The sequence below is a fragment of the Nocardia sp. NPDC050412 genome (genome assembly GCF_044458825.1).
Lineage (GTDB): Bacteria > Actinomycetota > Actinomycetes > Mycobacteriales > Mycobacteriaceae > Nocardia.
Map to the genome: position 1 here is coordinate 83,736 of NZ_JBITIJ010000020.1, position 45,753 is coordinate 129,488.

A 45,753-nucleotide genomic window follows, 5' to 3' on the forward strand; every position below is an offset into this window, starting at 1 on the left:
GCCCCGTTGGGGGCCCGTTGGGGGGTGGTGGTGGTGTAGGGCGTGGGTCTGGGGGGGGGGGGGGGGGGGGCGGGCCCCCGAGACACCAGGGGGCCGCGAACACGCAGCGCCGAAGGCGCTGCCAAAAATACAGATGGCACCATAGGCAAGGTGAGTCCTAGCCATCTACCGCACCATCCGCCGCGCGTGCTGGAGCAATCCACGAAGCTGCAGAACGTCCTCTACGAAATTCGTGGACCGGTGGGCGCGCATGCGGCACGGCTGGAGGCGGAGGGGCATCGCATCCTCAAGCTGAATATCGGCAATCCCGCGCCGTTCGGATTCGAGGCGCCGGATGTGATCATGCGCGACATCATCGCCGCGCTGCCGTATGCCCAGGGCTATTCCGAATCCAAGGGCATCCTCTCGGCCCGGCGCGCCATCGTGACTCGCTATGAGCTGGTCCCGGGCTTTCCCGAACTCGATGTCGACGATGTCTACTTGGGTAACGGCGTGTCCGAGCTGATCACCATCACCATGCAGGCGCTGCTCGACAATGGTGACGAGGTGCTGATCCCGGCGCCGGACTATCCGCTGTGGACCGCCATGACCAGCCTGGCCGGGGGTACCCCGGTGCACTACCTGTGTGACGAATCCAACGGCTGGCAGCCCGATATCTCCGATATCGAATCCAAGATCACCGATAAGACCAAGGCGCTGCTGGTGATCAATCCGAACAACCCGACCGGCGCGGTGTACTCCACCGAGGTGCTGCAGCAGCTGGTCGACCTCGCGCGCAAGCATCAGCTGCTGCTGCTCGCCGACGAGATCTACGACAAGATCCTCTACGACGATGCAAAGCACATTTCGCTGGCGACGCTCGCGCCCGATCTGCTCTGCCTGACCTTCAACGGGCTCTCCAAGGCCTACCGGGTGGCGGGCTACCGCTCGGGCTGGTTGGCGATCACCGGACCCAAGGAGCATGCGGCTGGTTTCCTCGAGGGCATCGATCTGCTCGCCTCGACCAGGCTTTGCCCGAATGTGCCTGCTCAGCATGCGATTCAGGTTGCGCTCGGCGGACACCAGAGCATCGAGGATCTGATCCTGCCCGGTGGGCGACTGCTCGAGCAGCGCGATGTCGCGTGGGAACGGCTGAATATGATCCCGGGCGTTTCCTGTGTGAAGCCGAAGGGTGCGCTCTACGCGTTCCCCAAGTTGGATCCGAACGTCTATGAAATCCACGATGATTCGAAGCTGATCCTGGATCTGCTGTTGCAAGAGAAGATCTTGATGGTGCAGGGCACCGGGTTCAATTGGCCGAATCATGATCATCTGCGGATCGTCACGCTGCCGTGGGCGCGCGATCTCGCGGTGGCCATCGAGCGCTTCGGGAACTTCTTGTCGAGTTACCGGCAGTAGCGGGCTGGGCGGTCTGATCTCCCGCGCCAGCGTGCGCTCGGCTACCGGATCGCCCTGCTTCCGGGGTCAAAACATACCCCGCGTACGGATATTTAAGAGTTTTAGTTACTAGCTAGCGCTAAACGAGACTTTTTGTGTACAGTGTCTCTTGGCACTTCGAGTGCCCGGTCAAGTTGTCTACCCCCCCTGGACAACCTGACCTCGGGTTAGGCTGCCTACCCCCCTGGGCGCCGACCTGCGGGCGGCGGAGACATCCCCCTGCTCTCCGCCGCCCCCTCCCGATTTTCCATTCGGAATCTTTCATGACTGGCCTGTCGGTCGCTGTCGGTCCGTGAATCCGATCTTGAAAATGAAATCCTTTAAGCTCGCACCCTGGACTACAGACGAAAAGGTAGGAGTCCGGTGAGCCATGAGTGATCATCACCATCACCACGACCATTCCGGCCCCATCGCGATCGGCGCGACCGCGGCCCGCGTTGTCGTCGGGCTGCTCGCCGCGATCGGTGTCGTGGTCGTGCTCGCCGCGATCGTGCTGTGGCCGAGCAGCCAGCACATCGATATTCCACTGCCGATGCAGAACGCGGGCGGTGGCGCGGTGCAGACCGAGGCCGGAACCGTGGTGATGCAGGACGTCGGCGCCTGCGGCAGCAGTTCGATCGGCAAGGTGTTCATCGATAAGCCCGAACAGCCGCGTGCCGCGGGCTACACCTGTCAGCGCAGTCTGATCAGCATCGATTCCGGTCCGCACAAGGGCAATCACACCCTGTTCGAAATCGCGCCCGGCCCAGGACAACCCGATCTGCGCGCCGGTGATCACATCCGGATCGTGCGGCAGACCGATCCGAGCGGGATGCCGCTGTACTCGTTCGAGGACTACTCGCGCGGGCTGCCACTGACCCTGATCGTGCTGGCCTTCGTCGTCGTGGTGATCGTGGTGGCGCGCTGGCGCGGGTTGCGGGCGCTGCTCGGGCTGGTTTTCGCCTTCGCGGTGCTCGTGCTGTTCATGCTGCCCGCGCTGTTGGACGGTAAGCCCGCCATTCCCGTCGCGCTGGTCGCGGGTGCGATGATCCTGTATGCCGTGCTGTATCTCGCGCACGGTGTGAATCTGCGCACCAGTTCGGCGCTGCTCGGCACGTTGACCTCGATGATCGTCGCGGCAGTGCTGTCCTGGATCGCCATCGAGATCACCCATCTGACCGGGCTATCCGAGGAACAGAACACCAACGTCGCCACCTACATTCAGCACGTCAGCATTACCGGCCTGCTGCTGGCGGGCTTCATCATCGGTTCGCTCGGTGTGCTCAACGACGTCACCATCACCCAGGCCTCGGCCGCCTTCGAACTCGCCGCCATCGATGAATCCGCCTCGCGTCGCGAGGTTTTCGCCGCAGCCATGCGCGTCGGCCGCGACCACATCGCGAGCACGGTCTACACCTTGGTGTTGGCCTACGCCGGTGGCGCGCTCCCGTTGCTGCTGCTGTTCAGCGTCGCGGGCCGCTCCATCCGCGACGTCCTGACCGGTGACGCGGTCGCGATCGAAATCGCTCGCTCCTCCGTCGGCGGCATCGCGCTGGCGCTTTCGGTCCCGTTGACCACGGCGATCGCTGTAATGCTCGCCCGTCCCTTCGGGCACAAGCCCGAACCCGTTGCGCCGGCGCGGCACTCACGTCATGCGAAGACCGCGGCGTCCGGCGCGGCCCGGCGCGCCAGCGGTCCAGCCAAGCGGTCCAGCGGCGCGATGGCCACCGATACGAGAGATACCGGACGCCGACGGATATCGGATCAATCCCGGGACGACGAGTCGGGCACCGGCTCGCACAGGCAGATCACCTGGGACGATCAAACCCCGAATCCCCGGGCGTACGACCGCGATCGCGGCTATCGCGGCACCGAACCACAAGAGCACGAATCCGATTACGACACCGACCCCCGCGGCTACCCCAGGCCGGAACCGCGCGGATACGAAGACCCTTGGGGCGACGACAGCCCAGGGCATAGGAGGTAGCCGCCGCCTTCGCGGGTGACGACTACACGGTGCACACATGCGTTCGCACATGTGGTCGCGACTAAAAGGGGCTGTGCGTTCACGTCGTCGGACCACGCAGGGCGCGGAAACCAGTCCGAACTCAGCGCGGTGCGGGCGGCGGGAAGGGGAAGACCTCGGGCGGAATTGTCGGTACCACAATCGGCGGTAGGCCTGGCACGACAATGGTATTCGGGCCGGGTGTGGGTGCGGCCTCGGATGTTGTCGTGCGGCGCGGGGGTGGAGGGGCGGCCACCGCTTCGCTGGATTCGGTGGTGCTGGCGGGCGCGACGGCGATCTGCGGATCGAGGGTGGTGGTGCGCGGCGGGCTGGTCGGGGAGACGGAGGTAGGACGATCACCGCTCTGCGAATCGCGCGTGAGAACCTGTGGGCCGTAACCGAGTCCGAGTCCGATGGCGGCGACGACGGCTAGTGCGCTGACGGTCAGTACCGCACCATTGATTTCCCGCTTGCCGCGAGGACGTTTGGGCGTTGCGGACAACCAGGCGGGCGAGAGCTCGTCGTCGAGCATCGGATCCGCGGCGGGCGGGTGCCGCTGCGGGGGCTGGATTACCGTACGCACCGGACGCGCCATCAGGGCGGCACCGCGGGTGACCACTGTCTCTGGGCTGTCGGGCACGATGACCGGCACGCCCATCCAGCGTTCGAGCACCTTGGCGATCAGTGGAATTCGCGCACAACCGCCGATCGCGAGCACACCGTGCACCGGACGATCCGAGCGCACGATGACATCGCGCGCCATCCGCGCCGACGATTCGATCGCCAGCATGATGAGGGCTTCGAAATTCTCCTGGGCCAGCAGCACCAGACCTTGTTCGCTCGGCAGCGCTACTGCGGTATTCGAGGACAATTGCTCCTTGGCCTCGCGGCACAGCGCGTCCAGCGCGGCCAGCCCCGCCGAATCCGGCGGATGCGCGATCCGGCCCGAGGCGATCTGCTGTTCGCGGATCAGCGAATCCAGGTAGTCACCACTGATATCGCTGGTCCGTTCGCTGTGACGGATCTCACGGGTCTGGGTGTCGACGACGCTGACCGTAAGACCGGAGCTGCCGAGGTCATACACGACGAGTGAGGAAATACCACGAATATCGCCTGTGGCCTGCGCGAATTCGACCGCCGCGACAATTTCGGGCACCAGTTCGTAATTGGTGAGCTGCTGGCGCGCCAAGGCCGCGCGCAGCGCCTTGGCATGCTGCTCACTGCGGTAGGCGATCGCGGTGGCCGCGATACCCGGCATGGATTCCAGGGTCACGCCGATCGCCTCGGCGGCCAGCTCCTCCACCTGGTGCTCGACGACCGGAATGGTCTGCAGATCGAAGGAATGCGGGGCGATGGGGCCGTGGGGGCTCGCGGTGTGTGGTCGCGCCATTCGGACGGCGCCGGCCCCCACCGAAACTCCCAGAACCGAACTCATCAGCTGCCCATCCCGTTTCACACATCACGACATGCGAGCCTGCGCCGCCCGCCGGTGGATCGGCCCGCCCTCGGGACCCTACCGTCGACGTACGACAGACCCGAAGGCAGGACCTGATCGTCCCGCTGTCGCCCCCGTGTCGCAGGCAACTCTACGGTGTGCCGAGTCCGGCGTACACCCATCCGGCATCTCTCCAGGTGGCACGATTGAGACAGTTCCGTCCGTCGATGATCGACCGTTTGCGAACCACCGGATCGAGGTCTTGCGGACGCAATGCGACGAATTCGTCCCACTCGGTCAGCACCAGCACCACATCGGCGCGATCGCAGGCATCGGTCACCGAGGTCGCGTAGTTCAAGGTGGGGAAGACCCGTCGCGAATTCTCCGCCGCCTTCGGGTCGTACACCGTCACCACCGCGCCATGCAGCTGGATCATCCCGGCCACATTCAGCGCGGGTGAGTCACGCACATCGTCGGATTCGGGTTTGAAGGCCGCGCCGAGCACCGCAACGTTGGCGCCGAGCAGCGATCCGCCGCAAGCCCGCGCGGCCATATCGACCATCTTGGTGCGGCGGCGCATATTGATGTTGTCGACCTCGCGCAGGAAGGCCACCGCGTGATCGGCGCCGAGTTCGCCGGAGCGCGCCATGAACGCGCGGATGTCCTTGGGTAGGCAGCCGCCGCCGAAACCCAGTCCGGCATTGAGGAATCGACGGCCGATGCGCGCGTCGTAGCCGAGAGCGTCGGCCAGCATGGTCACATCCGCGCCGGTCGCCTCGCAGACTTCGGAGACAGCGTTGATGAAGGAAATCTTGGTCGCCAGAAAGGCATTCGCGGAGACCTTGACCAATTCGGCGGTGGCCAGGTCGGTCAGCAGGAACGGTACCTCGGCCGCGATCAGGTCCGCGTAGATCTCGCGCACCAATTCCTCGACCCAGGCCGTGCTTTCACGTTCGCGATCCACACCGAGCACCAGTCGATCCGGGCGCAGCGTGTCCTTCACCGCGAAACCCTCGCGCAGGAACTCCGGATTCCAGGCCACCTCGACCTCGGCGTCGGTGAGCGCGCGGACCCGCGCACCCAATGCGGCGGCGGTTCCGACCGGCACCGTCGACTTTCCGACGATCACCGACGGCCGCTCCAGCAGCGGGGTGAGCGTATCGACCACGGCGTGCACATATTTCAGGTCCGCGGCGTACTCGCCCTTCTTCTGCGGCGTCCCGACCCCGAGGAAATGCACCTGGGCGTGGTCGGCCGCCTCCGCATACGAGGTGGTGAACCGCAGCCGACCGGCATCCAGGTTCCGGCGCAGCACCTCCTCGAGCCCGGGTTCGTAGAACGGCACCACGCCATCGGACAGCTTCGCGACCTTGCCCGGATCGATATCAACGCCGATTACATCGTGTCCGAGTTCGGCCATGCACGCCGCGTGCGTGGCCCCGAGGTACCCGGTTCCGAAGACTGTGCATCGCATGATCGATTGATAGGTCCCGCCGATGGCCGCCCCACGTCAGCGAGGCAAGGGTCTGCGCAACAGCAGATGTACAGGTGGCGACATGAATCGCGGATAGCCCTGCTGACCTGCGCAAACCCTCCGCTGACGGCCCGGTTACGATCGATCTCGTGCGACGCCGGCGCAGCATTCGGGCACGCAGCGCCTGGGCAGTACTCGGCGTTGCGGTGGTGGCGCTGGTCGCTGGTCTGTGGCCGGTTTACGTCCGGCCGCAGGTCGACGTGCCCGCGAAAGCCGATGCGATTCTCGTGCTCGGCGGTGCGCACGATGGGCGCGAGAAGCTGGGGCTGCGGTTGGCGAGCGAGGGCTACGCGCCCCGGGTGCTGTTCTCCGACCCATATGAAAACAGCGCGCTGGTGAATCGAATCTGCCACAGCCGCTATAGCTTTCAGGTCACCTGCTTCGATCCGTCGCCGCGCACCACGCGCGGCGAGGGTCGGGAGCTCGCCGAACTCGCGGCGGCGGAAGGTTGGCGTCGAGTCATCGTCATCACCTTCACGCCGCATATTTCGCGGGCCCGCTACGTCCTCGGGAAATGCTGGGACGGCGAGGTGCTCATGGTGGATCCACGGCCGCGTCTTTCGGTCGCCAGGTGGGCCTACGACTACGTCTATCAGTCCGCTGGATACGTCAAGGCCTTCTTCGAAGACTGCTGACACAACGCAAGTGCAGGCAGGTGGCATCAGTTTGATTTTCGGGCTGAGACAGACGTACATTGCGTCTCATGGGGCCGCAGGACGACCCGATGAAATGACGCAGATCCCTCCGGAGGGCAGATGGATTACGACTGGTCAGCGGCCGATCTGGCCTTTCGCGACGAGGTTCGCGCATTTCTCGACGAGAAGCTGACGCCGCAGCTGCGGCGGGCCGGACGCTTGGCGACGAGCGTGTACCCGGACCATGAGGCGAGCATGCGGTGGCAGCACATCCTGCACGAGCGCGGCTGGGCCGCACCGGCCTGGCCGGTGGAGCACGGCGGCTGCGATTGGAGCCTCACCCAGCACTACATCTTCAATCGCGAGTCGACCCTGGCCGGTGCGCCCTCGCTCTCGCCGATGGGCATCCGGATGGTCGCGCCCGCGATCGTCGCATTCGGCACGCCGGAACAGCAAGCCTTCTATCTGCCGCGCATCCTGACCGGGGAAATCTTCTTCTGCCAGGGCTATTCGGAACCGGAGGCCGGTTCGGACCTGGCCTCGCTGAGCATGACCGCCGTCGATGACGGCGCCGATTTCGTCTGCACCGGCAGCAAGATCTGGACCACCCACGCCACCGAGGCGAATTGGATCTTCTGCCTGGTCCGGACCTCGCGCGAGGGTAAGAAGCAGCAGGGCATCACCTTTCTGCTGATCGATATGACCACGCCGGGCATCCAGATCCGCCCGCTGGTGATGACTTCCGGCGAACAGGTGCAGAACCAGGTCTTCTTCGATAACGTCCGGGTGCCGAAGGCCAATGTGCTCGGTCGCATCGATGACGGCTGGACCGTGGCGAAATATCTGCTCGTGCACGAGCGCGGCGGTGCGGCCGCGCCGATGCTGCAGGTCATGGCCCAGGATGTGGCCACCGCCGCGGCCGGACAGACCGGACCCGACGGCAATCCGCTCATCGACTACGCGGCATTCGCGGCGAAACTCGCCGAGGCTCGAATCCGCACCGAGGTGCTCGAAATCCTGGAGTACCGCACGCTTTCGGCGATGGCGCAGGGCAAGAATCCGGGTCCGGCATCCTCGATGCTCAAGATCCTGGCCACCGAATTGAGTCAGCGGCTCACCGAATTGGCTTTGGAAGCAGCCGGTCCGCGCGGGCGCGTATATCAGCCGCATGCCACCGCGCCAGGTGGGCCGATCGCCGAATTCACCCCGCCCGCTGACGGTTATCACAGCGGCGCGGACTGGCAGGCCGTCGCGCCGCTGCGCTACTTCAACGACAGGGCGGGCTCGATCTATGCGGGCAGCAACGAAATTCAGCGAAATATTCTCGCCAAGGCAGCATTGGGGCTCTGATGGACTTCACCTTCACCGATGAGCAGGAACTGCTCCGCGACGCGGTGGCCGGATTCCTCGGCGCCCGTTACGAATTGGACAAAAGCAGGGGCGCGGCGAAATCCGATGCCGGTTGGCAGCCGAGCGTATGGCGCGGATTCGCCGAGGAGCTGGGCATTCTGGGCGCCACCCTGCCCGAGCGGGTCGATGGCATGGGTGGTGGGCCGGTCGAGCTGATGATCATCACCGAGGAACTCGGCCGCGCGCTGGTCGTCGAGCCTTATATCGATACTGTGGTGGTCGGCGCTGGGCTGCTGAATCGTTTCGGCGGCGATCGCGCGGATTCGGTACTGCGACAGATCGTTTCCGGTGCGGCGCGGACCGCGTTCGCGGCGCTGGAGCCGAGCTCGGGGCGGACGCTGCACGATGTATCGACCACCGCGCGTCACGATGGTGACGAGTGGGTGCTCGATGGCGTCAAGACCGTCGTGACCAGTGCGCCGCTGGCCACGCACCTGCTCATTACCGCGCGCACCGCCGGTGATCGGCGCGATAAGGACGGAATCTCGCTGTTCATCGCCGAATTCGATGCCGCCGATCCGCCCGCCGGTGTCGAGGTGCATTCGTATCGGACGATCGACGACCGGGTCGGCTCCGATATCACCTTCACCGGGTTCCGGTTGCCGGCCGATGCGCTGCTCGGTGCCGAGGGTGCGGCATGGGATGCAATCGATGCAACGGCGGACGAGGCGATCGCCGCGATCGCGTCCGAGGCAGTCGGGTGCATGCGAAAGGTGCTGGCGGACACCGTCGAATACGCCAAACAGCGGCAGCAGTTCGGCCAGCCGATCGGCAGTTTCCAGGTGCTCCAGCATCGCATGGTCGATATGTACATCGAGCTCGAGCAGGCCATTGCCGCGGTGTATCTGGCCGTCTACTCCTTGGGTGCGGCAGCGGCGGACCGAGCGCGTGCGGTTTCGGCCGCGAAGGTCACCATCGGTCGGGCCGCGCGCTTCATCGGCCAGAATGCCGTGCAGCTGCATGGTGCCATGGGTATGACCGAAGAGCTCGCGATCGGCCACTACTTCAAACGCCTGACCGCGATCGAATACGAATTCGGCTCCAGCGACCAGCATCTCGCTCGCTACGTGGCATTGACGAGGCCGTAGCCAGGGCCGGCTGGACGATCTGCGCCAGCACCGCCGCGGTCGACTCGCTCATCTCTACCCCGTCCGGCCAGCGCTGAATCGTAGTCTGGCATCGAGTTCTCCAGTCCCGACCTCCGCGAAGGCATCCTCGCCCTCCTACAAAACGCCCACCCTCCTTCACCGGAAAGTAGCCACCGACTCCCGCTCCTGGATGACTGGTTGTCTTAGCCAGGGCAAGTCCCCGATCGGGATTTGAGCAAGCGGCGCGATGCGGTGCCCCGGCCGCTCAAACGTAGTGAGTACGAGATCGTCTTCATTACCACCGAGGCCCAGAAGGGTTGGACCGACTGCCTCGCGGCTGCACGTAACGCAATGGTCGAGGCGTGGGAGACACTTACTCGTGCGCCGGAAGTGCAGTCGGCACGGCTCTATTCGCTGAGGGCGAGTTGCGCTATGGCAACTATCAGGGACGGACCTTCGAGCGATATCAGTACAAGTTCACCGATGGTGGCCGCCTGTGGTACTTCGTCGAGCCCGCCGAGAAAGGAAGCAAAACCGTAGGGCGTCTCCTGCTCGAACGTTGTCTGACTGGACATCCGAAAGAGACCGAATGACGGGCGCTGTGCTGCCTTGCGCTAGATAGAGATCGGCCCGGGTGCGATCTGCACACCCGGGCCGAGCTTTATCCTGTCAGTTCTTGCGGCCGGGGGCCTTGGCACCGGATTTGAAGCCGAGGCCGCCGGGCTTGGCGGGCGGGGGTGCCACGGCGGGGGTGCCGTTGCCGTTGGCGGGCTGGTCCGATTCGTCGGCGGGTTCCGTTGCGGCTTCCGCGGTGGGGGAGGCCGGTTCGGCGGGGGCCGACGGGGCCGGAGTGGCCGTGCCGGGGGCTTTCGGGCCGGGGCGCTTGAAGCCGGACTTCATGGCCAGGCCCTTGGCGGGAATCGACGGCTTGGTTTCGGTTGGGGTCGAAACCGGTTCGGTGGCGGGGGTTTCCGCTGCCGGGGCCGCTTCGGCGGGGGCCGAGGCTTCCGGTGCCTTGGCTCCGGGTGCTTTGGCCGCGCCCTTCATAGCGAGCCCCTTGCCCGGTGCCTTCGCTGGGCCCTTCATTGCCAGACCCTTGACCGGAGGTGCGGCCGGTGCGTCGGCGGCGGGTGCTGGTTCAGCAGCAGCGTCAGGAGTCGCTTTGGCTCCGGGCGCTTTCGCCCCACCCTTCATGCCGAGGCCCTTACCCGGTGCCTTCGCTGGGCCCTTCATCGCGAGCCCCTTGACGGGCGCGGCCGGAGCAGCGGTCGCCTCGGCCGCGGTGTCCTCGGCAGGAGCCGGAGTTGCCTTGGCCCCAGGTGCCTTCGCGGCCCCCTTCATACCGAGACCACCACCGGGCGCCTTGGCCGCACCCTTCATACCCAGACCACCGGGCGCCTTGCCGCCCTTCATCGCCAGACCGCCACCGGCCGGAGCCGCCTTCGGTTCGGCGGGCGCTTCGGCCGCGGGTGTCGGTTCGGGTTCGGCGGCAACCGGTTCCGGCTCGGTGGCCTGCTTCGGTTCCTGCACCACGGTCAGGTTCTCGGTGAGCTTCGACGAGTCGACCCGGTCGATGGCATCGAGCATCAACTGCGCGACATCGACGACCTCGACGCCCTGGCCGACCTCGCCGCTGTCCTTGCGCGCGGTGACACCGTCGGTGAGCATGACGCGGCAGAACGGGCAGCCGGTCGCGATCTTGGACGGTTCGTTGCCGCCGTTCAGGGTGGACAGCGCCTCGTCGACGCGATCGATATTGATGCGCTTACCGAGTTGCTCTTCCATCCACATCCGCGCGCCACCGGCACCACAGCACATGGAACGTTCGCCGTGACGCGGCATTTCGACGAGGGTGGACCCGGAGGCCTCCATCAACTCACGCGGTGCGTTGTAGACCTTGTTGTGTCGACCCAGGTAGCACGGGTCGTGGTAGGTGACATTCTGCGATACCGAGGCGACCGGGATCAGCTGCTTGGTACGCACCAGCCGGTTCAACAGCTGGGTGTGGTGCACCACCTCGTAGATGCCGCCGACCTGCGGGTATTCATTGTTCAGCGCGTTGAAGCAGTGCGCGCAGGTGACAACGATCTTCTTGCGCGACTGCTCGACACCGTCGAATACCGAGTTCAACAGCTCGATGTTCTGCTGCGCCAGCTGCTGGAACAGGAATTCGTTACCGGCCCGGCGCGCGGAGTCACCGGTGCAGGTCTCATCGGCGCCGAGCACCATGAACTTCACGCCCGCGGTCGCCAACAGCTCCGCGACGGCCTTGGTGGTGCGCTTGGCGCGATCCTCGTACGCACCCGCGCAGCCGACCCAGAACAGGTACTCGTACCCGTCGAAGGAGGCAATCTCTTCCCCGTTCGGGGCGGACTGGCCGAATACCGGGATCTGGAAGTCGAGTTCGTTGATCCAGTTCAGCCGGTCCTTGGCGTTCTGGCCCCAGGGGTTGCCCTTGTTCTCCAGGTTCTTGAACAAACCGGCCAGCTCGGAGGGGAACTCCGATTCGATCAGCACCTGGTAGCGGCGCATATCGATGATGTGATCGACGTGTTCGATATCGACCGGGCACTGCTCGACACACGCACCACAGGTGGTGCAGCTCCACAGCACCTCCGGGTCGATGATGCCGTTGACATCCTCGCCGCCGACCAGCGGACGCTCCGCCTCGGCCTTGGCCGCCTCGGAGATCTTGGCCAGCTTCGCCTCGTTGGGCTTACCGTCGCCATCGACCAGGCCGACCTCGTCGCCGCCCATATCTTTGCGGCCACCGGCCAGCAGGTACGGGGCCTTGGCGACACCGTGGTCGCGCAGCGACATGATCAGCAGCTTGGGCGACAACGGCTTGCCGGTATTCCAGGCCGGGCACTGCGACTGGCAGCGACCGCATTCGGTGCAGGTGGTGAAGTCCAGCCAGCCCTTCCAGGAGAAGTCCTCGACCCGGCCCGCACCGAAGGTGTCGACGTCCGGGTCGGCGGTCTCCATATCGACCGGCTTGCCCTTGGACATCATCGGCTTCGCGGCGCCCAGTGCGACGCCGCCGTCGTCCTCACGCTTGAAGTAGATATTGAAGAAGGCCGCGAACCGGTGCCAGGCCACACCCCAGTTGATATTGCGACCGACCAGCAGCAGGAAGGTGCTGCCCGAAACCATCTTGATGAACGCGAAGATGGCGACCATCGCCACGCTGGAGGGCAGCAGCTTGGCCACCTGCATGGTGAAGAAGTCGGTCCACGCCTCGGAGTGGCCGTAGGTGGCGATCTTGCCCGCCTTCACCATGACCATGCCGATGCCCTCGATGAATACGATCGCCTCGATGACATAGGCCGGCGCGAACCGGGAACCGCTGAATCGTGACAGTCGCGCGGGCACCCGTGGGTGGTTGAGCTGGCGAATGACGATCAGCACCAGGATGCCGATGACGGTGCCGATGCCGAGCAGTTCGTCCCACAGGTGGTAGATGCCCCAGCCGCCGATGATCGGCCAGTGGAACTCGGGATCGAAGGTCTGCCCGTACGCCTCGAAGTACAGGATGAAACCGCCGAGGAAGCCGATCATCACCAGCCAGTGCGCCCAGCCCACCGTGCGGAATTTGTTCATCCGGGTGTGGGCGAGGAATTCGACGATCATCGTCTTGAAGCGCGGCAAGAATGGTCGCCAACGATCCGGCGCGGGTTGGCCGATCATGATCGCGCGGGTCATTTTGCCGACGCCACCGACGAATGATGCCCAACCCAACAGGCTGAACGCCACACCAATCGTGCCCAGCGTCACTGTCAGGGCATTCATGTCGCGACCTTTCTTTAGAGGCAACACGAGCGTGGGCGGCGGTCGCGCCACCCGGTTGGCTCGTATACTAACTGCAAGTAAGTTACCCACCGGTAACTTACTTGTCTATCGTACGATCGCCGGTTGGCTACTGCCCCTTCTTCCTGGGGCTTGACCCTTTTTTCGCCTGTGATGGATTTCACGAAGATCGCCTAATCCAGGTGCGGTTCGGGCTGCCAACCACCGTAAACAGTGCGCGGTGCCCGCGATGGGGTAAGGACAGGCTTAGTCACGCCGAGATCACAGTATGAGTAACCGATCTCGCATCTTCATGTCGGTTCGATTACGCTCACCACGTTCTGTTTGATGTGCCTGTCTTTCACACTGCTCGGGGAGAATCCGGGGTCCGACCACCTCGGGTTGATGAGCGCTCTCGCGTGTACGGAAGCGGCGCGCGGACAACCCTGATGATGGATTGGAAACTGAATGAATCTCCGCAGCACCACCGCGGCTGCCACGATGGTCATCGGCGCGATGACCATCGGATTCGGAGTTGCTCACGCCGAGCCCGCCCCCGCGGCCGCTCAGCCGATCAGCTACTCCGTCAAGCTCGTGGACAAGACGGTCGTCGCTACGCTCAAGGGGGGGACCTTCGAGCTGACGAAGTCCGACGAGGAATTGAAGGAACCGGACCTCTACACGGTCAAGGACGAACTCGGCAACACCGTCGTCTCGGTTCCGCTCGACGTCAATGTCGACCAGACTCCGGTCGACGTCAAGCCGGTTGTGAAGGACGACGGTAAGGTCCTCGAACTGACCCCTGACCAGGGCGTCAAGGTCGAGCAAAAGGCGAATACGATCAACGCCATCGCCAAGCCGATCGCCTCCCCGGATGAAGACCAGCGGGCAATGAACGAGTTCTCCACTCAGTTCGGCATCGCCACGGCGGTCGGCGGCTTCGTCGGCACCGCCATCGGTGTCGTCGCGGGTGGTGTCATCGGCTGCATCCTCGGCCTGCCATTGCTCGGTGTCGGCTGCATTCCGGCCGCGATCGCGGGCGCGGGTATCGGTGGCATCCTCGGCACGCTCGCCGTCGGTGGTCCGATCCTGACCCTCGCAGGCATCGACCTGGTCAACACCCTGCAGGCGGCACCCGGCACCACCAAGTTCGCCGAGAAGTCGGTGCCGGCCCAGCAGCCCGCTTCGGCTCAGCAGCCCGTGCCGGCTCAGCAGCCGAACTGATCTCGATCGAACTCGACTGGCCCGCTCCCACCTGGAGCGGGCCGGTTGTGTTTCAGGCCTGGTGTTCGCGCAGATCCAAACTGCCGCTGAAAGTTTCCTCGCCCCTGTGCCGCCCGAAGCGGCCGAAGGAACGCTCGGCTATCTCGAACGAACCGTTCTCGCGCACCAGCAGGACCGTGCTCGCCCTGGTCCCGTGCAGCGCGTTGGCGATGAATCTGGCCGAGAGCGTGCGCTCGCGCCGCAGCGGAACTCCGGTGCGCGGCAATAGATCATCGGGCGCCTCGGTGCGATCGGCCAGCACCTCGAAGTAGCGCGACACATTGCCGGGATCCGATTCGACCAACGCGCGCAGGTCGGTGAGACCGCCGCGCACCTTGGGCCAAATGGGTTGCGGCGCTTCGAATGCCGCCGCCGGGCCCGGGGCGACCGAGGTGATGAACCTGCCGTTGGATACGCCGTGGAAACCCGGCGTCAGTTCCTGCGGCGGCAGCGTGCTGCGGTTGGAATGCCACCACAGCGATTCGAGGTCCGAGACCAGCACGTTGTAGCCGTTGTAGTCGTCGGGTGCCGCGGCGACGTCGAGCACATACTTTTCTGGACCCGACAGCTTTTCTGGACCCGACAGCTCGCGGGTTTGCCGGGTGTCGCGCAGGAAATCCATCAACAGCGCCCCGCGGGAACGGGCGTCGCCACGTTCGTCTTTCGGATCGCGCACATTGGTCACAGTGGCGAATCTATTGCGGCCGTTGTCTTCCCGTGTCAACCCGAGCCAGGTGCCCGGCGGATCACCCGCGACCTTGCGCAGCGCCCCGAGATCGCGTCCGGCCAGCAGCCCGGGCACCTCGGGCCACCAGCGCATCGACTCGGTCGGGCGGGAGTAGAACTCGTCGCGATTGGCCGCGACTATCAACCGATACTCCGGATGCACCCGCCAACCGATCAACACCAAACACATGCATTCCAGGATGCCGGAAGGTCGCCGGGCCCCACAGGGCAATGCTGACCTTCGAGCGACCTGCGAGCAGTCGCTAGCGGTGCTCTCGGGCAACGCGACTTCAGTGAATCGGCCCAGGGATAGCAAAAAGGCCGACAGCGTCGCCGCTGTCGGCCTTTTCCGGCGGTCTGGCTAGTTGTTGACCTTCAGCCCCGGATTGTCCGAAAGAACCACGCTGACCGGCTGCGCGAACAGCTGCGGCGCATTGCCGGTGAGGGCGCCGATCAGATTCGGGATCTCGCAGATCGGGAAGTCGGCCACCGACGACGCGCTGGAGATGCCGAGCGCCAACCGGCCAGTGACGATCGCACCGCCACTGTCACCGGGCAGTGCGCAGATGTTCGCGGAGAAGGCCTGGGTGAGCTCCCGGTCGCCGACCTGCACGGTCTGGTCCACCGCGTTCACGATGCCGCAGCTGAAGCCGGTGCGCGCACCGGACTTGCAGACCGGAGCGCCGACCACCGGAACGGCAACGCCGTCGACCGCGACCGGCTGGCCGGGCTGGCGCACGAAGTTGTTGGTGAACCGGTCCTTGGCCTGATCGTTGATCCGGATGATCGAGTAGTCCTGGGCGCCGAGCACCGACTTCTGGAACGTGCCGATCTGCGCACCCGGCCGATCGCCGGCCAGCTCGTAGACGCCGGCCGCATTCCCCGAACCCGCCGACGCGATGTCCGGATTGCAGTGGCCCGCAGTGATATTCACGGTGTTGCCGGCCCGGTCGGTGCCGTTGAAGCCGAGCGAGCAGCGCAGCGACGTCTTCCCGGCGATCGAGGCGAAGCCGTCGCCACCGGCCAGCGGACCGGTCTGCATCGCGCCCGCGACCGGGGTCGTCTGCAACTGCTCACCGGCGACCGGCGGCGCGGTCACGATGACCCGCGAAGGATCGACGAAGTTCGGCATCGGCAGACCGGCCTGCTCGACCCGCACCGCGATGCTGTTGTTGACGGGATCGACCACCACACCACGCACCAGCGCGGAAACGGCCTCGGGCTGCCCCTCCAGCCAGCGCTCGAAGGCGCTCTTCTCGCCGCGCAGCGCCGCCTCGCTCTTGGCGACATTGCGGACCTCGAATCCGGCCGACGTGGCCGCCTGGCGAGCCTCATCGGCACCGGGGCCCTGCGCCAGCGCCACCACGGCCTTGCCACCGTCATCGAGCCACGACCCCGCGAAGACCTGCGGGAACTGGCGCTGCGCCGTGGTGGCGAAGGCCGCGAGCTGCTGGGACAGATCAGCGCGGTGCAGGTACTCCTCGGGGGAGATCTTCAGATCGCGCGCGACCGCGGCGATCAGGTCGGCGGGAAGCGCCGGCTGGTCCGGTTGTGCATTCGCCACTGCCGCTGTTGGACCGAACAGCAGAATCGCCGCCGAAGCGGCGATAACTGATTTTCGGACCCGGGTCTGTCGCGCAGCTGATCGGAACTGACCTATACGTGGCAGGAGCATGCCCATACCTTAAAGTGTCCGGCCGGTTATGCCTACTTATGTCGCGATGTTGTTCGGCCCACTAATCGACCGGCCGCCGGTTCGTCGGAAATACGGTGTCCGACAAGCCCTCTCAGCCAGCGTTCGGACGGGTCCGCAACGCGATGCCGGCGCCGACGCCACCGCCGGCCGATGCGTCGATATCGGCCAGGATCGAGCGAATCGGAATGCCGAGCGTCGCGGTGCCGCCGTACTGCGCGAGCGCGATATTGGCCTCGTTGCAGTCCGGCGCGTCGGCGGCATTGGAACCGCTGGTGATGCCGAGGGCCAGCGTGCCCGAGACGATCGCGCCGCCGCTGTCGCCGCCGAGCGTGCAGGCCGAGCTGGCGAAGCCGCGCACGGTCTTGCTCACACCTTCGGCGGTGTACAGCTGGGTTTCGACCCGATCGGCCACCACGAACCCGCAGGTGAAGGTGGAGGACTGGCCGGACTTGCAGACCGGCGCGCCGGTGACCGGCTCGGCGGTACCGGTGATGGTCAACGTGGTGCCGTTGGAGCCGCGCACCGAGGGCTGGTCCATGCCCGCATTGACCGAGCGCTCGTTGAGCTTGATGACGGAGTAGTCGAGTGCGGTCGGGCCGCCGAGGCTCGCCTTGACGAAGTTGCCGAGCTCGATGCTGTTCGGGATGTCCCTGATATTGGGCAGGTAGACCGCGGCGTGCTGGTCGCCCTTCTCCAGGTTCGGGTCGCAGTGGCCCGCGCTGATGTTGAGCGCGTTACCCGCCGCGTCCACGCTGTTGAAGCCGAACGAGCAGACATCGACGCCGCGCAGCGAGGTGTCCTTCAGTGAGGTCGGCGCGGTGATGTAGGTGTCGCCGCCCATCGGGCGGCGCTCGATCGGGCCGCCGCTATTGGGCGAGAGAATGACCTTGACGTTGGCAATCAGGGTCGGCAGGTTCAGCGCGTGGCCGACCGGGGTATTGGCGACCGACAGCACCAGCTGGCTGTTGAGGAAGTCGACCGCGACGGAGTTGATCGACTGGGAGATTTCCTTGGGCAGCGTGTTGATCCACTGATTCAGCTGCATCAGCGAGTTTTCCAGGCTGTTCGCCGAGATCGGCGCCAGATGGGTCTGGTAGCCGTCGGCTGCGGCGATCTTGGCGGCATCGACCGAGGTGACCGCGACGACCGGCTTACCGTCGGTGCCGAGCCAGGCGCCCGCGTAGGTGTCGGGGCGCTCGCTACGGAACGATTCCGCGTATTCGCTGAGCTCCTGGGCCTTGGCGGAGCGTTCCAGGTACTCCGCGGGCGTCATCTTCAGATCGCGGGAAATGGCCTCGACGAGTTCGGGCGGCAGGTTCTCGGCAGAAAGCTGCCCGGGTGCTGGCGGTTCGGCCGAAGCGGCGGTGGTGACGAGCAGGGGTGCGATGAAAACGGTCGCGGCCAATCCGATCGAGGCTGCCTTGACCGCGGCGCTACGCGCCACCAACTTGCGCATGAAGTCCCTTCGTCGGCACGGGGTGTGCCAGCTACTACACCGGTCAGCCGATCACTTTAAGGCACAAACCCGGGTAGGTCGCTACGAAATCAGCGAGGAGGCGCCATCTCGTACGGAAAAGGCTGCTGCCACGGCAGTTGCGTCCACGTCGGCGGCGTGAACATGGGGAAGCCTGGACGGGTGGTCGTGGTCCGGCTCGACCGGGTCGTGGTCGGCGGTGTCGTCGTGGGCGTGGTGGTAGGTGGTGTGGTGGTCGGCGGCTCGGTGGTCTCCGGTTCGCTGCTGGTGATGACGACGGGCGGTTCGGTGGTCGGCGCCGGCGTGGTTTCCGGCACGGTCGGTAGGTCCACCGGCGGCTGCGGGGTCGGGCTCGTCGAGACCTGATCGGATTTGGCGTCGCGCACCGGCGGCACCGGGGTAGAGCCGGGATCACCGAACAGGACGGCGACGCCGATGCCGCCGAGTATCAGGCCGATGCCGACCGCGACCGCGATCAGCAGCGGCGTGCCGCGATCTTTCTTCGGGGTCGCGGCCGGGGGCGGCGCCGGGGTGGTCGCCTCGACCGCGGTCGCCGCGGCCAGCGGTGCCGCGACCGGCATCGCCGCCGAATAGGCCTGCGGCTGGACCTCGGGCGTCGGCACCGCCGGGATGACGTCGGTGACCACGGTCGAGTTCTCGGCATTGCTCGGATCCGGCGGGGTCGCGCCCGCCGGGGTCGCCAATACCGCGGCCAGTGCGGCGCGCGCGGCGTCGTAGGCGTAGGCCAATTCCGGTGCGACGGTATCGCTGCCGGGGAGGTCGCCCTCGCTGACCAGCAATACCGACTTCAGGCCCAGGTAGTCCAATGCGTCGCGGAGCGAGAGAACATACTCCGACGGCCAGCCCGCGGGGTAGGTCGCGTAGAACTCGGCGGCACCGTTGAGATGTTCGGCGGTCAGATTGATCAGGCAGAACAGTGCGGTCGCGACCAGATCCTCGGCCCGGTAGGCCTCGCCGTCGTCGACCGAGATACCGGCCGGATCGCCGACCGAGGACGCGAAACCAGTGATCGAATGCGTATGACCGGCCGGGGCCGGTCCGCCGAGAACGGTGTCGCCGTCATCGGACATGTGCAGGATCGACTCGCGGACGATGAACGTCGGTTCGTCGTTATCGGTGACGATGGCCGCTGTGCAGTTGTCCTCGGCGATGCGCAGGCCCACCCCAGTGGCCATCCTCAATACCTCGCTTCGGCGTCACGGATCGGGCCGCGCCCCGATCACACCAGCAGCGAGCCGTGTCCCATGGCGCGGAGCATCGACAATAACTCCGAACGGGAACGAGCACCGATCCGGCGTCGGATACGGGCGACATGATGCTCCACTGTCTTGGCAGAAATGTACAGGCGAGCGCCGATTTCCCGATACGTCAGACCGAGCAGCACGAGTTCGGCGACCTCGCGTTCGCGTTCGCTGAGAATTGCCGCGTCGGCGACCGGTTCCGGGGCGGCGACCTGGCCGTTGCCCGAGGCCGCGGCGGGTGCGCTCGGGCGGACCACGGGCTCCTGCGGACGGGCGTCGGCCCGGACGGTTCTGGCCAGTTTCAGCAGGGCGGTCGCGGTCGCGGAATCGGCGGCGGCCAGCGCCGCCTCGCTCGCGAGCCGGGCGGCATCCCAGGTCAGGCCGATCTCGCTGAGTCCGGCCACCGCCGCCTGCACCGGGGTCGCGGCGACCTGACCACGCAGCACCAGTACCCAGGTGCGGCCCGCGTCGGCGAGGATCGCGGCATGCCGGTCACCGGACTCGGCGGCGGCCTTGAGCAGCCGGGCGTGCGGAAGCAGTTCCTCCGGACTCTCATGTGCGATCGCGGCCTGTACGCCGTACCAGTGGAAGGCATTCGCCCATGCGGGCGGCTGGTCGAGTCGCCGCAGCAGTGCGAGGCAGGCATCGACCAGCGGTGCGATGCGGCGCTCGTCGCGCAGCCGGATGCCCGCCAGCCACAGTTCGCCGATCGGCAGCAGGGTGAGCAGGTCGGCGTCGACGTCATCGAAGAGTGGATAGGCCGCCTGCCAGGCGCGGGTGAGTGCGGCGTGGTCGCCGCTGCGGCGGGCCAGGCCGACCGCGACACCGTGCGCGAGCAGGCGGTCGCGGATATCGAGGGAATCCATTTGCAGCGCGGCGACGGTGGTCGCCGCGGCCTGTTCGTCGCCGCCGAGCATCGCGGCCCAAGCGGTGAGCACCTGCAACTGATGGCAGCGCAGGCCGCTGGTGGTGGCCCGGCGCAGCGCCTCACCGGCGCGGCGCGGTTCGCCGGTGCTCAGGCACAGCAGCGTCGCGATGGAGACCGCGGTGCACGGCAGGAACCGATCGGTACCCGCATCGGCCTGCGCGGCCTGGATGAGCGCGGATACGGCTGCGGCGGTGCCGGTTTCGTGTTCGACGATGGTGCGTGCGAGTGCGGTCGCGATCAGCCGGGCGTGCGCGTTGGCTTCGGTAGGCGGCCACTGCGTCGCCGATTCGGACAGCTGCGCGGCGGCGGCCACCTCACCGGCGAGATACTGCACGGTCGCGCCGAGCGCCCAATCCGCGCCGACCCGATGTGCGCCGAGCCAGGAATACAGCTGGGCGGCGCGCCCGACCAGACCACGGCGGGTCAGCACTGCCGCGCAAATCCGCACGGCCGCAGCGAGTTCCGCGCCGGTGACACCGGGACGGGCCAGCACCGGCTCGGCAAGTCGTATGGCCGTATCGCCGTCACCGGTACATGCGGCCGCCTCCGCCCAGCGCAGCGCGATGACGTCCGGATCTGCCCCGGCCGCCGCCGCGGCGGCGTAGTAGCGCACCGCCTCGCGTCCGGCCTTTTCTGCTGCGGCACACAGGAATTCGGCAAGGCGCTGGTCCCGGACGCCGGATTCGGCGAGCAGCAGCGCGGTGTGATCGCGCAGCAGACCCGCATCCAGTCGCGCGTTGAGCAAGCGACGCTGCACGGCCACGAAGCGGCGGTCGCCGAGCAGAGTGCGCAGCGGTGCGACCGCGGGTTCGAGCAGCAGATCGGCATCGGTGACCAGCGCGCTAGCCCTGGCCCGGTCGATCAGATCTTGGGCCGCGGCGGTGTCCACGCCGAGGACCTCGGTGAGTTCGGTGGAGTCCAGGCCGGTGCCGGTGGTGGCGACGACCAGGGTCTCCAGCAGATCCGGTTCGAGATTGTCCAGGAGGGCGCGGGCCCACGCGGCGACGGAGTCGTCGACGGCGCGGATTCCGGCATCGAGGCGGGCCGAGCAGGCGGCGGTCAGCGCGGCGACCACGCCACCGCGGCTGCCCGCGGTCTGGCGATGGATGTGCTGGGCGACCGGGCGCGGCACCGCCATGCCCAATTCGCGGGCGAACGGTGCGATATCGGAGACGCCGAGCGCGCGCAGATCGGCTATCCGACCGCGGCGCGCGACGGTGTCGGCGAGTGTGCGCAGCTGCGGATCGTGCGGGCGCGGCTGGGTCGCGACAATGACCGTGAAGCGTCCGGATTCAATTGTCGCGCAGAGCGATTCGAGGTCCGATTGGCTCAGGGTGTGGGCGTTGTCGATGATCAGGGCCGGGCGCGGTTTTCGTGGGTGTGCGCCGTCGGTGCGGTGGATCGCATGCGCTCCGTTATCGGGGCGCTCGATGATGGTGGGTTTTTCGGTGGTTCGGGTTCGGTATCCGTCGCCGGTGGCGTGGGCCGCGCCGTTGCCGGTGAGCGCGTCATCGTGGTTGGGGCGCCGCCCGTCGGCGCGGGGGACGTCTGCCATCGCATGCGCTCCGTTAGCCGAGTTGGCTTGCGCTGCAAGGTGTTCGGGCATAACTGGATCATCCCGGAATGGGATGCCGTGGGCGCGCAGGCGGGCCCGGATCACCGAGAGGAGGGTGGATTTGCCGGAGCCGGAACGGCCCCTGATCAGATAGACGACCGGTTCCCGATCTGCGGAGTCCAATTCGCGGAAGATCTCGCGTGCGCAGGGCAGCGTGTCGAAGGCGATATCACCCATCATCTGCCTCCGGGGATCTTGGGCAGTGCGGATACGACGCCGCCGACGGTGTCGCCGACCGCATCGCCCAAGGTGTTCGTCGGCAGGGACGGCACGGTCGGAACCTGCACCTGCGTCGGCGGGGCCGGCTGCGGTTGTGGCGCGGGTTGGGTTTGCGTTACCGGAGCTTCCGCCGCGGGCTGGGTGGCCGGTGCCGGTTGGGCGGGAGCTGGTTGGCTCTGGGTGGACTGGCCGTCGGTGGACTCGGCTGCGGCAGGTTGACTGCTCGTGCCGGCGACGGTGCTCGTTGCGGCAGAAGCCGGTTGTCCTGCAGCGGGTTTCGATTTCGGACTGCCGACGGGCGAATCCTTCGCGGAGGTCGTCGCCGCGCCGGTGGAAGTGCCGCCATCGGTCGCCGCGACGACGGACGCGCCTGGCGTTGTTGTCGGATCGGAGCTCGCGGGTGGGGTCGGGCCGGACTGCGCGCCGGTGCCGATGGCGACGGTGCCCGTCGCGAGTGCGCCGAGCACCAGGGCCGCGCCCGCGATGATGGCGGCGCGTTGGCGGCCGCTGAGCCTGCGGCGTCGCTCGCTCGTGCCGGGCAGGGTCTTTTTGGGCTCGGTGTCATCGCGCGAAACGCCACCGCTGGCTACCGCACTGCTGGTCGGGCGGGTCGCGGACTTTTCGATCGGCCGCGGCACGGTGGGCAGTTCCTCGGTGCGTGCGTTGCTGCCCATGGCTGCCACCGGCGTGCGATCCACGGTGACCGACAACAGGTCCGCGGCCAGTTCCGCGGCGCCGAGCGCGCTGGTGAGCCGCGGCTGCGGCGCGGCGACCACGGGGAGTCCGAATTCGGTGGAGATCAACTCGGCTACCAGTGGGATCGCGCCGCCGCCGCCGGTGAGCAGCACCCTGCCGATATCACCGACATCGAGTCCGGCGCGATGTACCGCATCGCGGATGAGATCGAGCGAGGTCAGTAAAGGCCCGCGCAGTAGGTCCTCGAGTTCGTCGCGGACCAGTCGGATGTTTTCGGCGTGGTGATCGGCCGGGTTCAAACGGACCGGGACAACCGTCGCGGTATTTGTGGAAAGCTCTTCTTTCGCATATCGGCAGCGATCGCGCAATGCCGACAATTCCCGTTCCACCACCGGATCGAACGGATCGAAATCATTTCCACCCAAGGCGTTAGCCAGGACATAGCGCATGGCCAACAGATCGAATTCGGCGCCGGCGACATCGGTAGTGCGCAATGGCGCGCCGAGCACGGCGGCCTGCGCGCCGGTGCGCACCACCGAGACGGTAAGGCCGGACGCGCCGAGGTCGTATACGACAACCGTGTCGTCGCCGAGCGGGCCGTGCGCGGCCTCCAGCCAGCGCACCGACGCGGTCGGCTCCGGAACCAAGGTCACCTCGCGCAGGCCCGCGCGATCCAGCGCGGCCCGCTGCACATCGACGGTATGTCGCGACCACCACGCCGGATGGCAGGCGACGATGGAATGCGCGGCACCGGCGCCGACCTCATCGATCAGACAGCCGACCGCGGTGGACACGAGATCCGCTGCGGAGTGGGCGGTTCCGTCCTCGGCGAGGATATCCACCGGATCACCGACCCGGGCGAGGAAGCCCTCGAGTACTACGTCACTCGAGTGCCTGCCGGTGGGTCGGGCACCGCTGCCGAATGCGGGCGCAGCATGCGGGGCGAGGCGCAACACACTCGGATGAGTGATGACAGAGTCGCCGGAGTGGCCCCTGTCATAGTCGCCGCCGTCCCCCGGGGTCGCCACGGCGACCGAATTCGACGCTCCGACAGTGATGCCGAGCGCCAGACGCTCTGTCATTCGAGAACCCCGTTCGCAAACTCTGTGGCCCGGTAGTCGCTGTTGTGTGGACAGGAAGGCGGAGTTGACCTGCCAGCCGCACCACTTCTGTCGGTTGCTGGGCGTCCGCCGTTACTTAGTCGGGGAAGTTGCGGGGAAATTCCCCTAACGGTTCGGGTGCCCCTAACCGGAACGTTCGGTGCGTAGTAGGGGTGCGCCCCGTTTCGGAGTAACGCCGGGCGTCCCTAGCGTGAAAAGCATTCCAACGACTGCGGATCGCGAGGGTCCGCTCATCCAGGAGATGATTTCGATGACACCCAACGCGATTCTGGAGTTCATTCTCAACCTGCTCCGTGACCACGAGGCGGCGGTGGGTTATTGCGCCAATCCCGGCCAGGCGCTGGCAGCTGCCGGTTTGCCCGCCGTGACGCCGGAGGACATCGCCGCCGTCGCCCCCATGGTCGCCGAATCGGCCCTGATCGCCGGCGGCTCGCAGCTGTCGGCGATTGTGGCGGCCGGTGGTGCTGGAGCCGCCGAAGCCGGGGCCGCCGCCGGTGCCAATACCGCCGCCGCGGTCGGACTCGGCGCGGCCGCCGATGCGGGCGTGGACCTCGGCACCGATATCGACCTCGGCGCCGATCTCGGCCTGGGTGCCGGGCTCAACGGCGCGATCGGAGCTGGCCTGCAGGCCGGCGCTGACCTCGGCGCCGGTCTCGGCAGCATTGTCGGCGCGGGCGCGGATCTGACCGCCGGTCTCGGCGGCGCCATCGGCGCCGGTGTGCAGGCCGTGACGGGTCTCGGTGGTGCGCTGGGGGGCGCGCTCGGTGCGGGTGCGCAGGCTGGTGCGGATCTGGCCACCGGCCTGGAGGGTGCGCTCGGTGCCGGAGCGCAGGTCGGCACGGGTCTGGCGGGAGCTCTTGGTGCGGGCCTGAACGGCGGCGCGCAGGTGATTTCTGGCTTGGAGACGGGTCTCGGTGGCGCAGTCGACGCGGGTGCCGACCTCGGTGCCGGGCTGAGCGGCGTCATCGGAGCGGGCACCCAATTGGGTGCTGACCTCGGCGGTGCCCTCGGCGCCGGTGCCCAAGCGGGCGCCGACCTGGGCGCTGGTCTTTCGGCCGGGCTCGGCGGCGCTGTCGGTGCGGGCGGCGAGCTCGGCGCTGGCCTCGGTGGTGTGGTGGATGCGGGTGCTCAGGCTGCGACGGGTCTTGGTGGTGCTTTTGGTGTGGGTGGTCAGGCGGGTGCGGATCTGGGTGCTGGTCTGGGTGGTGTGGTGGATGCGGGTGCCGAAGCTGCGACGGGTCTCGGGGCTGGTCTCGGTGGGGCGGTCGGCGCGGGTGGTCAGGTCGGTGCGGATCTCGGCGCTGGTCTCGGCGGCACGATCGACGCAGGCGCACACGCGATTTCTGGCTTGGAGACCGGCCTCGGCGGCACACTGGACGCCGGCGCCCAGGCCTCGACCGGATTCTCCAGCGCAATCGGCACCGCAGCCGACGCGAACGCCGATTTGTCCACAGGTCTCACAGGCGCGGTGAACGCCGGCGCGCAAGCGGGTTCCGATCTGGGTGGCAGCGTATCCACCGGCCTGGGCGGCGGCTTGTCCACCGGTTTGGGTGGTGCTGTTGATGCCGGTGCGCAGGCGACCGGTGGTGTGGAGTCCGGTTTGTCCACCGGAATCGGTGGCGCGCTCGATGGTGGTGCGCACCTGGGCTCTGAGCTCGGTGGCAATCTGTCGACGGGGCTGGAGGGTGCGGCTGGTGCTGGTGCCGATCTCGGTGGCGGTTTGTCCACAGGCTTGGGTGGTGCGGTCGGCGCTGGGACGCAGGTCGGTGCTGACCTGGGTGGCGGTCTGTCGACGGGGCTGGAGGGCGCGGCTGGTGCTGGTGCACACGCTGGTGCCGATCTGTCCACGGGGCTGAGCGGTGCTGTTGGCGGCGGTGCACAGGCTGGTGCTGACCTGGGTGGCGGTTTGTCCACGGGGTTGGGTGGTGCTGTTGATGCTGGGGCGCAGGCGGCCGGTGGTTTGGAATCCGGGTTGTCCACTGGAATTGGTGGTGCGCTCGGTGGTGGTGCGCAGTGGGGTTCTGAATTCGGCGGTGGTTTGTCGACTGGTCTGGAGGGGGCAGCAGGTGCCGGTGCACAGGCTGGTGCGGATCTGGGGGGTGGTTTGTCCACAGGGCTCGGCGGTGCGGTTGATGCAGGTGCTCAGGCGGCGAGCGGTCTGGAAGCGGGGCTGTCCACCGGGATTGGTGGGGCTGCGGGAGTTGGGGGTGGTTTGTCCACAGGGTTGAGCGGTGCTGTTGATGCTGGGGCGCAGGCGACTTCCGGGATCGAGGGCGCTTTCGATGCGGGGGCACATGCGGGTAGTGGGCTCGGTGGTGGGCTGGAGGCTGGGCTGGGCGGTGCGCTGGATGCCGGTGCTGGGCTCGGTGGTGGGGTGTCGAGTGGGGCTTCGTCGGCGATCGGTACCGGTGCTCAGGTGACGACGGGACTGGAGTCGAGTTTGGCTACCGGTGCAGCGCTCGGTGCGGGTGCTGAGCTCGGTGGCGGGTTGTCGAGCACTCTGGGCGGTGCTCTCAACGGCGGCACGCAGGTTGGAGCGGATCTGGGTGACGCTGGGACGCACGCTACGTCCGGGTTCTCCAGCGCCATCGGTGGCGCGGCTGATCTGGGTGGCGGTTTGTCCACAGGTCTGGGTGGTGCGGTCGGCGCCGGGACGCAAGCCGGTGCGGGCCTGTCCACGGGCATCGGCGCTGGTGCACAGGCTGGTGGCGATCTCGGCGCGGGTCTGTCCTCGGGTCTGAATGGCGCGGTCGGTGCTGGTGCGCATGCGGGTTCGGAGCTCGGTGCGGGTCTGTCGTCGGGTGTGAGTGGCGCGGTCGGTGCTGGTGCGCATGCGGGTTCGGAGCTCGGTGCGGGTCTGTCCACAGGCTTGAGCGGTGCTGCTGATGCCGGGGGCCATGCGGCGACCGGTTTGGAGACAGGGCTGTCAACCGGAGTCGGTGCGGCTACCGGGCTCGGCGGTAGTGCGTCGACCGGAGCACAGGGTGCCGTCGACGCCGGAACGCATCTGGGCACGGGGCTGGAGACCGGTCTTTCCAGCGGAATCAGCAGTGGCGTCCACGCCGGTAGCGGTCTGGAAACCGGTCTCGGCGGGGGCATCGACGGTGGTGCGCATGCCGGATCCGGTTTGGCGACAGGGCTGTCCACCGGTGTCGGCGGCACAGCGGATGCGGGCCTCGGACTCTCGTCGAGCGTCGACTCCACGGTGCACTCCGGCGCCGCGGCACAGACCAGCGCGAACGGCGCCGCGGATCTGGGCGGCCACGCCGGTTCCACACTGACCGGCGCCTCCTCGACCGTCGGGTCCACCGCGAATACCTGGTCGTCGCTGGACGTTTCCAACGCCTTCGGTTCCGGACTGGATAGTTCGGCGGGTTCGCATCTGGACACCTCGGTCACCGCCCACAGCGATTCCAGCCTCTTCACCGATACTCATGCAGGTACCGATCTGGCCGGACATGCCGGCGGCGATCTCGGCGGCGACGCCTTCCTGCACTAAGAGATATTCGTACGAAAGAGGTTCGATGGGGACACCCGCAGTGAATGCTCAACCGCCCGCGGTACCGATGCTGACGGTATTGGGTGAAACCATCGCCGCGGCGCGCGCCGCGGGTCGCAATGATCTGGTCAGTCGCCTGGAAATGGCGGCCGACCGGGTCCGCGATCCGCGTCGCCGCATCGTGATCGTCGGACACCTCGGTCAGGGCAAGAGCTGCTTCGTCAATGCCCTGTTGAATCTCGAGATCTGCCCGGTCGGCGATGACGCGACTACCGCGGTCCCCACCTTGCTCTCGCACGGTCCCGAACCGTATGCCGAACTGGTGCTGGCCGGTCCGAGCGGAACCGAGGAGGCGCGCGTTCCGGTACCGGTCGACGAGATCGGCATGATCACCGTCCACACACCGCAGGCCCACGGTCGTCGGGTGCTGCGCATCGAGATCCAACTTCCGAATCCGCTGCTCGCCGACGGCATAGTCCTGGTGGACACCCCCGGCGTTGGCGGACACGGAAGTGGTTATGCGGCAGGCGTACTCGGCCTGGTCGCGACCGCTGACGCGGTTCTGGTGCTTTCGGATGCCTCCACCGAACTCACCGAACCGGAGCTGACCTTCCTCCGGCAGGTCCGCGAACTGTGCCCGACCACCGCATTGCTGCTCACCAAGATCGACCTGTATCCGCATTGGCGCCAAGTGCATGAGGCCGATCAGGGTCATCTGGGCCGAGCCCGGGTCGAGGTGCCGATCATCCCGGTTTCCGCGGTACTGCGCAGGCACGCGATGCTGCTGCAGGACCAGCAGCTCGGCGTCGAATCGGGCTTCGGTGTGCTGTACCAGTTCCTGCGTGAACAGGTGGTGGCCCGCGACCAAGCCGCGACCCTGGTCGCGGTGGCGCACGACATCCAGTCGGCCGCAGAGCATTTGGCGCTCGCGCTCGGCAGTGAACTGGTCGCGCTGCGCGATCCCCGCCAGGGCGCGATGGCGGTGCGCGAGCTGCAGTTGGCGAAGACCACCGCCGAGGATCTGCATCGGCGCACCTCGGCCTGGCAGTTGACCCTCTCCGACGGCATCACCGACCTGGCCGGCGATGTCGATCACGATCTGCGCGAGCGTCTGCGCGAGATCGCCAGAACGGGTGAGGAATGGATCGATGAGCACGATCCGGGCCGCCATTGGGACCGGATTGCCGAATGGCTCACCGGCGATATCGACACCGCGCTGGGCGACAACCTGTTGTGGACGCATACCCGCGCCGTGGAGCTCGCCGAGCGGGTCGCCGAGCATTTCACCGAGATCGGCATGGTCGAACTGCCGGATGTCAGCTCCGGCCTGCACACCGAGGACAGCCGCGCGGGCGGGGGCACCCTCGCCGATCTGGAGCCCGATATCGGCTTCGGCAGCAAGATTCTGATCGGCATGCGCGGCTCATACGGTGGCGTGTTGATGGTCGGGCTCGCGACCACCTTCGCTGGGTTGGCGATGCTCAATCCGATCTCGATCGGTGCCGGTGTCCTGGTGGGCGGCAAGGCTTTCCGCGATGACAAGCAGGCCAGACTGGCCCGCCGCCGCAACGAGGCCAAGGTCGCCATCCGGCGTTTCATCGACGACGTCGCTTTCCAGGCGGGCAAGGAATCCAAGGACCGCCTGCACCGCATCCATCGGGCGTTGCGCGATCACTACACCGGTGTCGCCGAACGCAGCCTGCGCTCCATCGACGATTCGCTGCGGGCCGCGCAGGAGGCGGCGAATATGGAAACGGCCCGCCGGACCGAGCGCTGCGCGGTGCTCGACCGGCAACTGCACATGGTCGCCGAGCTGCGACGCTATGCGGATGCTATGCAACCGGCCATCGCCGCGCCGCGGAAAGGGGCCGCCGGTACGGTAACCCCGTGAGAAGAGACGTGACCCGGCATGATGTTCGGCGTTCGCCCGGCATTGTCGCCGAGGCGCATCAGCTGGTCGCCGCGGCCAGACAGGCATTTCCCCGTGAGCCGCGACCGCGTGCGCTGTTGGCCGACTGTGCGCGCCGCCTGGATCAGCCGCTGCGAGTGGCGCTGGCGGGTTCGTTGAAGGCGGGCAAGTCGACCTTGCTCAACTCCCTGGTCGGTCAGGATATCGCTCCGACCGACGCGACCGAATGCACGCGCGTGGTCACCTGGTACCGCAACGGCTCGACCCCGAGCGTCACGGCTTATGCACCCGACGGCTCGACGGCGAATGTGGTGGTGCGCCGCGGCAGCGGCACGCACGGGCTCACCTTCGATCTGGAACGACTGAACTGGAATGCGCCGGGACCGCGCGAGGTCGACCATCTCGAGGTCGAGTGGCCCGCCGCCGCACTGGCGAACACCACCATCATCGACACCCCGGGGACATCGTCGCTGTCGCGGGAGGTGTCACTGCGCACCGCGCGACTGCTTACCCCCGGTGATGCCGACGGCGAGCACGGCGCGGCGGCCGTATCGGCTCCGGGCGCGGACGCCGTGGTCTATCTGCTGCGTCGGCTCGATGATGCCGATGTCCGGTTCCTCGAACAGGTCGGTGCCGGAACTGCTGGCGCGCAGGGCATTTCGGGTCCGCTGGGCGTTATCGGTGTGGTCTCGCGTGCCGACGAGATCGGCGCGGGCCGGATCGATGCCCTGCACTCCGCCCGCGACGTCGCAGCACGTTTCGCTGGTGAGTTGGAGCGAACGGGACTGTGTCAGGCGGTAATTCCGGTCGCCGGTCTGCTCGCATTCGCCGCGGCAACGCTGCGTCAGCAGGAATTCACCGCCTTCGAGGCGCTGGCCCGGGTCCCGGTCGAGGAGTTGAGCGCCGCTTTGCTCTCGGCAGATCGTTTCGCGCGCGCTGATATTCCACTCCCGGTCCCGCCCGAACTCCGCGCCCAGCTCGCAGCACGTTTCGGCCTCTTCGGAATTCGCATGGCGGTCACACTGATCCGCCTCGGCGTGCGCGACTCCGCCGCGCTGGCAGCGGAATTGACCAACCGCAGCGGCGTGGACGAACTCCGCTCGGTCCTCGACGTCCAATTCGGCCAGCGCGCCGATCAACTCAAGGCTCACTCGGCCCTCACCGCCCTGGCGCGTGTGCTCACCGCATACCCTGGCACCTCCGCCGATCAGCTGCTACCCAGAGTTCGCACCCTGCTCGCCGACGTGCACGGTTTCGCCGAGCTCCGCCTGCTCGGTCGCCTGCGCACCGATGAATTGGCCCTGCCCGCAGCGGATCTCGCCGAACTGCACCGCCTGATCGGCGGCTCCGGCGTCGCCCCGCATCTGCGACTCGGCTTGCCCTTCGGCACCGACCCCGCAGTCCAGCGCTCCCAGGCCATGGCCGCCGTGCGCAAATGGCGTGCCCGTGCCCGCCACCCGCTTGCCGATCAGTTCACCACAACCGCCTGCCTCACCGCAGCTCGCAGCGCCGAAGGAACTTTGAGCCTGCTGCCGGAATAGTCCCGCACCGAGCTGAGTCGAATGGCGGTTCAGTTCATCGAGGCGAGTCGAATGGTCGCTCCCGCAGCCACCATTTCAGCTGGTGATTCGGCGCAAGGCGGCAGCCAGGTCCTTTCCGGACGGCGCGTGGTCCGGATCGATCAGCACCTGGGCGGCAAGCCCCGTCAGTAGCGCCTGGTAGAGGGACCCGATTGCGCGCCCGCCGCTGGTATCGGATTCAGCGATGCCCTCGAAGAGCCGGGCCAACCCACGGCGAGCTTCGTCGAGACTTGCCGCCAACTGTTCGCGGGTCGCCTCGTCCTGACCCGATTGGGTAAGGATGTCGAAGGTCGCCGACCAGAGGCCGCGGTGCTCGGCAATCGATTCGAGCACCGCCGTCCAGTTCGCTTCGAAACATTGCAGCGCAGTCGAAGGGCGCGGACTTGTCGCTGGTCGGTGCATACATTCTGGCCGGTGAACTCGCCGCCGCGGGTGGTGATCACACCATCGCCTTCGCCCGCTACCGCGCGGAAATGCTCCCGATGGTGCGGGCCTGCCAGACCTTCGCCGAGGGCGTCGGCAAGTGGTATGCGCCGCCGAGTAATTCGATGATCCGCATGCGCAATCTCAATGTCCGCCTGCTGCCGTATCTGCCGTGGCGGGGACTGATCGGCGGTGCGCCGCAGAAGGTCGCCCGCACGGTCGTCGCCAAGGATTACGCGGTGTAGTCCCGGGTGTGGACCCGCGACCCATGGGTACGCCCCGGATATCCGAACCCAGGAGCATGCGATGACTCAAAAAGATGTGGTGAACGCTTTGCTGGACCGGGCGGGCACGGGCTACGCGGCCGAGGCCGGTATCAATTTGGCCGATAAACCCGCTCCACTATTCCAACTCCTCATGCTCGCCGAATTGCTCAGCACCCGGATCTCCGCCGATATCGCCGTCGCGGCGGGCAAGGAGCTGGTGAGCAGCGGATATCGCACCCCGAAGCGGGTCGCGGACGCCGACTGGCAGGAACTGGTCGACGCACTGGGGCGCGCCCATTACAAGCGGTATGACGAAAGTACGGCATCGCGCTTGGGTGCGAACGCGTCGCGCGTGCTGGACCGCTACGGCGGCGATCTGCGCAAACTCGCCGACGAAGCCGAGCACGATCCGTCCCGTGCCGCCGAACTGCTGCAACAGTTCCAGGGCATCGGACCGACCGGCAGCGATATCTTCCTGCGTGAAGTCCAGGACGTATGGACCTGGGCCCGACCGCATTTCGACGAACGCGCGCTGAGCGGCGCCGAACGCGTCCGACTCCCGAAAGATCCGGACCGCCTGGCCGAACTCGCGCCGGAAAACCACACCGCCGATCTGGCCGCAGCGCTGGTCCGCGTCACATTGGACCGCCAGATCGCCGATGAGGTGCTCGCCGCGAGCTGAGGCTCAGGTGATCAGCATCCGCACCCGGAGACCGGCCGCGGCGATCATATTGACCAGCGCGTCCAGGCTGAACAGCTGCGTTCGGCCGCCCAGCAGGTCGGAGATCCGCGCGGTGGTGACGTCTAGGTGCTCGGCGGCGGCCTCCGGACTCCAGCCTTCGGCCGCGATCCGGTCGGTCAGTTCGAATATCAACTGCGACCGCAGCCGCATATTCTCGACGTCACCCCGGATGTCATCGATCGCATCCCACACGATGTCGAAGATCTTCTCGGCCATGCTTAGCCCACCTTCTCGAGCTGTTCGAGGACGTATGCGCGCTGCTGGTGTACAAGTGGAGAGACCGTGCCCATCGTCGCAGCAGGTGCGGCCAAACGGCGGCAACTCCGCCGAACCCGCGTATTTCCGGACCCGGCGAAGGAAGGTCGTGAGGTGATGTCGGACCGCGACGCGAAACCATTCGCCCAGGTGAGACTGGCCGCGGGAGCGCTATTCGTGCGCAGCGAGGACGTGCTGCTGGTCCATCCGGACGATCGGGGCGCTTGGGACATTCCGGGCGGCATTGTCGCGCGGGGCGAATCACCGGCAGCGGCCTGTCGTCGCGCGATCCGCGAAGAACTCGGCCTCGACCGCCCGCCGTGCCGATTGCTCGTGCACGACTGGGAGCAGAAACCCGCCGGCGACAAAATCCGCTACATCTTCGACTGCGGCGAACTCGGCGACGAATCGGTCATCCAACTGCGGGCGAAACTGGACCGCTGGCAGTGGGTCCGCGTCGACACCGTGGACACCTTCGCCGGACCCGAGCCGTCGCGCCGCATCTGGCAGGCCTTCCGTGCCCGGATGGAGGGCCACGCCGCCTACCTCGAACACGGCGCACCCGCGCTCAGCTACCCGGACACCGCCACGCCCTCGTGGCTCGATCGGCAGCCTGACCGCGACCGCCACCTCGGCTGAGCTTCAGGGCGTCGTCGCGGTACTGGCCGGGTCGATCAGGATCTTCGCGTGCTGTTCCGGATCGGCCAGCGCGCTGAACGCATTATCGATACCATCCAGCCCGACGGTGCCGGTGATCAAGCGAGCCGGGTCGACCTTCCCGTCGGCGATCATATGCAGCGCGTCGCGGAATTCACCGGGGTCGTAGCCGAAGGCGAAGCGGAGTTCGATCTCCTTGTTGATGGCCATCGCCGGTTGGAAGCGGTCGGTCTCCATGCAGACGCCGACCACGACCACGCGCGACAGCGGCGGCGCGGCCATCAGGATCTGATCGATAATGCCCGGCACACCAACGCATTCGAAGATTGCCGGGCCCGCCGGACCCGCATTGAGCGAATGCGCCAGCCGGAAGACGTACCACCACGGCAGATTCGGGACGCGGCGCAGCCGTTCCATGGTGTCGAAACCGAGGCTGAGAATGTCGGTGACACCATTGATCCGCCCGCGCTTCGGCGCTGCTGCCCAAGGGGATTCGGTCGCGGGATCGACGACGATATCGGCGCCGCAGCCGACGGCGAGTTCGCGGCGACGTGGTGAGAAGTCACTGGCGACAACGGTGCGCACGCCAGCCGCCTTCAGCATGCTTATAACGGCCAAACCGATAGGGCCGCAGCCGATTACGAAAGCCGTCTGCCCCTTGCCGACCCGCCCCGTGCGCACCGCGTGCCAGGCGACGGCCATCGGCTCGGTGAGTGCGGCATGTTCGGCCGAAACTCCGTTGGGGATCGGCATTGTCATGGACTCTTGCACCACCACCTGCTCGGCATATGCACCTGGCGCGGCCGTCGAGAGCCCGGTCAGCTGCGGTGCACCGTCGTGGCGCACGATCGGCAGTGCCACCACGGGCGTGCCCGTCCGCCAGCGTTTGCGGCAGCCCGGCCCGTAATCGACTATCTCGCCGCTGAATTCATGTCCGAGCACCACACTCTGCTCCGCGCGCATGAATTGGTCGTATCCGGTGCGTGCGGCCAATTCGGCCATCTCGTCGGCATGGGCGCGAGCATGCAGGTCGGACCCGCAAATGCCACATCGCGACACATTGATCAGCACCTGCCCACGCCCGGGCGTCGGTGTCGGCAACTCCTCCACCGAAAACTTGGTATTGGTGACGACGGCGGCCCTCATTGACGAACTCCTCGGATCGGCGGCGCGCGGTGGGCTCGAAGCTTCCCTTTGCCGCCACCCTACTGCCGCGTTCGTCGAATCCAGCGAAAATCGCACGTCTGGATCAGACAGTTGCCTGTGCGAGTGCCTCGGCTTCGCGGCATGTGGAAGGGGGCCCAGGGGGTCGGGTGACGTCGGCACGGGATGGCGGCTCCCCGGGGACGGGGGAGCCGCCATCCCGCTACTACTGACGCTCCAGCATCGCAATGACCACTTCGTTCAGGTATTCCTCGATACCGCGCCCGCCGCGCTCGGCCTCGTGCACGGTGATGTGCTGGTCGGCGGCCTTCTGCTTCAGTGCCGCACGCGAATCCGGTTCCACGCCGCCGCCGATGATCAGATCGGTGATCTCGCCGGTATCGAGTACCCGAAACGCTTCGGCGTCGGCGACGACACCCACGGCTGCAAAACCATTGGCGCGCAACAACTTGGTCGCGGTGTCCACAATCTCCGGGCGACGGCCGATAGCAAGTACTTTCAACTCAGACTCCCGTCGGTACCAGTTCCAGAGGATCGTCGATTTCGTGCTGCTCGAGCCGTGCACTCCTGGGGAGTACGAGGAAGCCGAGGCACATGATGGCCAGCAGGCCGATCCCGTACCACAGCGTGTAGCGGAAGGTGTTGGCGAAATTCACCGCATTGGCCCGTTCGCCCGCATCGGTGAGCACCTGTGTCACAGCGTAATTGGCCGCATCGGAGCTCTGGCAACTGTCCGGGACGGCCGTAGGATCGATCTGCGCCGACCGATCACGAACGCAGGCAACGAAATTCGCGATGATCTGGTCCTGTACCGGTTCCGGAAGACCGATCGTCGAGAGTTCGGTGCGCACCTGCGGCGTGACCGCCTCGACCCCGCGTGCCGAATCATGGTCCAGCTGACCGAAGAACACCACGCCGACCAATGCGACACCGAGCGCGGTGCCGAGCTGCTGACCGGTATTGAGCAGCCCGGACGCCGCCCCCGCCTCACGCGCGGGCACCTGACCGAGCAGCAGGTCGATGGTCGGTGCGACCACCATGCCGAATCCGGCACCTGTGATGATCAGTGGAATCACCATCTGCCACGACGCGATCGACGCACCGTAATGCGCGGCCAGCCATCCGTACAGCGCGAATCCACCGGCATTCACCACACCACCGGCGACCAGCACGATCCGCCCGAACCGCGGCGCGAGCACGCTCACCGAAACTCCGGCCCCGATGCCTGCGCCGACCGCGAAGAAGACCGCCGTGAGCCCGGCCCGCATCGCCGACCAGCCCAGCCCGGCCTGCATGAACAGCGTCCAGATCAGGAAGAACCCGCCGAGCCCGATCCAGAACAGTAGCCAACTAGCGAGGCCGACGGTGAACGGACGGGACCGGAACAGCTCCAGATCGATCAGCGGTGATCCGACGGTCCGCGCCCGCCGTCGCTCGAAGGCGACGAATGCGCCGAAGATGACCGCGGTGCTCGCCATCATGATGAAAGTCCATGCGGGCCAACCCAATCGGCGGCCCTCGGTGAGCGGATAGGCCAGCAGGAGTACCGCGGAGATCGCCAGCACCATGCCGATGGGATCCAGTCGCGGTGCGGCCGCCGAGCGCGAATCCCGCATGACGATGGTCGCGGCGATGAGCGCCGCGATCCCGACCGGCACATTGACCAGGAAGATCGGTCGCCAGTCCAGATCGAACAGATTCCATTGCACCAGCAGTCCGCCGAGTGACAGTCCGACCGCCGAGGCCGAGCCGCCGACTCCGCTGTAGATGGCGATGGCCTTGGCGCGTTCCTGCTGCGGGAAGGTGGCACGGATGATGGCGAGGATCTGCGGAACCATCAGCGCCGCCATCGCGCCTTGGACGAACCGGGAGGTGATCAGCATGGTCGGGTCCGAGCTGAAGCCGCAGGCGGCCGAGGCCAGCGTGAATCCGGTCATGCCGATCAGGAAGATGCGCTTGCGGCCGTAGATATCGCCGAGCCGTCCGCCGGTGATCAGTACCGCGGCGAAGGCGAGCACATAGGCCGAGATGATCCATTCGATCTGCGAATACTGGGCGCCCAGATCGGTCTGAATGCTCGGCACCGCGACATTGACGATGGTGACGTCGAGCAGATCCATGAAGCCCGCGGCGAGCACGACCGCGAAGGCGATCCAGCGGCGCGGGTCGAGTTGTGGGGGCGCATCCGCGCCTGGGGAAATGTCGGTATCCACGAGCAGGCTCTTTTCGAATCGGTGGAGTAGGGCGACACCTCAAACTATGCACATGAAGTGATTATCAATCAAGTGTGCAATCACTAAGAGTGCATTGACCGCGGTATGCTCGATGTGTGACCGATCCGACCTTCGTGCCGCTGTCCGAGCACCCTGCCTTCCTGTTCGGCCAGCTCGGATTCCATGTCGCTCAGCGCTTCGCCGACCTGCTCGCTCCGCTGGGCATCAGTCCGCGCCACTACGGCACGCTGCGGATCTTGCGTGCCAATGACGGCCAATCGCAGCAACAGTTGTGCGAGGCGCAGCGGATCCATCGCAATGTGATGGTCGGGCTGGTGGACGAACTGGAGAAGCGCGGACTCGTCGAGCGGCGCAAACATCCGACGGACCGGCGCGCGCACGCCGTCTACCTACTGCCCGCGGCGCATGAGCTACTCACCCGGGCCGAGGAGATCGTGACCGGATTGAATGCGGACATCACGGCTGCGCTCGATCCGGACGAGCGCGCCACCCTGGTCGACCTACTGCAGCGCACCGCGGCGGCGAACGGACTGATCCCCGGCATCCATCCGGGCTTGGCCCGCCAAGCGGACAAGTGCTGAGCTCAGATCAGCACGCCGGGATTGAGGATTCCGGCCGGATCCAGCGCGGATTTGGCGGCCCGCAGCGCATTCGCGAACGGGTCGGGACGCTGGCGGTCGTACCAGGGTCGGTGGTCCCGGCCCACCGCGTGATGGTGCGTGATGGTCCCGCCTGCGGCCGAGAGTGCCTCGGAGACAGCCGCTTTGATGTCATCCCACTGCGCTAGCGTGTTGCCCCAGCGACCGGCGGCGTAGATGCCGAAATAAGGTGCCGGACCGTCCGGATACACATGGGTGAAGCGGCAGGTCACCACGCCGGTAGCGCCGACTGATCGGATAGCCGCGTTCGCGGCCTCGGTCACCGCTGTCTTCAGATTGTCGAATTTGTCCCAGGTGCAGGCGGTTTCGAAGGTTTCGGCGATCATCGACTGGGCGGCGACGGCATCGCGCTGATAGGGCATCCGCAAGAACGACGAACGCCAGGTGTCGGCCGCGCCCGAACCTCCTCGGTGCTCGGTGGATTCGGTGTAGCGCGCGGGTTCGGGAAGGGTGCCGCCGTGGTCGGCGACCAGCTCGAGTGCGCGTTCCAGCCAGGTGCGCGTCGGATGATCGGCGGATTCGAATCCGAGTACCAGCACGCCGCCGCTCGTCGCGGCACCGGCATTGAGAAATGCCTCGGCCGGATCGAGCAGCCGGCAGTTGGTCGGGTACAGGCCGGATTGGGCGATGGCCCTGGTCGCGGCTACCGCTTGGGCGTATTCGTCGAAGTGCGCGGAAGCCGTTGCGCGCCAACGTGGCCGGTCCTGTAAGCGCATCCACGCCTCGGTGATTATTCCGAGTGTCCCCTCGGATCCGAGGAACATCCGGTCCGGCGACGGCCCCGCCCCCGAACCGGGCAGCCGCCTCGATTCGCTTGTGCCCGTTGGCGTCACCACCCGCATCGACTCGACCAGATCATCGATATGGGTGTACAGCGTCGCGAAATGTCCACCGGCCCTGGTGGCCAGCCAGCCGCCGAGCGTGGAGAATTCGAACGACTGCGGAAAATGCCGCAGCGTCAGATTCGCGCCGCGCAGTTGATCCTCCAGCGCCGGACCGAGGACTCCGGCCTGAATTCGCGCCGCTCGGCTGGTGCGATCGATCTCGAGCACCCGATCGAGACGGCCGAGGTCCAGACTGATCGCCCCCGCGAATTCGTCTGGCCCGGCAGCGCTCGGCCCAGCGGATGCGGCTCGGCTGGGCAATCTCGGCTCGACCCCGCCCACCACGGAAGTGCCACCACCGAATGGGATTACCGCGATATTCGCCCCGGCCGCCCAGTCGAGCACATCGACGATCTCGCTTTCCGTGCGCGGCCGAACGACCAGATCCGGCGCATTGCGCACCTCGCCGAGCAGATTGCGCACCACATCGCGAAATGCCTGACCGTGCGCGTGCGCGGCTCGATCGGCCGGATCCGCCGACACCGACTCGGCGAGCGAATCCGGCGCGGTCACTCGTGGTTCGGGAAGCCCGAGCGATTCGATCGACGGCGGTTCGTGTGGTGTGAGATCCGCACCGGGCAGCATCGCCGCGACCCGCGCGGTCAGCGCCGTCAGCTCCGCGCCGACGACCGCATCCTCGACATTCCCCCAGCCCCACCACGACCGCGTCTTCGTCGACACTTCCACTCCTCTCGGGGGATCGACGGCGATCGGCACCACCGTCGCCGCCATCCTCGTGGACCGCCGGATGCACGGGCAACCTGCACGGGGCGGATCCAGCGACTGTTGATCAGAAGTGGTCAACCGGCTCGCGCTCTCGGGCCTGACGAGAATGGCGGGCGACACCCCGTTCTCCCCGAATCGGGAATAGACCGCGTGGGCCGTCGGTTGAGCTGTTCGACAACATTGAGTGTGATCGGCTCAAGTTTCAGTTGACGCCCGGTGTCGAATGGGTGCAGGATTGAGCCGACCACGCTCAGCGTTGCTGGGACCGTGCTCCGTGAGGTGCTTGGGGCGAGGTCTCGTGGCACCCGACTCGGTTGTCCCGAGCGGATGTCGCAGAGCGGGTAGAGCGCCCGAAAACCGCGAATACCCAGCACCGACACCAGTAGTTACACCAACTAGGAGGAACCACCATGGCTCGTGCGGTCGGAATCGACCTCGGGACCACGAACTCGGTCGTCGCCGTTCTCGAAGGCGGCGAGCCGGTCGTCGTCGCGAACTCTGAAGGCTCGCGCACCACCCCATCGATCGTCGCGTTCGCCAAGAACGGAGAGGTTCTGACGGGTCAGCCCGCCAAGAACCAGGCGGTCACCAACGTCGACCGCACCATCCGCTCGGTCAAGCGCCACATCGGCACCGATTGGTCGGTGGCCATCGACGACAAGAAGTACACCGCGCAGGAGATCAGCGCGCGCGTGCTGATGAAGCTGAAGCGTGACGCCGAGTCCTACCTGGGCGAGGAGATCACCGACGCGGTCATCACCGTGCCCGCGTACTTCGAGGACTCGCAGCGTCAGGCCACCAAGGAGGCCGGTCAGATCGCCGGTCTGAACGTGCTGCGCATCGTCAACGAGCCCACCGCGGCCGCACTCGCGTACGGCCTGGACAAGGGCGACAAGGAACAGACCATCCTGGTCTTCGACCTCGGTGGCGGCACCTTCGACGTCTCGCTGCTGGAAATCGGCGAGGGCGTCGTCGAGGTCCGCGCCACCTCCGGTGACAACCACCTCGGTGGTGACGACTGGGACGAGCGCGTCGTGAGCTGGCTGGTCGACAAGTTCAAGGCCAGTGCGGGCATCGACCTGACCAAGGACAAGATGGCCATGCAGCGCCTGCGTGAGGCGGCTGAGAAGGCCAAGATCGAGCTGAGCTCCTCGCAGAGCACCTCGATCAACCTGCCCTACATCACCGTCGACGCCGACAAGAACCCGCTGTTCCTCGACGAGCAGCTGACCCGCGCCGAATTCCAGAAGATCACCTCGGACCTGCTCGACCGCACCCGTGCGCCGTTCCAGTCCGTGATCAAGGACGCGGGTATCAATGTCGCCGATATCGACCACGTCGTGCTCGTCGGTGGCTCGACCCGTATGCCCGCCGTCTCGGACCTGGTCCGCGAGCTGACCGGCGGCAAGGAGCCCAACAAGGGCGTGAACCCGGACGAGGTCGTCGCCGTCGGCGCCGCCCTGCAGGCCGGTGTGCTCAAGGGTGAGGTCAAGGACGTCCTGCTGCTCGATGTCACCCCGCTGTCGCTGGGTATCGAGACCAAGGGCGGCGTGATGACCAAGCTCATCGAGCGCAACACCACCATCCCGACCAAGCGCTCGGAGACCTTCACCACCGCCGATGACAACCAGCCATCGGTGCAGATCCAGGTGTTCCAGGGTGAGCGCGAGATCGCCTCGCACAACAAGCTGCTCGGCTCCTTCGAGCTGACCGGCATTCCGCCGGCCCCGCGCGGTGTGCCGCAGATCGAGGTCACCTTCGATATCGACGCCAACGGCATCGTGCACGTGACCGCGAAGGACAAGGGCACCGGCAAGGAGAACACGATCAAGATCCAGGACGGCTCCGGCCTGTCCAAGGAGGAGATCGACCGGATGGTCAAGGATGCCGAGGCGCACGCCGCCGAGGACAAGGCCCGCCGTGAGGAGGCCGAGACCCGCAACCAGGCCGAGTCGCTGGTGCACCAGACCGAGAAGTTCATCAAGGACAACGAGGACAAGGTCCCCGCGGACGTCAAGACCAAGGTCGAGGCGGCCATCTCCGAGGCCAACGAGGCGCTCAAGGGCACCGATATCGCGGCCGTGAAGTCCGCGGTGGAGAAGCTCGCGACCGAATCGCAGGCGTTGGGTCAGGCGATCTACGAGGCATCGGCCGCCGAGCAGGCCGCGTCCGGCAATGGCGCGGCGAGCTCCGCCAACGATGACCAGGTCGTGGATGCCGAGGTCGTGGACGAGCCGGTCGACACGGAGAAGAAGTGAGCGAGGGAAACTCCGAACAGGAGCCGATCACCTTCGTCGACAACCGCAAGATCGATCCGCAGGAGCGGAGCCAGCGGAGCGACCAGACGGCTCAGGCCGGTGAAATCCGGGAACCGGCGGCAGAACAGTCCGCCGCCGGGCCCGGTCCCGAAGCCGGGAACGGCACCGAACCCATCATCGGTTCCGATGGGGGCGCCGAGATCCTGGCCGAGGCCATCACCAAGGAGCTGGCCGAGCGCACCGCCGACTTGCAGCGGCTGACCGCCGAATACGCCAACTACCGGCGTCGGGTCGAGCGGGACCGGCAGGCCACCATCGATTCCGCCAAGGCGGCCGTGGTCTCCGATTTGCTCGGCGTACTCGACGATCTCGATCGTGCGCGGGCGCACGGCGATCTCGATACCGGACCGCTCAAGTCGGTCGCGGATAAGCTCGCCGACGCGCTGCACAAGCAGGGTCTGCAGGAGTTCGGTACGGAGGGTGAGCCTTTCGACCCGACCCTGCACGAGGCCGTGCAGCACGAGGGCTCCGGCCACGATCCGGTGATCGGCCTTGTCATGCGCAAGGGCTATCGGTTCGGCGATCGAGTGCTTCGGCACGCGCTGGTCGGGGTAACCGATGGCGTGGCCGATCTGGTCGAAGAAGAGGCATCGGATGCTGATGCCAATGCGAACAACCAATAAGAACCCGAGAGGAGGAGATGCCCGGTGAGCCAACGGGAGTGGATCGAAAAGGACTTCTACAAGGAACTGGGTGTCTCCTCCAGCGCCTCACAGGACGAGATCAAGAAGGCGTACCGCAAGCTCGCACGTGACCTGCATCCGGATGCCAATCCCGGCGATACCAAGGCCGAGGAGCGGTTCAAAACCGTCAGCGAGGCGCATGCCGTGCTGTCGGATCCGGCCAAGCGCAAGGAATACGACGAGACCCGAAAGCTGTTCGCCGGTGGCGGATACGGGCGTGGTGGTTTCACTCCCGGTGCGGGCGGCGGCTTCTCGCAGGACTTCAACATCGGCGACATCTTCGGTCAGGCGAATGCCGGCGACGGTGGCCTCGGTGACCTGCTCGGCGGCCTGTTCAACCGGGGCGGCACGCGCACCGCGAGCCGCCCGCGCCGCGGCGCCGATGTGGAGACCGAGACGACCCTCGGCTTCCGCGAGGCAGCGCAAGGTGTCACGGTTCCGCTGCGGATGACCAGTCCGTCGCCGTGTACGACCTGTCACGGCAGCGGCGCCAAGCCGGGGACAAGTCCACGAGTCTGCCCCGTCTGCAATGGAAACGGCGTGATCAGCCGCAACCAGGGCGCGTTCGGCTTCAGCGAGCCGTGCGACGAATGCCGTGGTACCGGTTCGATCATCGATGATCCGTGCGTCGACTGCCACGGCAGCGGCATCCAGAATCGGACCCGCACCATTACGGTGCGGATTCCCCCGGGTGTCAGCGATGGGCAGAAGATCCGGCTGGCCGGACAGGGCGAGGCCGGACTGCGTGGTGCGCCCTCGGGTGATCTCTATGTCACCGTGCACGTCAGCCAGGACAAGGTTTTCGGCCGCAACGGCGACGATCTGACCCTGGTGCTGCCGGTCAGTTACAGTGAATTGGTGTTGGGCACAACGGTTTCCGTGCCCACGCTGGAAGGGCGCGTCGGCGTCAAGGTGCCTGCGGGCACCGCGGACGGTCGCATCCTGCGGGTGCGCGGACGTGGCGTGCCCAAGCGCGGTCCCGGCGGCGGGGCGGGTGATCTGCTCGTCACCGTCAAGGTGGCCGTGCCGCAGAAGCTGGACGACAATGCCGCCGAGGCGCTCAAGCGCTATGCGGAGGCGGAGAAGACCAGTGGGTTCGATCCACGTGCGGGATGGGCAGGTGCGTGATGTCCGATAATCCGAAGCAGGCAGCCAGTGGGGCGTCGCGGGCGGAGTTCTTCATGATCTCAGTGGCGGCCCAGTTGGCGGGAATGCACGCGCAGACACTGCGTACGTATGACCGTCTCGGACTGGTTACACCGCAACGGACTTCGGGTGGCGGTCGACGTTATTCGGCACGGGACGTCGAACTGCTCCGCGAGGTGCAGCGGCTATCCCAGGACGAGGGCGTCAACCTGGCGGGCATCAAGCGCATCATCGAACTCACCAATCAGGTCGAGGAACTGCAACAGCGCGTCGCCGAGATGTCGGCCGAGCTGGACCGGCTGCGTGCGGGGTATCGCCCCGATCTAACGCCGCCGCAACGCAGTACCGCACTGGTGGTGTGGAAGCCGCGCAATAGGCGCTGATAAGCGCGAAAGGCTCCGGGAATCGGTTTCCGCCGACCCCGGAGCCTTTGTCATTCGCGCGGGTAAGTAAATTTCCTTTGCGCATATCGGGTCGAGGCCTCGAATAACTGCCGGCAGTGCTCGAGCAAACTCCGGACTCGGGATTCGTTACCCGACAATCGGTTCGGCAGCCGATGGGTTCGGCACGCGGTTCGAGAGGATTGCTGGTGATGTGCCGAGCTGTGAAGTTTGCTGTGGCCCTTGATTCAGCAAACTATGTGCCGGATCCGCTCGTCGATTCCGTCGGTCGCCGGGTCGGCGGGCGCTCGCGGTTTGCCTGAGCCGGATGGGTGCACCCGTATCGCGGGTTGCCGCGCGATCGCTCCAAGACCCCGACTGGGATGAAATTTGCAAACCGGGCCTTCCGAATTCGGTGGTTATATGACGGATTTCGCCGTCGTGTTCGTTCTTTCGGTTTGTTTTCAAGGGTTTTCGTGGTGCGGAGCCTCGTTTCGAGGGAATTACATGCGTGATGTTTATGCGACTGATTCCGTAGCTGGCAAACCTCGCATACACTCGTTCGCATCGGCTGCTGTCGAGTGTCCCGCAGCACCTCACTCGCCGGCACAGGTTTGTGTTCGAGTGCAAAAGGGGTTGTGACACAAATGGATTCGCGGACCGTCGCATTGATAAGAACGACCTTCAAGGCGGTTGCTGCGGAGGAGGGGGGTTCGGCCAAGCTAGCCAGTTCGTTCTACGCGATCCTGTTCACGGACTATCCCGCCATCCGGGATTTCTTCCCCGCGGCGATGGATTCCCAGCGTGACAGATTGGTGAAAGCCATCTCCTATGCGCTGGATCGGCTGGAAGAGCCCAATGAGTTATTGCCATTCCTAGCCCAACTCGGGCGCGATCACCGCAAGTACGGGGTGCAGGCCGCGCATTACAACGCCGTGGCGACCTCGTTGAAGTCCGCGATGCGGATTTTCGCGGGCACCGAGATGTGGACCGACGAGGTCGACCGAGCCTGGGACGAGGGCCTGAAGATCATCGGCGACACCATGATCGGCGCGGCCGAACAGGAATCGACGCCGCCGGTCTGGAGCGGGACCGTCGTCGAGCGACGCGAGGTGCTGCGCAATCTTGCCGTAGTACGGCTGCAATTGAATCAGCCGATGCAATACGCGGCGGGCCAGTACATCAGCGTGCAGATCCCGGCCCGGCCGCGCATGTGGCGCTATCTGTCCCCAGCGGTGCCCGCGAATGCGAACGGAGAGATCGAATTCCACATCCGCGGAGTGCTCGGCGGCTGGGTCAGCCCAGCCATCGTCGGCCACACCAATATCGGAGACCAGTGGCTGCTCGGCTCACCGCTCGGCGGACTCGGCATACCACGCAATGTGAAACGCAAAATGCTGATGGTCGGTTGCGGTACCGGCATCGCACCCCTGCGCGCCCAGCTCATGGCGATGGCACAGCGGCGCGTCAATCCGCGGGTGCACCTGTTCGTCGGCGGCCATCACCCCTGTGACCTCTACGATCTCGAGATCCTGAGCCACCTGGCCACCGCCAATAAATGGCTCACCGTCACGCCGGTCACCGAGAGCGATGAAAATCCATGGTGGTACCTGGATTCCGGCGAACCGGAGCACACCTGGCCAGGACTGGAAGCTCGGTTGACCGGTCAGATCGGCAAGGTCGTCGCGAGCTACAGTTCCTGGTCCGACCGGGATGTGCAGATAGTCGGATCACCCTCGATGGTGCAGACCACCAAGTTCCGACTCATGGCAGCAGGCACGCAAACCAAGAACATCCGTCACGATCCGCTGTTCTGAGTTTTTGGCCGCGCCTGCGGCGCGGCGTGTTCGCGGCCCCCTGGTGTCTCGCGTCCGAGCCGTCGAGACTCGCGACTTCGTCGCATGCGCTTCGACGGCTCG

Annotated in this window: 32 protein-coding genes and 1 pseudogene; 18 read left to right on the top strand and 15 right to left on the bottom strand. The window is 66.4% G+C overall.

From position 1 onward, the window contains the following. Window positions 1-141 precede the first annotated feature (141 nt). Window positions 142-1,398, top strand: a complete 1,257-nt coding sequence (locus ACIBI6_RS36610; RefSeq protein ID WP_364356100.1) for a pyridoxal phosphate-dependent aminotransferase — start codon at window positions 142-144, stop codon at window positions 1,396-1,398. A 409-nt stretch (window positions 1,399-1,807) separates the two neighbouring features. Further along, window positions 1,808-3,076 (top strand): annotated as a pseudogene (locus tag ACIBI6_RS36615) (YibE/F family protein); the annotation flags it as partial. A gap of 448 nt (window positions 3,077-3,524) precedes the next feature. Here ACIBI6_RS36615 and ACIBI6_RS36620 read toward each other — a convergent pair. Then, window positions 3,525-4,856: an Hsp70 family protein gene (locus ACIBI6_RS36620; protein ID WP_364355962.1), complete on the bottom strand. Its 1,332-nt coding sequence runs from the start codon at window positions 4,854-4,856 to the stop codon at window positions 3,525-3,527. 151 nt (window positions 4,857-5,007) lie between these two features. Then, window positions 5,008-6,330, bottom strand: coding sequence for a UDP-glucose/GDP-mannose dehydrogenase family protein (locus ACIBI6_RS36625; RefSeq protein ID WP_364355959.1), 1,323 nt, complete (start codon window positions 6,328-6,330; stop codon window positions 5,008-5,010). Window positions 6,331-6,479: 149 nt separating this feature from the next. Between ACIBI6_RS36625 and ACIBI6_RS36630 the strand changes: the two genes are divergently transcribed. From ACIBI6_RS36630 to ACIBI6_RS36640, 3 genes are all read left to right on the top strand, one after another. Then, the gene (locus tag ACIBI6_RS36630; protein WP_364355956.1) at window positions 6,480-7,025 is read left to right on the top strand and encodes a YdcF family protein; all 546 of its coding nucleotides are present in this window, start codon (window positions 6,480-6,482) and stop codon (window positions 7,023-7,025) included. Window positions 7,026-7,145: 120 nt separating this feature from the next. After that, on the top strand, window positions 7,146-8,375 hold the full coding sequence (locus ACIBI6_RS36635; RefSeq protein ID WP_364355953.1) for an acyl-CoA dehydrogenase family protein: 1,230 nt from the start codon (window positions 7,146-7,148) through the stop codon (window positions 8,373-8,375). Further along, the gene (locus tag ACIBI6_RS36640) at window positions 8,375-9,523 is read left to right on the top strand and encodes an acyl-CoA dehydrogenase family protein (protein ID WP_396959528.1); all 1,149 of its coding nucleotides are present in this window, start codon (window positions 8,375-8,377) and stop codon (window positions 9,521-9,523) included. Before ACIBI6_RS36635 ends, ACIBI6_RS36640 begins: the two co-directional genes overlap by 1 nt. Before the next feature lie 669 nt (window positions 9,524-10,192). Here the strand turns inward: ACIBI6_RS36640 and ACIBI6_RS36645 are convergent. Then, window positions 10,193-13,312, bottom strand: coding sequence for a (Fe-S)-binding protein (locus ACIBI6_RS36645; protein ID WP_396959530.1), 3,120 nt, complete (start codon window positions 13,310-13,312; stop codon window positions 10,193-10,195). A gap of 465 nt (window positions 13,313-13,777) precedes the next feature. On the opposite strand from ACIBI6_RS36645, the gene ACIBI6_RS36650 reads away from it, so the two are divergent. Further along, window positions 13,778-14,533, top strand: coding sequence for a hypothetical protein (locus tag ACIBI6_RS36650; protein ID WP_364355941.1), 756 nt, complete (start codon window positions 13,778-13,780; stop codon window positions 14,531-14,533). 52 nt (window positions 14,534-14,585) lie between these two features. On the opposite strand, the gene ACIBI6_RS36655 is transcribed toward ACIBI6_RS36650, so the two are convergent. The 6 genes from ACIBI6_RS36655 to ACIBI6_RS36680 form a co-directional block, all read right to left on the bottom strand. Continuing rightward, a complete protein-coding gene (locus tag ACIBI6_RS36655; RefSeq protein WP_364355939.1) occupies window positions 14,586-15,488 on the bottom strand; it encodes an NRDE family protein in 903 nt (300 codons plus the stop codon). A gap of 171 nt (window positions 15,489-15,659) precedes the next feature. Next, window positions 15,660-16,973 carry a S1 family peptidase gene (locus ACIBI6_RS36660; protein WP_364355936.1) on the bottom strand — a complete coding sequence of 438 codons (1,314 nt, stop codon included), beginning with the start codon at window positions 16,971-16,973 and terminating at the stop codon, window positions 15,660-15,662. Window positions 16,974-17,085: 112 nt separating this feature from the next. Beyond that, the gene (locus ACIBI6_RS36665) at window positions 17,086-18,450 is read right to left on the bottom strand and encodes a S1 family peptidase (protein ID WP_364355933.1); all 1,365 of its coding nucleotides are present in this window, start codon (window positions 18,448-18,450) and stop codon (window positions 17,086-17,088) included. An 89-nt stretch (window positions 18,451-18,539) separates the two neighbouring features. Then, window positions 18,540-19,664, bottom strand: a complete 1,125-nt coding sequence (locus ACIBI6_RS36670; protein WP_364355930.1) for a hypothetical protein — start codon at window positions 19,662-19,664, stop codon at window positions 18,540-18,542. 44 nt (window positions 19,665-19,708) lie between these two features. Next, window positions 19,709-22,450: a LuxR C-terminal-related transcriptional regulator gene (locus ACIBI6_RS36675; RefSeq protein ID WP_396959534.1), complete on the bottom strand. Its 2,742-nt coding sequence runs from the start codon at window positions 22,448-22,450 to the stop codon at window positions 19,709-19,711. Then, a complete protein-coding gene (locus ACIBI6_RS36680; protein WP_396959536.1) occupies window positions 22,450-24,270 on the bottom strand; it encodes an Hsp70 family protein in 1,821 nt (606 codons plus the stop codon). The genes ACIBI6_RS36675 and ACIBI6_RS36680 overlap by 1 nt, the downstream gene beginning before the upstream one ends. 289 nt (window positions 24,271-24,559) lie before the next feature. Here ACIBI6_RS36680 and ACIBI6_RS36685 point away from each other — a divergent pair, with 289 nt between their 5' ends. Genes ACIBI6_RS36685 through ACIBI6_RS36695 form a run of 3 tightly spaced genes read left to right on the top strand, consistent with a single transcriptional unit; the run spans window position 24,560 to window position 31,258 of the window. Continuing rightward, entirely contained in the window at window positions 24,560-27,808 is a 3,249-nt protein-coding gene (locus ACIBI6_RS36685) for an IniB N-terminal domain-containing protein (RefSeq protein ID WP_396959538.1), read from the top strand. A gap of 25 nt (window positions 27,809-27,833) precedes the next feature. Beyond that, window positions 27,834-29,699 (top strand): dynamin family protein, encoded by a 1,866-nt coding sequence (locus ACIBI6_RS36690; protein WP_396959540.1) that lies wholly within the window; start codon window positions 27,834-27,836, stop codon window positions 29,697-29,699. After that, the gene (locus tag ACIBI6_RS36695; RefSeq protein WP_396959542.1) at window positions 29,696-31,258 is read left to right on the top strand and encodes a dynamin family protein; all 1,563 of its coding nucleotides are present in this window, start codon (window positions 29,696-29,698) and stop codon (window positions 31,256-31,258) included. The genes ACIBI6_RS36690 and ACIBI6_RS36695 overlap by 4 nt, the downstream gene beginning before the upstream one ends. 75 nt (window positions 31,259-31,333) lie before the next feature. Here the strand turns inward: ACIBI6_RS36695 and ACIBI6_RS36700 are convergent, their stop codons facing one another. After that, window positions 31,334-31,630, bottom strand: coding sequence for a TetR family transcriptional regulator C-terminal domain-containing protein (locus tag ACIBI6_RS36700; RefSeq protein ID WP_396959544.1), 297 nt, complete (start codon window positions 31,628-31,630; stop codon window positions 31,334-31,336). A gap of 50 nt (window positions 31,631-31,680) precedes the next feature. On the opposite strand from ACIBI6_RS36700, the gene ACIBI6_RS36705 reads away from it, so the two are divergent. After that, window positions 31,681-31,965, top strand: coding sequence for a hypothetical protein (locus ACIBI6_RS36705; protein ID WP_364355909.1), 285 nt, complete (start codon window positions 31,681-31,683; stop codon window positions 31,963-31,965). Between the two features lie 61 nt (window positions 31,966-32,026). Continuing rightward, window positions 32,027-32,668: an endonuclease gene (locus ACIBI6_RS36710; RefSeq protein WP_396959547.1), complete on the top strand. Its 642-nt coding sequence runs from the start codon at window positions 32,027-32,029 to the stop codon at window positions 32,666-32,668. A gap of 3 nt (window positions 32,669-32,671) precedes the next feature. On the opposite strand, the gene ACIBI6_RS36715 is transcribed toward ACIBI6_RS36710, so the two are convergent. Then, window positions 32,672-32,944, bottom strand: coding sequence for an XRE family transcriptional regulator (locus tag ACIBI6_RS36715; RefSeq protein ID WP_364355903.1), 273 nt, complete (start codon window positions 32,942-32,944; stop codon window positions 32,672-32,674). A 66-nt stretch (window positions 32,945-33,010) separates the two neighbouring features. On the opposite strand from ACIBI6_RS36715, the gene ACIBI6_RS36720 reads away from it, so the two are divergent. Continuing rightward, a complete protein-coding gene (locus tag ACIBI6_RS36720) occupies window positions 33,011-33,622 on the top strand; it encodes an NUDIX hydrolase (RefSeq protein ID WP_364355900.1) in 612 nt (203 codons plus the stop codon). 3 nt (window positions 33,623-33,625) lie between these two features. Here ACIBI6_RS36720 and ACIBI6_RS36725 read toward each other — a convergent pair whose 3' ends face one another. From ACIBI6_RS36725 to ACIBI6_RS36735, 3 genes are all read right to left on the bottom strand, one after another. Further along, window positions 33,626-34,786 (bottom strand): zinc-binding dehydrogenase, encoded by a 1,161-nt coding sequence (locus ACIBI6_RS36725; RefSeq protein WP_396959550.1) that lies wholly within the window; start codon window positions 34,784-34,786, stop codon window positions 33,626-33,628. Between the two features lie 223 nt (window positions 34,787-35,009). Further along, window positions 35,010-35,306, bottom strand: coding sequence for a hypothetical protein (locus tag ACIBI6_RS36730; RefSeq protein ID WP_364355894.1), 297 nt, complete (start codon window positions 35,304-35,306; stop codon window positions 35,010-35,012). 1 nt (window position 35,307) lies between these two features. Then, window positions 35,308-37,017 (bottom strand): MFS transporter, encoded by a 1,710-nt coding sequence (locus tag ACIBI6_RS36735; RefSeq protein ID WP_396959552.1) that lies wholly within the window; start codon window positions 37,015-37,017, stop codon window positions 35,308-35,310. A gap of 116 nt (window positions 37,018-37,133) precedes the next feature. Here ACIBI6_RS36735 and ACIBI6_RS36740 point away from each other — a divergent pair, with 116 nt between their 5' ends. Beyond that, on the top strand, window positions 37,134-37,619 hold the full coding sequence (locus ACIBI6_RS36740; protein WP_364355888.1) for a MarR family winged helix-turn-helix transcriptional regulator: 486 nt from the start codon (window positions 37,134-37,136) through the stop codon (window positions 37,617-37,619). 2 nt (window positions 37,620-37,621) lie between these two features. On the opposite strand, the gene ACIBI6_RS36745 is transcribed toward ACIBI6_RS36740, so the two are convergent. Continuing rightward, window positions 37,622-39,262, bottom strand: coding sequence for an FAD-binding oxidoreductase (locus ACIBI6_RS36745; RefSeq protein ID WP_396959555.1), 1,641 nt, complete (start codon window positions 39,260-39,262; stop codon window positions 37,622-37,624). Between the two features lie 455 nt (window positions 39,263-39,717). Between ACIBI6_RS36745 and dnaK the strand changes: the two genes are divergently transcribed. From dnaK to ACIBI6_RS36770, 5 genes are all read left to right on the top strand, one after another. Next, the gene (dnaK, locus tag ACIBI6_RS36750) at window positions 39,718-41,565 is read left to right on the top strand and encodes a molecular chaperone DnaK (RefSeq protein WP_364355882.1); all 1,848 of its coding nucleotides are present in this window, start codon (window positions 39,718-39,720) and stop codon (window positions 41,563-41,565) included. After that, entirely contained in the window at window positions 41,562-42,248 is a 687-nt protein-coding gene (gene grpE / locus ACIBI6_RS36755; protein ID WP_364355879.1) for a nucleotide exchange factor GrpE, read from the top strand. Before dnaK ends, grpE begins: the two co-directional genes overlap by 4 nt. A 24-nt stretch (window positions 42,249-42,272) precedes the next feature. After that, on the top strand, window positions 42,273-43,436 hold the full coding sequence (gene dnaJ / locus ACIBI6_RS36760) for a molecular chaperone DnaJ (protein ID WP_330251834.1): 1,164 nt from the start codon (window positions 42,273-42,275) through the stop codon (window positions 43,434-43,436). Next, the gene (locus ACIBI6_RS36765; RefSeq protein WP_364355873.1) at window positions 43,436-43,837 is read left to right on the top strand and encodes a heat shock protein transcriptional repressor HspR; all 402 of its coding nucleotides are present in this window, start codon (window positions 43,436-43,438) and stop codon (window positions 43,835-43,837) included. Before dnaJ ends, ACIBI6_RS36765 begins: the two co-directional genes overlap by 1 nt. 644 nt (window positions 43,838-44,481) lie before the next feature. Further along, entirely contained in the window at window positions 44,482-45,651 is a 1,170-nt protein-coding gene (locus ACIBI6_RS36770) for an FAD-binding oxidoreductase (RefSeq protein ID WP_364355870.1), read from the top strand. The last annotated feature ends 102 nt before the right edge of the window (window positions 45,652-45,753 follow it).

What these genes read in the sequence shown, in the direction of transcription:
- ACIBI6_RS36620 (WP_364355962.1), bottom strand. Translation starts at nt 4,856, where the DNA reads ATGAGTTCGGTTCTGGGAGTTTCGGTGGGGGCCGGCGCCGTCCGAATG.
- ACIBI6_RS36625 (WP_364355959.1), bottom strand. Translation starts at nt 6,330, where the DNA reads ATGCGATGCACAGTCTTCGGAACCGGGTACCTCGGGGCCACGCACGCG.
- ACIBI6_RS36635 (WP_364355953.1), top strand. Translation starts at nt 7,146, where the DNA reads ATGGATTACGACTGGTCAGCGGCCGATCTGGCCTTTCGCGACGAGGTT.
- ACIBI6_RS36640 (WP_396959528.1), top strand. Translation starts at nt 8,375, where the DNA reads ATGGACTTCACCTTCACCGATGAGCAGGAACTGCTCCGCGACGCGGTG.
- ACIBI6_RS36645 (WP_396959530.1), bottom strand. Translation starts at nt 13,312, where the DNA reads ATGAATGCCCTGACAGTGACGCTGGGCACGATTGGTGTGGCGTTCAGC.
- ACIBI6_RS36650 (WP_364355941.1), top strand. Translation starts at nt 13,778, where the DNA reads ATGAATCTCCGCAGCACCACCGCGGCTGCCACGATGGTCATCGGCGCG.
- ACIBI6_RS36655 (WP_364355939.1), bottom strand. Translation starts at nt 15,488, where the DNA reads ATGTGTTTGGTGTTGATCGGTTGGCGGGTGCATCCGGAGTATCGGTTG.
- ACIBI6_RS36660 (WP_364355936.1), bottom strand. Translation starts at nt 16,973, where the DNA reads ATGCTCCTGCCACGTATAGGTCAGTTCCGATCAGCTGCGCGACAGACC.
- ACIBI6_RS36665 (WP_364355933.1), bottom strand. Translation starts at nt 18,450, where the DNA reads ATGCGCAAGTTGGTGGCGCGTAGCGCCGCGGTCAAGGCAGCCTCGATC.
- ACIBI6_RS36670 (WP_364355930.1), bottom strand. Translation starts at nt 19,664, where the DNA reads ATGGCCACTGGGGTGGGCCTGCGCATCGCCGAGGACAACTGCACAGCG.
- ACIBI6_RS36675 (WP_396959534.1), bottom strand. Translation starts at nt 22,450, where the DNA reads ATGGGTGATATCGCCTTCGACACGCTGCCCTGCGCACGCGAGATCTTC.
- ACIBI6_RS36680 (WP_396959536.1), bottom strand. Translation starts at nt 24,270, where the DNA reads ATGACAGAGCGTCTGGCGCTCGGCATCACTGTCGGAGCGTCGAATTCG.
- ACIBI6_RS36685 (WP_396959538.1), top strand. Translation starts at nt 24,560, where the DNA reads ATGACACCCAACGCGATTCTGGAGTTCATTCTCAACCTGCTCCGTGAC.
- ACIBI6_RS36690 (WP_396959540.1), top strand. Translation starts at nt 27,834, where the DNA reads ATGGGGACACCCGCAGTGAATGCTCAACCGCCCGCGGTACCGATGCTG.
- ACIBI6_RS36710 (WP_396959547.1), top strand. Translation starts at nt 32,027, where the DNA reads ATGACTCAAAAAGATGTGGTGAACGCTTTGCTGGACCGGGCGGGCACG.
- ACIBI6_RS36715 (WP_364355903.1), bottom strand. Translation starts at nt 32,944, where the DNA reads ATGGCCGAGAAGATCTTCGACATCGTGTGGGATGCGATCGATGACATC.
- ACIBI6_RS36725 (WP_396959550.1), bottom strand. Translation starts at nt 34,786, where the DNA reads ATGAGGGCCGCCGTCGTCACCAATACCAAGTTTTCGGTGGAGGAGTTG.
- dnaK (WP_364355882.1), top strand. Translation starts at nt 39,718, where the DNA reads ATGGCTCGTGCGGTCGGAATCGACCTCGGGACCACGAACTCGGTCGTC.
- ACIBI6_RS36765 (WP_364355873.1), top strand. Translation starts at nt 43,436, where the DNA reads ATGTCCGATAATCCGAAGCAGGCAGCCAGTGGGGCGTCGCGGGCGGAG.
- ACIBI6_RS36770 (WP_364355870.1), top strand. Translation starts at nt 44,482, where the DNA reads ATGGATTCGCGGACCGTCGCATTGATAAGAACGACCTTCAAGGCGGTT.